Origin of the sequence: Arsenicicoccus cauae, assembly GCF_009707125.1 — a bacterium.
Lineage (GTDB): Bacteria > Actinomycetota > Actinomycetes > Actinomycetales > Dermatophilaceae > Arsenicicoccus > Arsenicicoccus cauae.
Genome location: NZ_WLVL01000040.1, coordinates 282947 through 339773 on the forward strand (window position 1 = coordinate 282947; position 56827 = coordinate 339773).

General features: G+C 72.3%; 52 protein-coding genes, 1 pseudogene and 1 riboswitch (2 of these 54 cut by a window edge). Of the genes and pseudogenes, 25 read left to right on the forward strand and 28 right to left on the reverse strand.

Annotation, left to right across the window (positions count from 1 at the left end):
* Window positions 1-153: the end of an alkyl hydroperoxide reductase subunit F gene (ahpF, locus tag GGG17_RS13380; RefSeq protein WP_311966685.1), read on the forward strand. The gene continues 1428 nt to the left of window position 1, outside the view; 153 of the gene's 1581 nt are visible here — the last part of the coding sequence; its start codon lies beyond the left edge, outside the window; it ends in the stop codon at window positions 151-153.
* 10 nt (window positions 154-163) lie between these two features.
* Window positions 164-1072 (forward strand): LysR substrate-binding domain-containing protein, encoded by a 909-nt coding sequence (locus tag GGG17_RS13385; RefSeq protein WP_288797458.1) that lies wholly within the window; start codon window positions 164-166, stop codon window positions 1070-1072.
* Window positions 1073-1083: 11 nt separating this feature from the next.
* Here the strand turns inward: GGG17_RS13385 and GGG17_RS13390 are convergent, their stop codons facing one another.
* From GGG17_RS13390 to GGG17_RS13420, 7 genes are all read right to left on the reverse strand, one after another.
* Window positions 1084-2046, reverse strand: coding sequence for a DUF808 domain-containing protein (locus GGG17_RS13390; protein WP_154594170.1), 963 nt, complete (start codon window positions 2044-2046; stop codon window positions 1084-1086).
* 112 nt (window positions 2047-2158) lie between these two features.
* Complete coding sequence (locus GGG17_RS13395; RefSeq protein WP_154594171.1) at window positions 2159-3688, reverse strand: UDP-N-acetylglucosamine 1-carboxyvinyltransferase; 1530 nt, start codon at window positions 3686-3688, stop codon at window positions 2159-2161.
* Between the two features lie 144 nt (window positions 3689-3832).
* Window positions 3833-5950 (reverse strand): 3-hydroxyacyl-CoA dehydrogenase NAD-binding domain-containing protein, encoded by a 2118-nt coding sequence (locus GGG17_RS13400; RefSeq protein WP_154594172.1) that lies wholly within the window; start codon window positions 5948-5950, stop codon window positions 3833-3835.
* The gene (locus GGG17_RS13405; RefSeq protein WP_311966686.1) at window positions 5947-7218 is read right to left on the reverse strand and encodes a thiolase family protein; all 1272 of its coding nucleotides are present in this window, start codon (window positions 7216-7218) and stop codon (window positions 5947-5949) included. The genes GGG17_RS13400 and GGG17_RS13405 overlap by 4 nt, the downstream gene beginning before the upstream one ends.
* A 158-nt stretch (window positions 7219-7376) precedes the next feature.
* Window positions 7377-8627 (reverse strand): HRDC domain-containing protein, encoded by a 1251-nt coding sequence (locus GGG17_RS13410; RefSeq protein WP_288797454.1) that lies wholly within the window; start codon window positions 8625-8627, stop codon window positions 7377-7379.
* 55 nt (window positions 8628-8682) lie between these two features.
* Window positions 8683-9273, reverse strand: coding sequence for a response regulator transcription factor (locus tag GGG17_RS17265; RefSeq protein WP_288797453.1), 591 nt, complete (start codon window positions 9271-9273; stop codon window positions 8683-8685).
* Window positions 9274-9379: 106 nt separating this feature from the next.
* Window positions 9380-9961, reverse strand: a complete 582-nt coding sequence (locus GGG17_RS13420; protein ID WP_311966687.1) for a DUF3000 domain-containing protein — start codon at window positions 9959-9961, stop codon at window positions 9380-9382.
* 79 nt (window positions 9962-10040) lie between these two features.
* Between GGG17_RS13420 and hemE the strand changes: the two genes are divergently transcribed.
* From hemE to GGG17_RS13435, 3 genes are all read left to right on the forward strand, one after another.
* Window positions 10041-11102 carry a uroporphyrinogen decarboxylase gene (hemE, locus tag GGG17_RS13425; protein ID WP_311966688.1) on the forward strand — a complete coding sequence of 354 codons (1062 nt, stop codon included), beginning with the start codon at window positions 10041-10043 and terminating at the stop codon, window positions 11100-11102.
* 93 nt (window positions 11103-11195) lie between these two features.
* The gene (gene secG, locus GGG17_RS13430; protein ID WP_154594174.1) at window positions 11196-11441 is read left to right on the forward strand and encodes a preprotein translocase subunit SecG; all 246 of its coding nucleotides are present in this window, start codon (window positions 11196-11198) and stop codon (window positions 11439-11441) included.
* Between the two features lie 118 nt (window positions 11442-11559).
* Complete coding sequence (locus GGG17_RS13435; RefSeq protein ID WP_154594175.1) at window positions 11560-11910, forward strand: RNA polymerase-binding protein RbpA; 351 nt, start codon at window positions 11560-11562, stop codon at window positions 11908-11910.
* Window positions 11911-11954: 44 nt separating this feature from the next.
* Here GGG17_RS13435 and pgl read toward each other — a convergent pair whose 3' ends face one another.
* The 5 genes from pgl to tkt all read right to left on the reverse strand — a co-directional run bounded on the left by pgl (window position 11955) and on the right by tkt (window position 18992).
* Window positions 11955-12731 carry a 6-phosphogluconolactonase gene (gene pgl, locus GGG17_RS13440; RefSeq protein ID WP_154594176.1) on the reverse strand — a complete coding sequence of 259 codons (777 nt, stop codon included), beginning with the start codon at window positions 12729-12731 and terminating at the stop codon, window positions 11955-11957.
* Window positions 12728-14029, reverse strand: a complete 1302-nt coding sequence (locus GGG17_RS13445; protein ID WP_311966689.1) for a glucose-6-phosphate dehydrogenase assembly protein OpcA — start codon at window positions 14027-14029, stop codon at window positions 12728-12730. Before GGG17_RS13445 ends, pgl begins: the two co-directional genes overlap by 4 nt.
* Window positions 14026-15567: a glucose-6-phosphate dehydrogenase gene (gene zwf, locus GGG17_RS13450; protein ID WP_154594177.1), complete on the reverse strand. Its 1542-nt coding sequence runs from the start codon at window positions 15565-15567 to the stop codon at window positions 14026-14028. Before zwf ends, GGG17_RS13445 begins: the two co-directional genes overlap by 4 nt.
* 88 nt (window positions 15568-15655) lie before the next feature.
* Entirely contained in the window at window positions 15656-16762 is a 1107-nt protein-coding gene (tal, locus tag GGG17_RS13455; RefSeq protein ID WP_154594178.1) for a transaldolase, read from the reverse strand.
* Window positions 16763-16766: 4 nt separating this feature from the next.
* Window positions 16767-18992, reverse strand: coding sequence for a transketolase (gene tkt / locus GGG17_RS13460; protein WP_311966690.1), 2226 nt, complete (start codon window positions 18990-18992; stop codon window positions 16767-16769).
* A 267-nt stretch (window positions 18993-19259) separates the two neighbouring features.
* On the opposite strand from tkt, the gene GGG17_RS13465 reads away from it, so the two are divergent.
* Window positions 19260-20213 carry a heme o synthase gene (locus tag GGG17_RS13465; RefSeq protein WP_288797447.1) on the forward strand — a complete coding sequence of 318 codons (954 nt, stop codon included), beginning with the start codon at window positions 19260-19262 and terminating at the stop codon, window positions 20211-20213.
* Window positions 20214-20461: 248 nt separating this feature from the next.
* Here GGG17_RS13465 and GGG17_RS13470 read toward each other — a convergent pair whose 3' ends face one another.
* The 3 genes from GGG17_RS13470 to GGG17_RS13480 form a co-directional block, all read right to left on the reverse strand.
* The gene (locus GGG17_RS13470) at window positions 20462-21403 is read right to left on the reverse strand and encodes a COX15/CtaA family protein (RefSeq protein ID WP_311966691.1); all 942 of its coding nucleotides are present in this window, start codon (window positions 21401-21403) and stop codon (window positions 20462-20464) included.
* 124 nt (window positions 21404-21527) lie between these two features.
* Window positions 21528-22274, reverse strand: coding sequence for an ABC transporter permease (locus tag GGG17_RS13475; protein WP_154594180.1), 747 nt, complete (start codon window positions 22272-22274; stop codon window positions 21528-21530).
* The gene (locus GGG17_RS13480) at window positions 22271-22978 is read right to left on the reverse strand and encodes an ABC transporter ATP-binding protein (RefSeq protein WP_195849242.1); all 708 of its coding nucleotides are present in this window, start codon (window positions 22976-22978) and stop codon (window positions 22271-22273) included. The genes GGG17_RS13475 and GGG17_RS13480 overlap by 4 nt, the downstream gene beginning before the upstream one ends.
* 136 nt (window positions 22979-23114) lie before the next feature.
* Between GGG17_RS13480 and GGG17_RS13485 the strand changes: the two genes are divergently transcribed.
* The 9 genes from GGG17_RS13485 to GGG17_RS17270 all read left to right on the forward strand — a co-directional run bounded on the left by GGG17_RS13485 (window position 23115) and on the right by GGG17_RS17270 (window position 31275).
* The gene (locus GGG17_RS13485; protein WP_288797443.1) at window positions 23115-23891 is read left to right on the forward strand and encodes a helix-turn-helix transcriptional regulator; all 777 of its coding nucleotides are present in this window, start codon (window positions 23115-23117) and stop codon (window positions 23889-23891) included.
* Window positions 23888-25309 (forward strand): Fe-S cluster assembly protein SufB, encoded by a 1422-nt coding sequence (gene sufB / locus GGG17_RS13490; protein WP_154594183.1) that lies wholly within the window; start codon window positions 23888-23890, stop codon window positions 25307-25309. The genes GGG17_RS13485 and sufB overlap by 4 nt, the downstream gene beginning before the upstream one ends.
* On the forward strand, window positions 25309-26535 hold the full coding sequence (gene sufD / locus GGG17_RS13495) for a Fe-S cluster assembly protein SufD (protein WP_154594184.1): 1227 nt from the start codon (window positions 25309-25311) through the stop codon (window positions 26533-26535). The genes sufB and sufD overlap by 1 nt, the downstream gene beginning before the upstream one ends.
* On the forward strand, window positions 26532-26891 hold the full coding sequence (locus tag GGG17_RS13500) for a non-heme iron oxygenase ferredoxin subunit (protein WP_288797441.1): 360 nt from the start codon (window positions 26532-26534) through the stop codon (window positions 26889-26891). The genes sufD and GGG17_RS13500 overlap by 4 nt, the downstream gene beginning before the upstream one ends.
* Before the next feature lie 4 nt (window positions 26892-26895).
* Window positions 26896-27687: a Fe-S cluster assembly ATPase SufC gene (gene sufC / locus GGG17_RS13505; protein ID WP_154594185.1), complete on the forward strand. Its 792-nt coding sequence runs from the start codon at window positions 26896-26898 to the stop codon at window positions 27685-27687.
* Entirely contained in the window at window positions 27687-29012 is a 1326-nt protein-coding gene (locus GGG17_RS13510) for a cysteine desulfurase (protein ID WP_154594186.1), read from the forward strand. Before sufC ends, GGG17_RS13510 begins: the two co-directional genes overlap by 1 nt.
* Window positions 29012-29494, forward strand: coding sequence for a Fe-S cluster assembly sulfur transfer protein SufU (gene sufU, locus GGG17_RS13515; RefSeq protein WP_154594187.1), 483 nt, complete (start codon window positions 29012-29014; stop codon window positions 29492-29494). Before GGG17_RS13510 ends, sufU begins: the two co-directional genes overlap by 1 nt.
* Before the next feature lie 2 nt (window positions 29495-29496).
* Window positions 29497-29829, forward strand: coding sequence for a metal-sulfur cluster assembly factor (locus GGG17_RS13520; protein ID WP_154594188.1), 333 nt, complete (start codon window positions 29497-29499; stop codon window positions 29827-29829).
* Between the two features lie 171 nt (window positions 29830-30000).
* Entirely contained in the window at window positions 30001-31275 is a 1275-nt protein-coding gene (locus GGG17_RS17270; RefSeq protein WP_311966692.1) for an acVLRF1 family peptidyl-tRNA hydrolase, read from the forward strand.
* A 192-nt stretch (window positions 31276-31467) separates the two neighbouring features.
* Here the strand turns inward: GGG17_RS17270 and ribH are convergent, their stop codons facing one another.
* The 4 genes and pseudogenes from ribH to GGG17_RS13550 form a co-directional block, all read right to left on the reverse strand.
* The gene (gene ribH, locus GGG17_RS13535) at window positions 31468-31959 is read right to left on the reverse strand and encodes a 6,7-dimethyl-8-ribityllumazine synthase (RefSeq protein ID WP_154594189.1); all 492 of its coding nucleotides are present in this window, start codon (window positions 31957-31959) and stop codon (window positions 31468-31470) included.
* Between the two features lie 40 nt (window positions 31960-31999).
* Window positions 32000-32605, reverse strand: a pseudogene (ribB, locus tag GGG17_RS13540) (3,4-dihydroxy-2-butanone-4-phosphate synthase); the annotation flags it as partial.
* On the reverse strand, window positions 32605-33738 hold the full coding sequence (gene ribD, locus GGG17_RS13545) for a bifunctional diaminohydroxyphosphoribosylaminopyrimidine deaminase/5-amino-6-(5-phosphoribosylamino)uracil reductase RibD (protein WP_230082958.1): 1134 nt from the start codon (window positions 33736-33738) through the stop codon (window positions 32605-32607). The pseudogene ribB and the gene ribD, both read right to left, overlap by 1 nt.
* Window positions 33739-33865: 127 nt before the next feature.
* A riboswitch (FMN riboswitch) is annotated at window positions 33866-33998 on the reverse strand.
* A 252-nt stretch (window positions 33999-34250) separates the two neighbouring features.
* Window positions 34251-34868 carry an HAD family hydrolase gene (locus GGG17_RS13550; protein ID WP_154594191.1) on the reverse strand — a complete coding sequence of 206 codons (618 nt, stop codon included), beginning with the start codon at window positions 34866-34868 and terminating at the stop codon, window positions 34251-34253.
* Window positions 34869-34903: 35 nt separating this feature from the next.
* Here GGG17_RS13550 and GGG17_RS13555 point away from each other — a divergent pair, with 35 nt between their 5' ends.
* Complete coding sequence (locus tag GGG17_RS13555) at window positions 34904-36601, forward strand: alpha-glucosidase (protein ID WP_154594192.1); 1698 nt, start codon at window positions 34904-34906, stop codon at window positions 36599-36601.
* Window positions 36602-36681: 80 nt separating this feature from the next.
* Here the strand turns inward: GGG17_RS13555 and ypfJ are convergent, their stop codons facing one another.
* Window positions 36682-37608, reverse strand: a complete 927-nt coding sequence (gene ypfJ / locus GGG17_RS13560) for a KPN_02809 family neutral zinc metallopeptidase (RefSeq protein WP_154594193.1) — start codon at window positions 37606-37608, stop codon at window positions 36682-36684.
* A 175-nt stretch (window positions 37609-37783) separates the two neighbouring features.
* Here ypfJ and GGG17_RS13565 point away from each other — a divergent pair, with 175 nt between their 5' ends.
* From GGG17_RS13565 to GGG17_RS13580, 4 genes are all read left to right on the forward strand, one after another.
* A complete protein-coding gene (locus GGG17_RS13565; RefSeq protein WP_311966693.1) occupies window positions 37784-39382 on the forward strand; it encodes an ABC-F family ATP-binding cassette domain-containing protein in 1599 nt (532 codons plus the stop codon).
* Window positions 39383-39457: 75 nt separating this feature from the next.
* A complete protein-coding gene (locus GGG17_RS13570) occupies window positions 39458-40516 on the forward strand; it encodes an NYN domain-containing protein (protein WP_154594194.1) in 1059 nt (352 codons plus the stop codon).
* A gap of 26 nt (window positions 40517-40542) precedes the next feature.
* Window positions 40543-41322 (forward strand): enoyl-CoA hydratase/isomerase family protein, encoded by a 780-nt coding sequence (locus GGG17_RS13575; protein ID WP_154594195.1) that lies wholly within the window; start codon window positions 40543-40545, stop codon window positions 41320-41322.
* Between the two features lie 18 nt (window positions 41323-41340).
* Window positions 41341-43209 carry an ABC transporter ATP-binding protein gene (locus GGG17_RS13580; RefSeq protein ID WP_230082959.1) on the forward strand — a complete coding sequence of 623 codons (1869 nt, stop codon included), beginning with the start codon at window positions 41341-41343 and terminating at the stop codon, window positions 43207-43209.
* Here the strand turns inward: GGG17_RS13580 and GGG17_RS13585 are convergent.
* Window positions 43185-43331, reverse strand: coding sequence for a hypothetical protein (locus tag GGG17_RS13585; RefSeq protein WP_154594196.1), 147 nt, complete (start codon window positions 43329-43331; stop codon window positions 43185-43187). The genes GGG17_RS13580 and GGG17_RS13585 overlap by 25 nt on opposite strands.
* A complete protein-coding gene (locus GGG17_RS13590) occupies window positions 43328-44200 on the reverse strand; it encodes an SURF1 family cytochrome oxidase biogenesis protein (protein ID WP_154594197.1) in 873 nt (290 codons plus the stop codon). The genes GGG17_RS13585 and GGG17_RS13590 overlap by 4 nt, the downstream gene beginning before the upstream one ends.
* Before the next feature lie 56 nt (window positions 44201-44256).
* Between GGG17_RS13590 and moaA the strand changes: the two genes are divergently transcribed.
* Window positions 44257-45294: a GTP 3',8-cyclase MoaA gene (moaA, locus tag GGG17_RS13595; protein WP_154594198.1), complete on the forward strand. Its 1038-nt coding sequence runs from the start codon at window positions 44257-44259 to the stop codon at window positions 45292-45294.
* An 18-nt stretch (window positions 45295-45312) separates the two neighbouring features.
* On the opposite strand, the gene GGG17_RS13600 is transcribed toward moaA, so the two are convergent.
* Together GGG17_RS13600 and GGG17_RS16680 are read right to left on the reverse strand one after the other, a co-directional pair.
* Window positions 45313-45504 (reverse strand): acetone carboxylase, encoded by a 192-nt coding sequence (locus GGG17_RS13600; protein ID WP_154594199.1) that lies wholly within the window; start codon window positions 45502-45504, stop codon window positions 45313-45315.
* A complete protein-coding gene (locus GGG17_RS16680; RefSeq protein ID WP_311966694.1) occupies window positions 45501-45887 on the reverse strand; it encodes a DUF3099 domain-containing protein in 387 nt (128 codons plus the stop codon). Before GGG17_RS16680 ends, GGG17_RS13600 begins: the two co-directional genes overlap by 4 nt.
* A 166-nt stretch (window positions 45888-46053) precedes the next feature.
* Here GGG17_RS16680 and fabG point away from each other — a divergent pair, with 166 nt between their 5' ends.
* The 3 genes from fabG to GGG17_RS13620 all read left to right on the forward strand — a co-directional run bounded on the left by fabG (window position 46054) and on the right by GGG17_RS13620 (window position 49976).
* Complete coding sequence (gene fabG / locus GGG17_RS13610; protein WP_154594200.1) at window positions 46054-46779, forward strand: 3-oxoacyl-ACP reductase FabG; 726 nt, start codon at window positions 46054-46056, stop codon at window positions 46777-46779.
* Window positions 46780-46845: 66 nt separating this feature from the next.
* A complete protein-coding gene (gene fabI, locus GGG17_RS13615; RefSeq protein WP_154594201.1) occupies window positions 46846-47607 on the forward strand; it encodes an enoyl-ACP reductase FabI in 762 nt (253 codons plus the stop codon).
* A 137-nt stretch (window positions 47608-47744) separates the two neighbouring features.
* Complete coding sequence (locus GGG17_RS13620; protein WP_195849236.1) at window positions 47745-49976, forward strand: tetratricopeptide repeat protein; 2232 nt, start codon at window positions 47745-47747, stop codon at window positions 49974-49976.
* Window positions 49977-50105: 129 nt separating this feature from the next.
* Here GGG17_RS13620 and cphA read toward each other — a convergent pair whose 3' ends face one another.
* The 4 genes from cphA to glgC form a co-directional block, all read right to left on the reverse strand.
* Window positions 50106-52916 (reverse strand): cyanophycin synthetase, encoded by a 2811-nt coding sequence (cphA, locus tag GGG17_RS13625; RefSeq protein ID WP_154594202.1) that lies wholly within the window; start codon window positions 52914-52916, stop codon window positions 50106-50108.
* Between the two features lie 135 nt (window positions 52917-53051).
* Window positions 53052-53948 (reverse strand): cyanophycinase, encoded by an 897-nt coding sequence (locus tag GGG17_RS13630; RefSeq protein WP_154594203.1) that lies wholly within the window; start codon window positions 53946-53948, stop codon window positions 53052-53054.
* Window positions 53949-54141: 193 nt separating this feature from the next.
* A complete protein-coding gene (serB, locus tag GGG17_RS13635) occupies window positions 54142-54861 on the reverse strand; it encodes a phosphoserine phosphatase SerB (RefSeq protein WP_288800110.1) in 720 nt (239 codons plus the stop codon).
* Between the two features lie 75 nt (window positions 54862-54936).
* Window positions 54937-56190 (reverse strand): glucose-1-phosphate adenylyltransferase, encoded by a 1254-nt coding sequence (gene glgC / locus GGG17_RS13640; protein WP_154594205.1) that lies wholly within the window; start codon window positions 56188-56190, stop codon window positions 54937-54939.
* A gap of 148 nt (window positions 56191-56338) precedes the next feature.
* Here glgC and glgA point away from each other — a divergent pair, with 148 nt between their 5' ends.
* Window positions 56339-56827, forward strand: partial view of a glycogen synthase gene (glgA, locus tag GGG17_RS13645; RefSeq protein WP_311966695.1) — the 5' end (the start) only. 705 nt of this gene lie beyond the right edge of the window; the window shows 489 of its 1194 coding nt (coding positions 1-489); the start codon lies at window positions 56339-56341; its stop codon lies off the right edge, out of view.

The window sequence follows — 56827 nt, forward strand, 5'->3', positions numbered from 1 at the left end:
CGCACCTCGGTCCCGGGCGTCCTCGGCGCCGGGGACTGCACCACCGTCCCCTACAAGCAGATCGTCGTGGCGCAGGGTGCCGGGGCGACGGCCGCGCTGTCCGCCTTCGACCACCTGATCCGCACCTCGGCACCGTCCCCGGCGATGGCCTGACGGGCCGCTCGTGAACCTCAGGGACCTGGAGTACCTCGTCGCCCTGGCGGACCACCGGCACTTCGGCCGGGCGGCGGCTGCGGCATACGTCAGCCAGCCGACCCTGTCCACCCAGCTCAAGAAGCTCGAGTCAGAGCTGGGCGTGGACCTCGTCGAGCGCGGCACCCGCCAGGTGCTGCTGACCGCGGCGGGGGAGCGGGTGGTCGAGCGTGCCCGGTCGATCCTGGGGCAGGCGCAGGACATCCGCGACATCGCCCGCTCCGCCCGGGACCCCCGGGCGGGGCGGCTGCGGCTGGGCTTCTTCCCGACGCTCGGGCCCTACCTGCTGCCGCACGTCGTGCCCGCCCTGCGCGAGCGGCTGCCCGACGTCGAGCTGCTGCTCACCGAGGCCAAGACGGGCGAGCTGCGCGAGCAGCTGCACGCCGGGGGTCTGGACGCCGCCCTGATCGCGCTGCCCGTCATCGACGAGGCGCTGCACGTGCGCCCGTTGTTCCGCGAGGACTTCCTGCTCGCGGTGCCGCGCGACCACGAGCTGGCCGCCGACGACGGGCGCCTGGCCGCCGGTCGGCTGGCGGGCGAGGACCTGCTGCTGCTGGCCGAGGGCCACTGCTTGCGCGACCAGGCGCTGGACATCTGCCAGACGGCCGGCGCCCGGGAGCAGTCCGGCTTCCAGGCCACCAGCCTGGAGACCCTGCGGCACATGGTCGCGGCGGGGGTCGGCACCACCTTGCTGCCGCGGCTCGCCGTGTCGCCCCCGAGCCGCAACCCCGACGGCGTCGTCCTGCGCGAGTTCGGCGGCGAGGCGCCGCACCGGGACATCGCCATGGTGTGGCGGCGCAGCAGCGTGCAGGCACCCCTGCTGGACGAGGTGGCCGAGGTCCTCGGCGCGCTGCCGGCGGGGCTCGTCACCCCGCTCTGACGTGCCGGTCGTCAGCGGGCGGGGTGCTCCTCCGCGGGCTCGTCCTTGCCCCGCCTGACCAGGTGCAGGACCGTCACGACCACCGCGCCGACCGCCAGGCCCACGACCGCGGAGCAGAGCGTGTTGGTGAGCCAGCCGAGGACACCTCCCAGCGGGCCGGTGGCGTGCCGGACGGCCTCCTCCAGGTGGTGCACCAGGGCGTACGGCGGGTGCCAGCCGAGGGTGTCGACACCCACCAGCAGGATGTGACCGCCGACCCACAGCATCGCCACGGTGCCGATGATCGCCAGCCAGCGCAGCAGGACCGGCATCGCCCTGACCAGCCCGTTGCCGAGGGCCTGCGCGGCGCCGTTGCTCTGCTTGGCCAGGTGCAGGCCGATGTCGTCCATCTTGACGATGAGCGCCACGAAGCCGTAGACGCCGATGGTGATCACGATCGCCACGATGACCAGCGTCATCGCCCGGGTCCACAGGCTCTCCCTGGCCACCTCGTTGAGCGCGATGACCATGATCTCGGAGGACAGGATGAAGTCGGTGCGGATGGCGCCGGAGGTCATCGCCTCCTCGGCCTCGTCCCCGCTCATCGACGCCGTGGCGTCGCCCGCGTCGTGGCCGTGACCCGAGACCTTCTCCCAGATCTTTTCCGCGCCCTCGAAGCACAGGTAGGTGCCGCCGAGCATCAGCAGCGGGGTGAGCGCCCACGACGCGAACTGGCTGAGCAGCAGCGCCGCCGGCAGGATGAACAGCAGCTTGTTGCGCAGGGAGCCGATCGTGATCCGCTTGATCATCGGCAGCTCGCGGTCGGGCGTGAACCCCGTGACGTAGCGCGGCGTCACCGCGGTGTCGTCGACCACCACACCGGCCGCCTTGGCGCTGGCGCGGCCTGCGGCGGCACCCACGTCGTCCACGGATGCCGCGGCCAGCTTGGCCATGGTGGCGATGTCGTCGAGCAGGGCAGCGAGTCCGCCGGCCATGGAGGTCCTCCAGAGAACGGGTGGGGAGAGGAAGCGTGGGCGCCCCCAGCGGGCCCGCCCCACGATACGTGCAACGGGCCGCCGTGAGGGCGTGGTGCCGCGGTCGCGCCGCTCAGATGTCGCGGAAGGTGCTGACCCCGGCGCCGAGGGCCGTCAGACGCTCCGCAAGGTCCTCGTAGCCGCGGTTGATGACGTAGACGTTGCGCAGGACGGACGTGCCGGGAGCCGCCAGCATGGCCAGGAGCACCACGACGGCGGGGCGCAGCGCGGGCGGGCAGACCACCTCGGCCGGTCGCCAGCGCGTCGGGCCGCTGATCATCACCCGGTGCGGGTCCAGCAGCTGGACGTTGCCGCCGACCCGGGTGAGCTCGGTGAGGTAGATCGCGCGGTTCTCGTAGACCCAGTCGTGGATCATCGTGGTGCCCTCGGCCGTCGCCGCGATCAGCGCGAAGAACGGGAGGTTGTCGATGTTGAGGCCGGGGAACGGGAGCGGGTGGATCTTGTCCCGCGGGGCCGTGAGCGGGCCGGGGACGTGGGTCAGGTCGACCAGACGCGTCTTGCCGTTGGCCGAGAGGTACTCCTCGGACAGGGTGTAGCGCATCCCCATCGTCTCCAGGGTCGCGAGCTCGATCTCCATGAACTCGATCGGCACCCGCTCGATGGTGATCTCGGACCTGGTGACGACGGCGGCCGCCAGCAGCGACATCGCCTCGATCGGGTCCTCGGAGGGGGAGTACTCGACGTCGCGGTCGATCTCGCGCACGCCGCGCACCGTCAGGGTGGTCGTCCCGATGCCGTCGACCTGGACGCCCAGCTCCTGGAGGAAGAAGCACAGGTCCTGCACCATGTAGTTGGGCGACGCGTTGCGGATGACGGTCTCGCCCTCGTAGCGGGCCGCCGCCATCAGGACGTTCTCGGTGACCGTGTCGCCGCGCTCGGTCAGCACGATCGCCCGGCTCGGCCAGGTGTCGGTGGAGACCTCCGCCTGGTAGGCCCCCTGGGTCGCCTCGACTGCGAGCCCGAAGTGGCGCAGGGCGATGAGGTGGGGCTCGACCGTGCGGGTCCCCAGGTCGCAGCCTCCGGCATACGGCAGGGAGAACTCCTCGAACTCGTGCAGCAGGGGGCCGAGGAACATGATGATCGTGCGGGTGCGCTTGGCCGCGGCCTCGTCCATCGAGGCGAGGTCGATCGTGGCGGGCGGGGTGATGCGCAGGTCGTTGCCGCCGTCGATCCACTCGGTGCGGACCCCGATGCTGCTGAGGACCTCCAGGATCCGGTTGACCTCCTCGATCTTGGCGAGGTTGCGCAGGGTGGTCGTGCCCTTGTTGAGCAGCGAGGCGCACAGGGTCGCGACCGCGGCGTTCTTGGACGTCCGCACCTCGATCGAGCCGGTGAGGCGACGCCCACCCTCGATGCGCAGGTGCTGCGGCCCGGAGTGGCCCATGGAGACGAACTCGGCCTCCAGCTCCTTGCCCAGGGCGGCCAGCACGTCGAGGGACAGATCGTGCTCGCCCGCCTCGATCTGCTCGATGTCGGTGCCGGTCATCCCGACCCGCTCGGCGAGGTCCTGGGTGGTGAACCCGCGTCGGACGCGCGCCTCGCGGACGAGCGTGCCGATGCGGCGGAGGTAGCCATCAGTCATGCCTTCCATCGTAGGTCAGCCGAGACCGCGGACCCGGATTGGTCCACCTCGTCGGAGTGGCACCGGGGCGGGGCAGGCACGCCGACGGAGCGGTCCGGCCATGCTGCCTCGCAGCGTGGCCGGACCGGCGGATCCATCACTCGGTCAGCGGGTTGCCTCGGCCGTCCCCGGCGGCAGGAAGCGACGCCCGGTGACGCGCTCCGAGGTGCCCGTCCGGTCGAGCAGGGGAGTGAGCCCGCCGTTCCAGAACTGGAACCCGGCGCCCGTGATCATGGCGAGGTCCAGGTCCATGGGGGCGCTGACGACCCCCTCGTCCAGCATGATCCGGGCCTCCTCGGCGAGCCCCGCGAGGACCTGCTCGCGCACCTGCTCCGGCGTCAGGACCACCGGGTCCGTGGGCGACTCCTGCAGGGCCAGGACCTCGGGGTCCAGCACCGTGCGGCCCTCGACCTGGGTGTAGTAGCCGCGCTTGCCGGCCTCGACCACGCGCCGCAGGGCGGGGGAGACGTAGAACCGGTCGGGGAAGGCCGCCGCGAGCGACTCGTTGTTGTGCAGGGCGATGGCCGGACCGACCAGGCCCATCAGGACGAACGGCGGCATGGGCGCGATCCCCGCGAAGCCCTGGTCCGCCACGTCGATCGGTGTGCCCGCGTCGACGATCCGGGCCATGTCGGACATGAACCGGCCGAGCAGCCGGTTGACGATGAAGGACGGGGAGTCCGCGCACAGCACCGTCGTCTTCTTGAGCTGTCGCCCCACGGCGAAGGCGGTGGCCAGGGTCGCCTCGTCGGTGCGCTCGCCGGTGATCACCTCGAGCAGCGGCATGACCGCGACCGGGTTGAAGAAGTGGAGGCCGACGACCCGCTCGGGATGCTCCAGCCGGGACGCCATCTGCGTGATCGACAGCGACGAGGTGTTGCTGGCGAGGACGCACTCGGGGGAGACGACGGCCTCGACCTCGGCCCACACCTGCTGCTTGACCGACATCTCCTCGAAGACCGCCTCGATGACGAGCTCCACGTCCGCCATGCCGGCCTTGGTGGTGTCGCCGCTGATCAGCGCCTTGTAGCGGTTGACCCGGTCCTGGTCGAGTCGACCCTTGGCGGCGAGCTTGTCGATCTCGGCGTGGACATGGGCGACGCCCTTGTCGACACGCTCCTGGTCGAGGTCGGTCATGATCACCGGCACCTCCAGGCGCCGGACGAAGAGCAGCGCGAGCTGGCTGGCCATCAGGCCGGCACCGACGATCCCGACCTTGGTGACGGGCCGGGCCAGGCTCTTGTCCGGGGCTCCGGCCGGCTTCCTGGCGCGGCGCTGGACCAGGTCGAAGGCGTACAGCCCAGCGCGCAGCTCGTCGCTCATCAGCAGGTCACCGAGCGCCTCGTCCTCGGCAGCGAAGCCCTCCTCGCGGCTCGCGGCGCGGGCCGCGGACAGCAGGTCCAGGGCCCGGTATGCCGAGCGCGAGCTGCCACCGGTGCGCGCGGTCACGGCGCGTCGGGCCGCCGCGATCGCCCCCTCCCAGGCCGCCTCGTCCCGATCCACGTCAGGTCGTTCGACCGCGACCTCGCCGCGGACGACCTGCCCCGCCCAGGCCAGCGAGCGCTCCAGGAAGTCGGCCGGCTCGAGCAGCTGGTCGGCCAGCCCCAGGCGGGCGGCCTCGGCACCGCTGAGCGTCGTGTTGTTGCTGAGCGGGTTGTCGATGACGACCTTGAGGGCGCCCTCGACGCCGATGAGGTTGGGCAGCGTCCAGCACCCGCCCCAACCCGGCACGAGACCGAGGAAGACCTCGGGCAGCGCGACCGCCGGCACCGAGGCGCTGATGGTGCGGTAGTCGCACGCCAGCGCCACCTCGACACCGCCGCCCATGGCGGCGCCGTTGACGAAGGCGAAGCTAGGCACCCCGAGCTCGGGCAGCAGGGCGAAGGTCTCGTGGCCGAGCCGCCCCATGGCGACGGCCTGCTCGCGGTCGGTCACCGAGGGCACACCGGTCAGGTCGGCGCCCACCGCGAAGACGAAGGGCTTGCCGGTGATCCCGACCGCGACGATCTCCCCGGCCGTGGCCCGCTCGCGGCACCGCTCCAGGGCTGCCCGCAGCTCCAGCAGGCCCCGGGGACCGAAGGTGCTGGGCTTGGTGTGGTCGCGGCCGTTGTCGAGGGTGACCAGGGCCAGGGTCCCGCCACCACCGGGCAGCTCGACGTCGCGCACGAGCGCGTGGGTGACGACCTCGTCGTCGAAGGCCGCCAGCAGGTCCGTGTGGGTCATCGCTGCTGCTCCTGCTGCTGCTGGTGGTGGTGGTCGGTGTTGGTGTCGGTGTTGGTGTTGGTGGACGAGCGGTAGTCGGCGTGGTGCGGGTTCTCCCAGACGACGGCGCCACCCATGCCGATGCCGATGCACATGGCGGTCATGCCGTAGCGCACCTCGGGGTGCTCGGCGAAGTGCGCGGCGAGCTGGGTCATCAGGCGCACGCCCGACGAGGCGAGCGGGTGGCCGGTCGCGATCGCTCCGCCCCAGGGGTTGACGCGCGGGTCGTCGTCGGCGATGCCGAAGTGCTCGAGGAAGGCCAGCACCTGCACGGCGAAGGCCTCGTTGAGCTCGAACAGGCCGATGTCCTCGATGCGCAGGCCGGCCTGCGCGAGGGCCTTCTCGGCGGCCGGGACGGGTCCGTAGCCCATCACCTCCGGCTCGACGCCGACGAAGGAGTAGGTGACGAGCCGCATCTTGACGGGCAGCCCCAGCTCGGTCGCGGCCTCCTCGGAGGCGAGCAGGCAGGCGGTGGCCCCGTCGTTGAGCCCGGCAGCGTTGCCGGCGGTGACCCGGCCGTGGGGACGGAACGGCGTCGAGAGAGAGGCGAGGTCCGCCATCGTGACGCCGGGGCGGGGCGGCTCGTCGGCGGTGGCGAGTCCCCAGCCCTTCTCCACGGAACGGACGGCGACCGGGACCAGGTCGGGCTGCACCTTGCCCGCGGCGTAGGCCTCGGACAGCTTGCGCTGGGAGCCCACGGCGAACGCGTCGCAGCGCTCCTTGGTGAGGCTCGGGTAGCGGTCGTGGAGGTTCTCGGCGGTCTTGCCCATGACCAGGGCGGACTCGTCGACGAGCCGCTCGGAGACGATCCGGGGGTTGGGGTCGACGCCCTCGCCCATGGGGTGGCGACCCATGTGCTCCACGCCCCCGGCGACCACGACGTCGGCGGCGCCCATCGCGATGGACCCGGCGGACGTGGTGACCGCCGTCATGGCCCCGGCGCACATGCGGTCGATCGAGTAGCCGGGGACGGTGCTGGGCAGGCCCGACAGCAGCGCCGCCATCCGGCCGAGGGTGAGGCCCTGGTCGCCGATCTGGGTGGTGGCCGCGACGGCGACCTCCCCGATGCGCTCGGGTGGCAGGGACGGGTTGCGGCGGACGAGCTCACGGATGCAGGCGATGACCAGGTCGTCGGCGCGGGTCTGGGCATAGATGCCCTTGTCCCCGGCGCGGCCGAACGGCGTGCGGACGCCGTCGACGAAGACGACCTCGTGCAGGGTGCGGGGCACGGTGGCCTCCCAGGTCGAGGGGATGGGTACCCGTCGGATGCTACTTGCGGGTAATCCCGATGTCAGCACCAGCGCGCCGCGACGTGACCGGCCCCACGTCCACGTCCCCGTCTCCGTCCCCGTCGTGTGGGCCGCGGGTGCCGCCGTCGGCGCGACTCCTAGACTCGCGGGGGATAGGGGTGGTCGGACGCCGCCTCGGCCAGCAGGGGCGACACGAGCCCCGCCTGCCACGGCCGGGCACCCAGGTCGAGGAGGATCTCGCGGAAGCCCTGGGCCGACTCGTCCACCGGAGGGGCCCAGACCACCCGCCGCAGGGTGTCAGGGGTCAGGAGGTTCTCCGCGGGGACGGCCACGCTCGCGCTCAGACCGGCCACGAGTTCCTTGACGGCGCCGAGCCGGGCGGCGGCGACCGGGTCCTTGTCGGCCCAGGCACGTTGCGGAGGTGGGCCGTCGCTCGGGAGGTGGTATGCCGGGAGCTCGTCCTCCGGCAGGAGCATCGCGCGGTCCACGGCGGCCAGCCAGACCTGCGGGTTGCGCTGCACGGCGCGCGGGGTCCGGCGGGTGCCGTCGGCGCCGGAGGGCAGGGCGAGCTCGACGATCGCGGCGTCGCCGAGCACGCGTCCGGGGCTGCAGTCACGATCCTGGGCCAGGCGGTCGCGGGTCTCCCACAGCTCGCGGACCACGGCGAGCCCGCGCCGGGTGCGCACCTTGTGCAGGCCGGAGGTCTTGCGCCACGGGTCGACCTTGGGCGCCGGGCCGCGGAAGTGGGTGAGCGCCTCGAACTCCTCGGCGGCCCAGCCCGACTTGCCCTGGGAGCGCAGGTCCTCGTCCACGGCGTCGCGCAGGTCCACGAGGACCTCCACGTCGAGCGCGGCGTAGACGAGCCACGGCTCGGGCAGGGGGCGGGTGGACCAGTCCTGGGCGCTGTGCTCCTTGGCGAGCGTGATCCCGAGGTAGTGCTCCATGGCGGCCGCCAGCCCCACGCGGGGCCGGCCCGCGAGCCGGGACCCCAGCTCGGTGTCGAACAGGCGGGTGGGGTGCAGCCCCAGGTCGGCGAGGCAGGGCAGGTCCTGGGTGGCCGCGTGCAGCACCCACTCGACGTCGCCGACCACGTCCTGGAGCTCGGACAGGTCGGGGCACATCACGGGGTCGACGAGCCAGGTGCCGGCCCCGGCCCGGCGCAGCTGCACGAGGTAGGCCTTCTGCCCGTAGCGGAAGCCCGACGCCCGCTCGGCGTCGATGGCGATGGGGCCGTGCCCGTCGGCCACGGAGGCGACCAGCTCGCGCAGCCGACGCTCGTCCTCGACCACGGGGCGCAGGGCCTCTGCGGGCGCCGACACCAGGCGCGGCTCGGGGGTGTCCGCGGGGGCGTCCGCCGTCTGGTCGTCTGGCGAGGTCAGGTCCGTCACGCCCTCCAACCTAACCCGCCGCGCGGGCCGTCCCACGGCGACGTCCCGGCGGTCGTCAGGTGATCAGGCCCCGGCGCAGCGCGGTGTAGGTCATCGCGGCCCGGTCACCGGTGCCGAGCTTGCGGGCGATGCGGGCGAGGTGGCTCTTGACCGTGAGGGCCGACAGACCGAGGGAGGCGCCGACCTCCTTGTTGGTCTTGCCCTGGGACACGAGCTGCAGGACCTCGACCTCGCGGGCCGAGAACTGCTCGTTGCCGGCTCCCCGGGTGCCCGGCCCGGCCGGGGGCTGCCCGCCCGTCCGGATGTAGGCGCGGACGCCGGTCTTGAGGGCGCCGCGGACGTAGATCGGGTCCTCGGAGTCCGAGAGCACGATCGTGCGGCGCCAGCCACGGGCCCGCATCTCGTGCAGCAGGGGGATGCCGGAGCCGTCGGGGAGGGTCAGGTCGGCGATGCAGAACTCGCCGGCGGGGACCTCGCGGGCCACGACCCGGGCGCGCTCGATCGTCTGGGCCTCGATGATGTGCCCCTCCGTGATGCGCCCCAGGGCGCGGCGCACCATGGCGCCCGTGTGCGGCCCCGCCGAGATGACCATGGCGCTGATGGGCTGCGGGCGCGCCATCCGGGCGTTCTTGGTGATCACGCTCACGGTGCCCCTCCCTGTCTGCGTGCACGACGCTGGTGATGTTGAAGATTCTAGAACGGGACTAGTGCCGAACGGGTGAGATTGGCCGAACTTTCGTGACTGCCCGTGGTCACCGACGGGAGGTCAGCAGAGCGACGCCCTCGGGCAGCGGGGGCAGGCCGCCGAGGGTGCACAGCAGCTGGGTCCAGGCCTCGAGGTGCGGGGCGAGGTCCTCGTCGAGCGGGCTCCAGGACGCCCGGACCTCCATCTCCACGGTCGTGGCCTCGCCCGCCAGCTCGCCGAACCGCTCGCTCACCACGTGGGTGACGGTGCCGGCAAGGGCGCTCGCCCGGGCCCCGGCATCCGCGAGGGCGTCCTCGAGCCAGGCCCACCCGACCGCACCCAGGGCAGGATCACCGGCCAGCTCCGTCTCCAGCCGGGCCTTGGCGAAGGTGACGACCCGCCACTGCCCCTCCCACTGGTCGGGGGCGGAGGGGTCGTGCAGGACCACGAACCGCCCCGAGGCCACGTCCTCGTCCGTGCGCCGATCGGGAACGACGTCGGCGGCCAGCGCGACCGAGTACGGCGCGAGCCGCCCCGGCGCAGGCACCTCCTCGACCAGCACCTCGGGGCGGCGGCGGGCGTCGCGCAGCCGGGCGAGCACCGCGTCGAACCGGCGCGCGCTCTCGTCCGTCAGGGGTCGGTCGGGCACCTCCCGAGGCTATGCGGGGGGCCGCCCGGGGACGCGGCGGCGCGCCGACCGACCGGTCCGCCGTGCGAGGATCGTCCGCGTGGACACCCCTGCAGCCAGCCCGGTCCCCCCGGTCGCCCGGGAGAGCCTCCTCGTGCGCGCCGCCCGCCGCCGCCCCGTGCCCCGCCCGCCGGTGTGGTTCATGCGCCAGGCCGGCCGCTCCCTGCCCGAGTACCGCGCGGTCCGCGAGGGCACGACGATGTTCGAGGCCTGCCGCAACCCCGACCTCACCACCGAGATCACCCTGCAGCCCGTGCGCCGCCACCACGTCGATGCGGCGATCTTCTTCAGCGACATCGTCGTGCCGCTGGCGGCGGTCGGGGTCGACGTGGACCTCGTCGCCGGCGTCGGTCCGGTCATGGCCGAGCCTTTCCGCGGCCGGGCCGACCTGGACCGCGTCCCGGAGCTCGACCCCGAGATGGTGCCCTACGTCACCCAGGCGGTCCGCCAGACCGTCGCGGCGCTCGGCGAGACCCCGCTCATCGGCTTCGCCGGTGCACCGTTCACGCTGGCGTCATACCTCGTCGAGGGCGGGCCGTCCAAGAACCACGAGCGCACCAAGGCGCTGATGCACGCCGACCCCCGGCTGTGGCACGACCTGTGCGCCCGCCTCGCGCAGATCTCCGGCACCTTCCTGCGGGTCCAGGCCGAGGCGGGAGCCTCCGCGATCCAGCTGTTCGACTCCTGGGTGGGGGCGCTGCCGCGCCGCACCTACGAGGCCCAGGTGCAGGAGCACTCGGCCGCGGCGCTGCACATGGTGGCCGAGGCCACGGACGTGCCACGCATCCACTTCGGCGTGGGGACCGGCGAGCTCCTCCCGGCCATGGGCGCAGCCGGGGCGGACGTCGTGGGCGTGGACTACCGCGTCAACCTCCTCGACGCCGTGGAGCGGCTCGGGCCGGGCTACGCCGTTCAGGGCAACCTCGACCCGGCCCTGCTCTTCGCCCCCTGGGAGGCCCTCGAGGCCGAGGTGCGCCGCATCGTCGACGAGGGACGCCAGGCTCCGGGTCACATCTTCAACCTCGGCCACGGTGTGCTGCCCAGCACGGATCCCACCGTCATCACCCGCGTCGTCGAGCTGGTCCACGAGCTGGGCCGGTAGCATGGGGGCTCGCGCCAGGCCCCACCGGCCGCCGCTCACGACCCGTCCCACCCGACGGCCCCCCACCGGGCCGCCCCGACAGATGGTTGCCGCATGACCGTAGTCAAGATCGTCCTCGAGGTGCTGCTCGTCCTGGGCGGCCTCTTCCTGACCCTGCTGATCCTGCTTCACAAGGGCAAGGGCGGCGGCATGTCCGACATGTTCGGGGGTGGGGTGTCCAACACCCTCGGCGGGTCCAGCGTGGCCGAGCGCAACCTCGACCGCTTCACGATCGCCGTCGCCGTCGTGTGGTTCTCGTGCGTCGTCGCGCTGGGGCTGATCCAGCGTTTCAGCGGCTGACGCAGCCGCTCACCGGAGCAGGCGGCCCGAGGGGGGAGCCGCCCTCCCACCCACTTGCGGGCACCTGGGCCCGCCCCGGTCCTGCAACCAGTCGGGACCGGTAGCTCGAGGAGAAACCATGTCGGGTGGTAACGCCATCAGGGGCAGCCGCATCGGAGCGGGCCCCATGGGAGAGGCGGAGCGCGGGGAGTCCGCACCGCGCCTGGCCATCAGCTACTACTGCGCCCGCGGACACGAGACCCGCCCGGCGTTCTCGCAGGAGGCCGGGGCCGACGTCCCCGCCGAGTGGGACTGCCAGCGGTGCGGGCTCCCCGCGGGGCTCGATCCCGACGACCCGCCCGCACCACCGCGCACGGAGCCTTACAAGACCCACCTCGCCTACGTCAAGGAGCGACGCAGCGACGCCGACGGCCAGGCCCTGCTGGACGAGGCGCTCGCGGGCCTGCGGCAGCGCGGGCTGATCCAGTAGGGACCGCCCGACCGGTTCCCCCGACCTGCCCCGTCGCGGTCACGTCAGGGCAGGTCGCCGGCCGCCGCCTCGTCGACCAGCCACAGCGTGCGGCGCCGCCCGCGGACACCGGCTGCCGGGGCCTCGTGCACGTCCGCGCCGCCGGTGGCCGCGGCCACGGCCTCGGCCTTGTCCTCACCCGCGACCAGCAGCCACACCTCGTCGGCGGTGCACAGCGCGGGCATGGTCAGCGACAGGCGCGCCGGCGGCGGCTTGGGGGAGTCCGTCTCGGGCACGACCGTGCGGTCGGTCACGTCCAGCGTCGCCTTGCCCGGAAACAGGCTGGCGACGTGCGCGTCCGGGCCGACGCCCAGCATGACGACGTCAAAGGCCGGCACGTCCACGCCGTGCGGTCCCCGCCGCGCGGACCCGGCGGCCACCCGCGCCAGCTCGGCGGCATAGCGCTCCGCCGCGGCGGCGATGTCGTCGCCCTCGGCGTCGTCGGTGGCGGGCAGCTCGTGGACGTTGGCAGGGTCGAGCCCGAGGGCGGCCATGCGCCCCAGGCCCGCCTCGCGCGCCTGCGTGGCGTTGCGGTCCGCGGACTCGCGCTCGACATACCGCTCGTCCCCCCACCACAGGTGCACGAGCTCCCAGGCGACCGCGGGCGCGGCGGGGGAGTCGACGAGCGCCTCCACGAGAGCGTTGCCCATCGACCCGCCCGTGAGGACGACGTGCGCCTCGCCGTGCTCCGCCTGGACGTCCGTGATGGTGGTGACGAGGCGGGCGGCGACGGCGGCCGCGAGGGTCGTCTTGTCGCGGTGGACGATCACCTGCGCGCTCATGAGGATGCCTTCTCGGCGGCGGACCTCGTCGTGCCGGTCCGCTTCTTGGTGGAGGACTTCTTGGTGGAGGACTTCTTGGTGGAGGACTTCTCGGCCCACTGCTGCGCGGTCGCAGCCCTGTCCGCACCCGGGTCGCCCTGACCAACGGTCGGCCCGTCGGAGACCCGGCTGCCGACACGCTTCTGCCTCTCGGCGCGACGCCCGACCTCGCCATCCGGTGCCTTGTCCGTGGCCACCACCTCGTCGCGATCGGTGTCGACGGTCACCATGTCGCGGGACGTCTGGCGGGACCGCTCGCCCGCACGACGCGCCATCAGCCGGGACTCGTCGGGCGAGGGTGCCTTGCCGGCCCGGACCAGGGCGCTGGCCAGCGAGGACCGGTCGGTGACGCGTCGCAGCCCCTCGACCAGGGCGAGCTCGTAGACCTCGTCGGGGTCGAGCCGTCGCAGCTCGTCGGTCAGGCACTCGGCGTCGGACCGACGCGTGAGCCCCACCCGGCGGACGGGCTGCTCGGGGTGGGAGAGCGTGGCGATCGTGGTCCCCTCGGGACGGACCAGGTCCAGCGGCCCGGAGGGCCGATCGAGGCGGACGCTGATCAGGCCCGACCCCTGGGGGCTACGGCCGCGGGTGACCGGCACGTCGAGCGCCCCGGCCAGCCAGCCCGCGAGCAGGTCGGTGGCCGAGGAGTCGATGCCACCGACCACGACCGCGCTGGTCACCGGCTCGTAGGGCTGCTGGTCGAGGGCCGCCGCCAGCAGGGCGCGCCACAAGGTGATCCGGGACCACGCGAGGTCCGTGTCGCCCGGCGCGTAGTTCTTGGCCCGCCTCTTCAGCTCGGCGTGGGGGTTCTTGGCGACGGCGGAGTCGTTGATGCGCCGCTGGCACATCGCGCCGACGGGGTCGCTCGCGAGGTCGACGGGCGCGTCGCCCGGCCACCAGCCGACCACGGGGGAGTCCGGCAGCAGCAGCGGCAGCACCAGCGCGGCGCCGTGGTCGTTGACCTCGCCGTACAGCCGCATCACGACCACCTCGGAGGCGCCCGCGTCGCCCCCGACCCGGATCTGTCCGTCGACGCGGCTCGACCCCCGGCGGTTGCCGTGGACGAGCGCGACCACGCGACAGGGGTGCATGTGCGAGGACTCCACGGCGGCCTCGATGGCCTCCTCGGCGCGATCCTCGTCGACCACGATGATCAGCGTGAGCACCCGGCCGAGGGCCATGGCGCCGCTGTCGTTGCGGATCTGGACAAGCTTCTTGGTCAGGGCCGAGGTCGAAGTCTTGGGCAGGTCGATGATCACGGCATCCTCCACTCGCGGCCGTCACGGGCCATCATCTCGTCGGCGCTGGCGGGGCCCCAGGTCCCGCTGGGGTACGGATCGGGGCGGCCGTTCGCGGCCCAGTACTCCTCGACCGGGTCGAGGATGCGCCACGACAGCTCGACCTCCTCGTTGCGGGGGAACATCGACGGCGCCCCCAGCAGCACGTCCAGGATCAGCCGCTCGTAGGCCTCGGGCGACTTCTCCGTGAAGGAGTTGCCGTAGGTGAAGTCCATCGTGACGTCGCGGACCTCCATCTGCGCGCCCGGCACCTTGGACCCGAAGCGGAGGGTGATGCCCTCGTCCGGCTGGACGCGGATGACGATGGCGTTCTGCCCCAGCTCCTCGGTCTCGGTGTCGTCGAACGGCAGGTGGGGGGCCTTCTTGAAGACCACGGCGATCTCGGTGACCCGCTTGCCGAGCCGCTTGCCGGTGCGCAGGTAGAAGGGAACGCCGGCCCAGCGGCGCGTGTCCACCTCGACCTTCATGGCCGCGTAGGTCTCGGTCGTCGAGCCGGGCTTCATGCCCTCCTCGTCCAGGAAGCCCACGACCTTCTCGCTGCCCTGCCAGCCCTCGGCGTACTGCCCGCGGGCCGTCGAGGCGGCGAGGTCGTCGGGCAGCCGCACCGACGCAAGGACCTTCTCCTTCTCGGCCCGCAGGTGCTGGGCCGTGAACGCGGTGGGCTCCTCCATCGCCGTCAGCGCGAGCAGCTGCAGCAGGTGGTTCTGGATGACGTCGCGGGCCGCGCCGATCCCGTCGTAGTAGCTCGCCCGACCGGCCACGCCGATGTCCTCGGCCATCGTGATCTGCACGTGGTCGATGTGGTGGGAGTTCCAGACCGGCTCGAACAGCTCGTTGGCGAAGCGCAGGGCCAGGAGGTTCTGGACGGTCTCCTTGCCGAGATAGTGGTCGATGCGAAAGACCGAGTCGGGGGCGAACACGCCCTCGACGATGTCGTTGAGCTCGCGCGCCGACTCCAGGTCGTGCCCGAAGGGCTTCTCGATGACGACGCGGCGCCACTGACCGGGCTCGGCCGTCGCGAGCCCGCTGCGCTCGAGCTGCTGGCAGACCTGGCCGAAGAAGCCCGGCGGGATCGACAGGTAGAACGCGGTGTTGCCGCCGGTGCCGCGGTCGCGCTCGAGCTGGTGCACCGTCTCGGCGAGCAGGTCGAAGGCCTCGTCGTCGTCGAAGGTGCCGGGCACGAACCGGATCCCCTCGGCGAGCGACTTCCACGTGGACTCGCGGAAGGGGGTGCGCGCGTGCTCCTTGACGGCGTCGTGCACGATCTGGCCGAAGTCCTGGTCGGCCCAGTCCCGCCGCGCGAAGCCGATGAGCGAGAAGCCCGGGGGCAGCAGCCCGCGGTTGGCGAGGTCGTAGATCGCCGGCATGACCTTCTTGCGGGACAGGTCGCCGGTCACGCCGAACAGCACCAGGGCGCAGGGGCCGGCGATGTTGGGCAGGCGCTTGTCCCGGACGTCCCTGAGCGGGTTGTGGTCGGCGGTCACTGGGGTGGGGCTCAACTGGTCTCTCCCGTCGGCTGGGTGCGTGCGGCCGTATGTCGTGGCCGACCCGCCGCCTCGTGGGTGGAGGCGGCGGGCCGCGTCACGGTCAGTGCTTGTCGAGCTCTGCCTGGACCGTCTCGAGGAGCTCGGTCCAGGACTTCTCGAACTTCTCGACGCCCTCGCGCTCGAGCTGCTCGACCACCTCGACGTACGAGATGCCTTGCCGCTCCAGGGCGTCCATCACCGCGTCGGACTCGTCGTAGGTGCCGGTGATGGTGTCGCCGGTGATCTCGCCGTGGTCCGCCGCCGCGTCGAGCGTCTTCTCCGGCATGGTGTTGACGGTCTGCGGGGCGACGAGCTCGTCGACATACATCGTGTCCTGGTAGGCCGGGTCCTTGACCCCGGTGGAGGCCCAGAGCGGGCGCTGGACGTGCGCCCCGTCGTCCGCGAGGTTGGCCCAGCGCGGCGTGCCGAACTGCTCCTGCCAGGCCTGGTAGGCCAGGCGGGCGTTGGCCAGGCCGGCCTTGCCCTTGAGGGCGGTGGCCTCGTCCGTGCCGACCTCGTCGAGGCGCTTGTCCACCTCGGTGTCCACGCGGGACACGAAGAAGGACGCCACCGAGTGGATCTGCGACAGGTCCTTGCCCGCCTCGCGCGCCTGCTCGACACCGGTCATGAAGGCGTTCATCACGGCGCGGTAGCGGTCGAGGCTGAAGATGAGCGTCACGTTGACCGAGATCCCCTCGGCCAGGACCCGGCTGATGGCCGGCAGGCCCTCGACCGTGGCGGGGATCTTGATCATGACGTTGGGGCGGTCGACCGCGGCAGACAGCTCCTTGGCCACCTGCACGGTGCGCTCGGTGTCGTGCGCCAGCCGGGGGTCGACCTCGATGGAGACCCGTCCATCGACGCCGTCGGTCCGGTCGTAGACCGGGCGCATGATGTCGCACGCGTCCCGCACGTCCGTGGTGGTGAGGGCAAAGACCGCGCGCTCGACATCGGCGCCCTCGGCCTTGAGCTCCGTGACCTGCGGGGTGTACTTCTCACCCTTGGCCAGGGCCGACGCAAAGATCGAGGGGTTCGTGGTGACTCCCACGACGCCCTTGGTGTCGACGACCTCCTGGAGGTTGCCGGTGGAGATGCGCTCGCGTGACAGGTCGTCCAGCCAGATGGAGACGCCTGCGGCCGCGAGGGCCTCGAGGTTCTTGCTCGTCATGCGATCACTTGCCTTCCTGGCGCTCGGCCGGGGCGGAGGACTCGAAGCCCGGGTCCTTGGAGGCGTAACCGGGTGCGGTGTCGCCGGGGGTGGGGTCGCCGGACTCGGCGACCGACGCCTTGGCGGCCTCGACGACGGCCTCCGGCGTGAAGCCGAACTCGCTGAACAGCGTCTTGGCGTCCGCCGACGCGCCGAAGTGGTCGATCCCGATGATCCGGCCGGCGTCGCCGACGTAGTCGCGCCAGCCCATCGTGGAGCCGGCCTCGATGCTGACGCGGGCCCGGACGGCCTTGGGCAGCACCTGCTCGCGGTAGGCCTCGTCCTGCTGGGCGAACCACTCCTGGCAAGGCATCGACACGACGCGCGTGGCGACGCCCTGGGCCTCGAGCAGCTCGGCGCCGGCCATGGCGACCGAGACCTCGGAGCCCGTCGCCATCACGATGACGTCGGGTGTCTGCTTGCTGGCCTCGACCAGGACGTAGGCCCCCCTGGCCACCTGCTCGACCGAGGTCGAGGCGGGGTCGAGGATCGGCAGCGCCTGGCGCGACAGGGCGATACCCGTCGGGTTGCCGTGGCGGGTCAGGATCGTCTGCCACGCGTGGGCGGTCTCGTTGGCGTCGGCGGGACGGACGACGTCCAGGCCCGGGATCGCGCGCAGCGAGGCGAGGTGCTCGATCGGCTGGTGGGTGGGTCCGTCCTCGCCGAGACCGATGGAGTCGTGCGTCCACACAAAGATCGAGTCGGCCTCCTGGATCGCCGCCAGACGCACCGCCGGGCGCATGTAGTCCGAGAACACGAGGAAGGTGCCGCCGTAGGGCCGGGTGAGCCCCTCGAGGGCGATGCCGTTGACGATCATGCCCATGGCGTTCTCGCGGACCCCGAAGTGCAGGGTGCGCCCGTAGGGGCCGCCCTGCCACTCGGAGGTCTGGCGGTCCTCCGGCACGAAGGAGGGCTGCCCGCCCATCGTCGTGTTGTTGGACTCGGCGAGGTCGGCGGAGCCGCCCCACAGCTCGGGGAGGACGTCGGCGAGGGCGGTGAGCACCTTGCCGGACGCGGCGCGCGTCGCCAGCCCCTTGTCGTCCGGCTCGAAGGTCGGGAAGGCCTCGGCGTAGCCGTCGGGGACCTCGTGGGCCCGGACGCGGTCGAGGAGCGCGGCGCCCTCGGGGTTGGCCGAGCGCCACGCCTCGTAGCGCTCGTCCCAGCCCTTGCGCAGCTCGGCGCCACGGTCGCGCACCGAGCGCACGTGGGCGAGGACCTCGTCGGAGACGTCAAAGGTCTTGTCGGGGTCGAACCCGAGCAAGGACTTCATCCCCTTGATCTCGTCGTCGCCGAGCGCGGAGCCGTGAGACTTGCCGGTGCCCTGCTTGGTGGGGGCGGGCCAGGCGATCACGGTGCGCAGCACGATGAAGGTCGGCTTGTCGAGGACGGTGCGGCCCTGCTCGATCGCGGCATAGAGCGCGTCGACGTCCTCGACGTAGTCCTCGTCGCGCACGCCGTGCTTGGTGCGCCACTCGACCACGCGCACGTCCCAGCCGTAGGCCTCGTAGCGCGCCGCTACGTCCTCGGAGAAGGACACGTCGGTGTCGTCCTCGATGGAGATCTGGTTCTGGTCGTAGATCAGCGTGAGGTTGCCGAGCCGCTGGGTGGCCGCGAGGGAGCTGGCCTCGCTGGCGACGCCCTCCATCATGCAGCCGTCGCCGGCGATGCAGTAGACGTCGTGGTCGAAGACGCTCTCGCCCGGGGCGGCCGCGGGGTCGAAGAGCCCGCGCTGGCGTCGTTGCGCCATCGCCATACCGACCGCGGTCGCGACCCCCGACCCCAGCGGGCCGGTGGTGAGGTCGACGCCCTCGGTGTGGTGGACCTCGGGGTGGCCGGGGGTCTTGGACCCCCATGTGCGCAGCGCCTCGATGTCCTCGAGCTCGAGGAGCCCGGAGTAGTAGAGCTGGATGTACTGCGTCAGGCTCGAGTGCCCCGCCGACAGGACGAAGCGGTCGCGACCCAACCAGTGCGGGTCCGAGGGGTCATGACGCATGACCTTCTGGTAGAGCAGGTACGCCGCGGGGGCGAGGCTGATCGCGGTCCCGGGGTGCCCGTTGCCGGTCTTCTGCACGGCGTCCGCCGCCAGGGTGCGGACGGTGTCGACGGCGCGGACGTCCACGTCGCTCCAGCCGACCTGCTCGGCGACGGGGTCGGACACCTGTCGGCCGTGGGCCTTGGGGGTGATGCTCACGTGGTCACACTTCCTTCGTGGTCGGAGTCACATCGAGCCTATCGACTTCTACCCACCCCTCGTCACCTTGATCCGGCGCGGGCACCATCCCGGGCGAGGCGTGGGGGAGGTCATACCGGGAGCACCGGCGTGCCGCGTCGCACGGCGTCGCCGGCCCACGCGGGACGGGATAGGATCGGGAGGCCTGTCCGCAAACCCCGCCGATGGCGAGCCCGCTCGACCACCCACCGGCCCGGTCCGGACCCCGCCCGACGACCGAAGGACACCGTGACAGCCTCGCAGCCGCGCACCGCGCCTGATCGGACCGGTGCCCCGTCGTCGCGCTTCAGCTACACCGTCAAGAACTACATGGCGCTGACGAAGCCGCGGATCATCGAGCTGCTCCTCGTCACGACCTTCCCCGTCATGTTCCTCGCGCAGCGCGGTCTGCCGGACTTCTGGCTGGTGGTCAGCACCCTGGTCGGCGGCTCGCTGTCCGCCGGCGCGGCCAACACGCTCAACTGCTACCTCGACCGGGACATCGACCGCCTCATGGCGCGCACGCAGAACCGCCCGCTCGTGACGGGCGAGATCTCGCCGTCGGCGGCGATGCGCTTCGGGATCGTCCTCACCGTCGTGTCGACGTTGTGGCTCGGGTTCTTCGTCAACTGGCTCTCGGCCGTCCTGTCGGTCAGCGCGATCCTGCTCTACGTCGTCTTCTACACCCTCGTGCTCAAGCGCCGGACCTCGCAGAACATCGTCTGGGGCGGCGTCGCCGGGTGCATGCCGGTCCTCATCGGGTGGGCGGCCGTCACGGAGTCGATCTCGTGGACGCCGGTCGTGCTCTTCCTGTGGATCTTCTTCTGGACGCCGCCGCACTACTGGCCGCTGTCGATGCGGTTCAAGGACCAGTACGCCGCGGCGGGCATCCCCATGCTCCCCGTGCTCAAGCAGGACACCTCGGTCGCTCGCCAGATCGTCGCGTACGCCTGGGCGACCGCGCTCATCTCACTGGTGCTGGTGCCGGTGGCCGGCATGGGCTGGATCTACCTGGTCACCGCCATCCTCTCGGGCGGGCTCTTCCTCCTCGAGGCCTACAGGCTGCTGGGTCGCGCCCAGGACCCCGCCAACGCCACGACGGCCTCGCTCAAGCCCATGCGTCTGTTTCACTACTCGATCACCTACGTGACGCTGCTGTTCATGGCCGTGGCGATCGACCCCCTCTTGCACCTCCCCCTCTGACCTACCGGGGGTAAGTGCATCAGCCGGGCCTCGTCCCCCAGGTCGATGATCCCGCCCCCGGTAGGGGCATCAGCCGGGCATCGTTCCCCAGGTCGATGATCCCGCCCCCGGTAGGAGCATCAGCCGGGCCTCGTCCGCCAGGTCGATGATCCCGCCCCCGGCGAGTCTGCAGGCCGTATGCCGACCGCCCGCCGTCAGGATGCCGCGCTGCTCGGGCTCGGCGAGCAGGTCCGGTGCGCGAGCGCCCGTCAGCGGCGGCGCGCGGTGAGCACGCCCTGCGTCAGCAGGACGGTGAAGAGCGCCGAGAGCAGCAGGTGGACGGCCACCACCGCGATGGGCCGACCGGTGAAGTACTGCACATAACCCACCAGGCCCTGCAGCAGCGAGAGCGCCAGCGTCCAGTCCCAGGCGCGGCGGAAGGGGGCGGGCACCTCGATCAGGCGGGATGCCACGACCAGCGCGACGGCCAGGCCGAGGAAGAGCATCACGGAGTCGGCGTGCAGCCAGCTCGTGGCGTGAGGGTCGAAGCCGAAGCGGACGTTCTCGTCCTTGTCACCGCTGTGGGGGCCGGAGCCGGTGACGGCGGTGCCCAGCACGCAGACGACGCCACCCACGGCCGCGGCGGCCCACGCCAGACGCTGGACCACCGTCGGCACGGCGCGCTGGGGGGCGTCGTCCCCCTCGCGGTAGCGGTAGAGCAGGTAGGTCGCGTTGGCCACCAGGAACAGCGAGATCAGGAAGTGCGGGGACACGGTGCGCGGGTCCAGCCGGGCGAGGACGATGATCCCGCCCACGACCGCCTGCACCAGCACGAACAGCAGCGGCACCGCACACGCGTAGACGAACCGGCGACGGGATCGCCAGAACCGCCTCGCGGCGAGCACGAGCACCCACGCGGCGATCACGACGAGCACCGGAGACATCAGGCGGTTGCCGAACTCGATGAACTTGTGGAAACCCTCGGTCTGCTCGCCGGTGGGGACGAGCGACCCCGCCGTGCACTCAGGCCAGGTGGGGCACCCAAGACCCGACCCCGTCAGGCGGACGAGGCCACCGGTGAGGATGATCGCGACGTTGCCGACGAGGTTGGCCACGAGGGCGATCCACATCCAGTCCCGGGCCCCGCGCGGGGGCGTCACGACGTCCGCGGGGGAGTGGGTCGGTGCGCCGGGGGTGGTCGAGGTGCTCACCAGGACAGCCTAGTGCGCGCGTGCACAAGCGCGGGCACCCACCCCGGCCAGCAGCGCGGCACCAGGGCGCCAGGGCGAAAGGTCAAGACGGCACCACCGTATGACGGGGCGGCTCGGGGTGAGGTCAGTCGGACCAGCGGAAGAAGCGGGCCGCCGCGGCGCAGAGGACCGCGGCCCAGACCAGCAGGACCAGCAGGGGCTGCAGCGGCAGACCGTGGTGCTCGAACGCGGAGCGGAAGCCGTCCCCCAGGGCGGCGGACGGCAGGTAGGACACCAGGCGGGACCACGGCTCCGGCAGCGTCGAGCCGGGGATGAGGATGCCGCCCAGCCCGAGCATGAGGACCCAGACGAGGTTGGCCAGCGCCAGGGTGGCCTCGGCGCGCAGGGTGCCGGCGAACAGCAGCGCGAACCCGACGAAGGTCGCCGTCCCGAGGAGCCAGAACACGACGAAGGGCAGCACCCCCACGACGTCGGGACGCCAGCCGAGGAGCAGCCCGACCACGGACAGCACGGCGAACTGGATCACCTGCACCACCATCACCGCGATGACGCGGGCGAGGACCAGGCCGCCCTTGCCGAGCGGCGAGGCGCCGAGCAGCCGCAGCACGCCGTAGCGGCGGTCGAAGCCGGTCTGGATCGCCTGGCCGGTGAACGCGCTCGACAGCACCGCCAGGGCCAGCACGCCGGGGACGACCACGTCGACGCGCCGACCGGGCCCGAGGTCGGGCCAGGGCGCGAGGACCCCGCCGACGAGCGCGAGGGCCGGCAGGACGATCGACACGAGCGTCTGCTCGCCGTTGCGCAGGAAGGTGAGCGTGTCGAAGGTCGCCTGGGCGCGGACGCGCGCGGCGGTGGGTGCGGGGCGGCTCATCGGGCCTTCCTCGTCAGCTCGAAGTAGACGTCCTCCAAGGACCGGCCCGCGCACAGGTCGGCGGGGGCGCCCTCGCCGACGACGTGCCCGTCGCTGATCACGACGAGGTGGTCGGCGAGCCGCTCTGCCTCCTCGAAGGAGTGGGTCGTGACGACGACCCCGACCCCGCGGTCGCGCGTCTCGCGGACGAGGTCCCACACGTCGAGCCGCGCGTGCGGGTCGAGGCCCGCCGTCGGCTCGTCGAGAAAGACCACCTCGGGACTGCCGACGAGCGCCGCGGCGAGGGCCACGCGCTGCCTCTGCCCGCCCGACAGGCGGCGGACCGTCGTGCCGGCGAACCGGTCGATCCCCAGGCGCGAGACGAGGTCGTCGACGGGCGCCGGGTCGGCATACAGGCGGGACAGGTGTCGCAGCAGAGCGACCGGCCTGGCACCGTTGGGCAGCCCGCCGTCCTGGAGCATGACGCCGACGCGGGCCCGGTGCTCGGCCGAGGCGTCCCACGGGTCGGTGCCGAGCACGCGAGCCACGCCGTCGTCCGGCCGCTGGAGGCCCTCGAGGATCTCCATGGTGGTGGTCTTGCCGGCGCCGTTCGGCCCCAGGACCGCCGTCACGCGACCGAGCTCGGCGCTCCAGGTCATGTCGTCGACGGCGCGCACCGAGCCGAAGCTCCTGCGCAGCCGCTCGGTGGTCACCGCTACCGTCACGGACGGCGAGTGTACGCGCGATCCCCGGACGGCCCCGAGGCCCCCCGGCCGGCGACCGCCGGATAGGCAAGCCTTGGTAGATGCTCCCAGGGAATTAGGTAACATCGGTGTTGTGTTTATCGGACATGAGGCTGACGTGACGGGTGACCAGACCCCGCAGCGCTCCCGGACCGTCGAGGCGGTGCGGGATTCCGGCACGCGCGGCCGCGTCCAGCAGTTCGTCTCCGAGCACGGTCCGATCACCGCCGCCGCCATCGCCGAGCGGCTGGGCGTCACGACCACCGCCGTGCGTCGCCATCTGGACGCCCTCACCGACGCGGGGCTGATCGAGGAGCACGCCAGCGCCCCGGCCATGCGGGGCCGGGGGCGTCCGGCGCGCGCCTTCGTCCTGACCACGGCCGGGCACCAGGCCCTCGACAGCTCGTACGACGACGTCGCCACCTCCGCCCTGCGCTACCTGTCCGAGCAGGTGGGGGAGCATGCCGTCGAGGCCTTCGCCCACCAGCACGTCGCGTCCTTCGAGGACCGCTACCGTGCCCGGGTCGAGGCGGCCGGCGACACGCCCGAGGCGCGCTCCCGGGTCCTTGCCGAGGCGCTCACCAGGGACGGGTATGCCGCGTCGAGCCGCCCCCTCACGCTGGCGGACGGCTCGACGACGCTGGGCGTCCAGCTGTGCCAGGGCCACTGTCCCGTCCAGCAGGTCGCGTCCGCGTTCCCGCAGTTCTGCGAGGCGGAGCAGCAGGCCTTCTCGCGGCTGCTCGGCGTCCACGTCCAGCGCCTGGCGACGCTGGCGCACGGCGAGCACGTGTGCACGACCTTCGTGCCCCTCAGCGCACTCACCAGCGACGCACTCACCAACGACGCACTCACCGACGACCACCCCACCCACCCCGACGAAAGGTCCGAGCGATGACCACCAACATCGAGGAGCTGAACCCCGGCCTGCAGGGTCTCGGCCGGTACGAGTACGGCTGGGCCGACAGCGACGTCGCGGGCGCGACCGCCAAGCGCGGCCTCAACCCCGGCGTGGTGCAGGACATCTCGTCGCGCAAGAACGAGCCGCAGTGGATGACCGACCTGCGGATGAAGTCGCTGCGACTGTTCGACAAGAAGCCCATGCCGAGCTGGGGCAGCGACCTCACGGGCATCGACTTCCAGAACATCAAGTACTTCGTGAAGTCCACGGAGAAGCAGGCGACCACCTGGGACGAGCTGCCCGAGGACATCAAGGCCACCTACGACAGGCTCGGCATCCCCGAGGCCGAGAAGCAGCGCCTCATCGCGGGCGTGGCGGCGCAGTACGAGTCCGAGGTCGTCTACCACCAGATCCGCGAGGACCTGGAGGAGAAGGGCGTCATCTTCGTCGACACCGACACGGGTCTGCGTGAGCACGAAGACATCTTCAAGGAGTACTTCGCCAGCGTGATCCCCGCCGGCGACAACAAGTTCGCGGCGCTCAACACCGCGGTCTGGTCGGGCGGGTCGTTCATCTACGTCCCGCCGGGCGTCCACGTGGACATCCCGCTGCAGGCCTACTTCCGCATCAACACCGAGAACATGGGCCAGTTCGAGCGGACGCTGATCATCGCGGACGAGGGCTCCTACGTGCACTACGTCGAGGGCTGCACGGCGCCGATCTACAAGTCGGACTCGCTGCACAGCGCCGTCGTGGAGATCGTCGTGAAGAAGAACGCCCGCGTGCGCTACACGACCATCCAGAACTGGTCCAACAACGTCTACAACCTCGTCACCAAGCGCGCCACCTGCGAGGCCGGCGCCACCATGGAGTGGGTCGACGGCAACATCGGCTCCAAGGTGACGATGAAGTACCCCGCCGTCTTCCTGCTCGGCGAGCACGCCCGGGGCGAGACGCTGTCGATCGCCTTCGCGGGCGAGGGCCAGCACCAGGACGCCGGGGCCAAGATGGTCCACGCCGCGCCGCACACCTCCAGCTCCATCGTCTCCAAGTCGGTGGCGCGTGGCGGCGGGCGGACGTCATACCGCGGTCTGGTCCAGGTCGCGGAGGGTGCGCACGGCTCCCGGAGCAACGTGCGCTGCGACGCCCTCCTCGTCGACGACATCTCCCGCTCGGACACCTACCCGTACGTCGACGTCCGCGAGGACGACGTGCAGATGGGCCACGAGGCGACGGTGTCCAAGGTGAGCGACGACCAGCTGTTCTACCTCATGTCCCGCGGGATGTCCGAGGAGGAGGCCATGGCCATGATCGTGCGCGGGTTCGTCGAGCCCATCGCGCGCGAGCTGCCCATGGAGTACGCCCTCGAGCTGAACCGCCTGATCGAGCTGCAGATGGAAGGAGCCGTCGGCTGATGCCGGTCGAGCTGAAGTCACCCCCCACCGCCCCGACCGTGGCCGGCGTGCCCGAGGCCTATGTCCCGGACCAGTCCCGCGGTGAGCGACGCACGTCCTTCGACCTGGCGGACTTCCCGGTCCCCCACGGCCGCGAGGAGGAGTGGCGCTTCACCCCCGTCGACCGCCTGCAGGAGCTGTTCGAGCAGGCGCCGTCCGACGTCGCCGGGATCAAGACCGACATCCAGGTGCCGGCGGGCATCAAGGTGTCCGAGGTCCCGGCCGGCGACCCCCGGCTCGGCACGGTCCTCACGCCTGCCGACCGCGCCTCGGCCGCCGCCTGGACCTCCTTCGCGGACGGCCACGTGGTGCAGATCCCCCAGGGTCGTGAGTTCGGCGAGGCCGCCCGCCTCACCGTCCGCGGGTCCGACCAGGCGCGCATCAACGGTCACCTGGTCATCGACGCCGGAGCGCACTCCAGCGCCACCGTGTTGCTGTCGCACCAGGGCTCGGCGCGGTGCACCGCCAACGTCGAGATCCGCGTCGGCGACGGCGCGCACCTCACGGTCGTCACGGTGCAGGAGTGGGACGACGACGCGATCCACCTGGCTCAGCACGACGTGCTCGTCGGTCGGGACGCGACCCTCAAGCACATCGCGGTCACTCTCGGCGGCGAGATCGTGCGGGTGTCCACCAACGTGCGGTATGCCGGCCCCGGCGGCAGCGCCGAGTGCCTCGGCGTCTACTTCACCGACGAGGCGCAGCACCAGGAGCACCGGCTGTTCGTCGACCACGAGGCGCCGCACTGCACCTCGAACGTCGAGTACCGCGGTGCCCTGCGCGGCGACACCGCCCACTCCGTGTGGGTCGGCGACGTCCTCATCCGCGCGGCGGCCGAGGGCACCGACACCTACGAGCTCAACCGCAACCTCGTGCTGTCCGAAGGCGCCCGCGCGGACTCGGTCCCCAACCTCGAGATCGAGACCGGCAACATCGTCGGCGCCGGTCACGCGGCCGCGACGGGCCGGTTCGACGACGAGCAGCTGTTCTACCTCCAGGCGCGCGGCATCCCCGAGCGCGAGGCGCGCCGCCTGGTGGTGCACGGCTTCTTCGCCGACATCATCAACCGGATCGGCGTGACCGACACCCAGGCCCGCCTGATGGAGGTCATCGACCGCGAGCTCGCGGACTCCGTGGACACGGCCTTCGAGAGCGCCCCGCGCGCGGCCGAGGGGGTCGGCGCGTGAGCTACGAGGTCGTCTGCCAGGTCGAGGACATCCAGGTGGGCCGCGTGGCGGCCGCCGTGGTGGACGGCGTGACCATCGCGCTCGCCCGCACGGGCGACCGTGAGTTCCACGCGGTCAACGACACCTGCACGCACGCCAACGTGTCGCTCTCGGAGGGCGAGCTCGACGGCTGCCAGCTCGAGTGCTGGCTGCACGGCAGCTCGTTCGACCTGCGCACCGGCGAGCCCAACACCCTGCCCGCGACCGTGCCGGTCGCGGTCTACCCCGTCACGCTCGACGGCGACGACGTCCTCGTGGACGTCCACGGATCCGTCGAGCAGCGCGTCAGCGCCCAGCCCGCCAGCAAGGAGAACTGAACCCATGGCCACTCTGCAGATCACCGACCTGCACGTCTCGGTCGACACCGAGCAGGGCTCCAAGGAGATCCTCAAGGGCGTCGACCTCACGGTCCGCTCGGGGGAGACGCACGCGATCATGGGACCCAACGGGTCCGGCAAGTCCACCCTCGCCTACGCGATCGCCGGCCACCCCAAGTACACCGTCACGAGCGGCTCGGTCACCCTGGACGGCGAGGACGTCCTCGCGATGAGCGTCGACGAGCGGGCCCGCGCCGGCCTCTTCCTCGCGATGCAGTACCCCGTCGAGGTGCCCGGCGTCACGGTCTCCAACTTCCTGCGCACCGCCAAGACCGCGGTCGCCGGCGAGGCCCCCAAGCTGCGCACCTGGATCAAGGACGTCAAGAACGCCATGGCCGACCTCAAGATGGACCCGGCGTTCGCCGAGCGCAACGTCAACGAGGGCTTCTCCGGCGGAGAGAAGAAGCGCCACGAGATCCTCCAGATGGAGCTGCTCAAGCCGTCCTTCGCGGTCCTCGACGAGACCGACTCCGGCCTCGACGTCGACGCGCTCAAGATCGTCTCGGAGGGCGTCAACCGGGTGCGCTCCGGCGGTGACATGGGCGTCCTGCTCATCACGCACTACACGCGCATCCTGCGCTACATCCAGCCCGACTTCGTCCACGTCTTCGTCGACGGCAAGGTCGTCGAGGAGGGTGGCCCCGAGCTCGCCGACCGGCTCGAGGACGAGGGCTACGACCGTTTCGTCAACGCCCCGGCGCCGGCGGTCGCGCCCGCCGGGGCCGCGCAGGTCTGATGAGCACGCCCTTCACCCCGCAGGAGTCGGCCCGCATCCGGGCCGACTTCCCGATCCTCGCGCGCACCGTGCGCGGCGGCAACCCGCTCGTCTACCTCGACAGCGGAGCCACCTCGCACAAGCCGTCGCCGGTGGTCGAGGCGGAGCGGCGCTACTACGAGACGGTCAACGCCGGCGCCCACCGCGGCGCGCACCTGCTCTCGGAGGAGGCGACCGACGCCTACGAGGGCGCCCGCGCCACCGTCGCGCGATTCGTCGGGGCGCCGACGCCGGACGAGATCGTCTTCACCAAGAACGCCACCGAGTCGCTCAACCTGGTGGCCTACGCCTTCAGCAACGCCGGCTTCGACGGCGCCATGGACGGCGTGGATCCCGCTGTGGCGCAGCGGTTCTCGATAGGTCCCGGTGACGAGATCTGCATCACCGAGATGGAGCACCACGCCAACCTGGTGCCCTGGCAGGAGCTCGCCCGCCGCACCGGAGCCACCCTGCGCTGGCTCGGCGTGACCGACGACGGGCGGCTGGACCTCGGCGACCTCGACGAGGTCGTCAACGAGCGCACCAAGGTCCTGGCGTTCACCCACGTGTCCAACGTGCTCGGCACCATCAACCCGGTGCAGATCCTCGTCGCCCGCGCCCGGGAGGTCGGCGCCCTCACCGTCCTGGACGCGTGCCAGAGCGTCCCGCATCTCGGGGTCGACGTCCAGGAGCTCGGGGTCGACTTCGCGGCCTTCAGCGGACACAAGATGCTCGGCCCCACCGGGGTCGGGGTTCTGTGGGGGCGCAGGGAGCTGCTCGCCGCGATGCCGCCGTTCATCACCGGAGGCTCGATGATCGCCGTGGTGCGCATGGAGCAGACCACGTACGCCGCTCCGCCGCTGCGGTTCGAGGCCGGCTCGATGAACGTCGCGCAGGCGGTCGGTCTGGCCGCGGCGTGCGACTACCTCCACCAGCTCGGCCTGGACCGCGTCCACGCCCACGAGTCGATGCTGGCCGAGCGGCTCCTCGCCGGTCTGGCGCGGCGTCCGTGGGTGCGGGTCGTCGGCCCGACCACCATGGAGGACCGCGGCTCGTCGGTGGCCTTCGTCGTCGAGGGGGCGCACGCCCACGACGTCGGGCAGGTCCTGGACGACCAGGGCGTCGAGGTGCGCGTCGGGCACCACTGCGCGTGGCCGCTGCACCGGCGGATGCGCGTGGCGGCGACCACGCGGGCGAGCTTCGCGCCGTACAACACCGCGGAGGAGGTCGACGCCCTGCTCGCGGCCCTCGACAAGGTCCCCGCGATCTTCGGGCTGGACGTCGCGCAGGAGCAGGAGGCGAGCTGATGGACCTCTATCAGGAGCTCATCCTCGACCACTCCAAGCGACCCCGGCACCCCGGGCTGCGCGAGCCCTACGAGGCCGAGGTGCACCACGTCAACCCGACGTGCGGCGACGAGGTGACGCTGCGCGTCCACGTCGACCACGCCGACGGCGCGCCGGCCCAGATCACCCTCCAGGACGTGTCCTACGATGCGCTCGGGTGCTCGATCTCGATGGCCAGCACCTCGGTGCTCGCCGAGGAGTGCATCGGTCGCCCGCTGTCGGAGGTGTTCGAGACCTACGGCGCCATGCGGCACATGCTGACCAGCAAGGGCGCCGACCCGGGCGACGAGGAGGTCCTCGGCGACGGGGTGGCCTTCGCCGGCGTCGCGCAGTACCCCGCCCGCGTCAAGTGCGCCCTCCTCGGATGGACCGCCATGGTCGACGCCCTCGCCCAGGCCGGCGTCGACATCTCCAGCACCAGCCAGACCAGCAAGGAGTCCTGAACATGAGCGACCAGACCAGCACCATGCCCCCCAACGTCGCGGACGTCGAGGAGGCCATGCGCGACGTCGTCGACCCCGAGCTCGGCATCAACGTCGTCGACCTCGGCCTCGTCTACGGCATCACCGTCGACCAGCAGGCGGGCGCGATCATCGACATGACGCTGACCTCCGCGGCATGCCCGCTGACCGACGTCATCGAGGACCAGACGGCCCAGGCCCTCGAGGGCCTGGTCGCCGACCACCGCATCAACTGGGTGTGGATGCCGCCGTGGGGCCCCGACAAGATCACCCCGGACGGTCGCGAGCAGCTGCGCGCGCTCGGCTTCAACGTCTGAGACCACCCGCGAGGCCCCCTCGCCCCACGCCGAGCGTGGGGCGAGGGGGCCTCGTGCGCTTCAATGGGCCCTATGACGACGCCCCCCGCCGACCGCGAGGTCCTCACCGACGCCTGGATCGACTTCCCCTGGTCGGTCGAGCCCTCCGTCACCAGGGCCTGAGCCGGGCTCGTGGCCCCCGGCTGCGCCCCCGGGCGTGTCCTCGACGTCGACCCCGACCGACTGACGGCCTGGGTCGGGGGCTTCCTCGACCGCCACGGCCCGGCGCGGTGGAGCCACGACGGCGCGACGGTCATCGTGCGGGCCGGCGACGGGGCGGTGGCCCGCCTGGACGCCCTCGACCCGGCGGGCAGCGAGCGCGTCTCGTCCCTGCGCACCCTGGTCGGGTGGCCGGGTCCGCCACCGCGGCTCGCCCTGGTCCTCGTGCGCCGGGGCCGGTATGCCGTGGGGCTCGCCGACGGCGAGGGCCTGCTGGCGCACACGGCGGGGAGCCGCTACGTGCAGTCCCGCACGGCGGCGGGCGGGTGGTCGCAGCAGCGCTACCAGCGGCGGCGCGGCAACCAGGCGGACGCGCTGGTGCGCCACGTGGCGGACGAGATCGTGCGCCTCGCGGAGCCCCTCGGACCCGGCTGGGCCCGCGCGGTCGTCCTCGGCGGAGACCGCGGGCTGGCCGAGCAGGTGCTGCACGACCCGCGCCTCGCCACCTGGCGGGGACTGCCGAGGCAGGGGGCGTTCGGCATACCGGACCCGACGCACGCGATCCTGCGCGCGGAGCTGAGGCGGGCGCGCGGGGTGCGCGTCACCGTCGTGGAGCCGAGCGGCAGGGCCCCGTCCGGCGGTGGCATGGTGGAGGGCATGACCGGAGAGACGATGTCCCATGCCCGTGAGCTGATCCCCGCCGCCGCGGCCGCGGTGACCGACCTCGTGGAGCGGATTCCCGCCGACGCGTGGGACCGCCAGAGCCCCTGCGAGGACTGGACCGTCCGCGACGTCCTGGGCCACCTGACCAGCGAGCACCTGTGGGCGCCACGGCTGCTCGGGGGCGAGACGGTGGAGCAGGTCGGCGACGCCTACGACGGCGACCTGCTCGGCGACGACCCTGCGGAGGCCTGGCGGACGGCGCAGACGCGCTCGGTGCTGGCCTTCGGCGCGGTCGAGGACGACGACCAGGAGGTGTCGGTGAGCTCGGGCTCGATCCCCGTGCAGGAGTATGCCTCCCAGATGCTCGTCGACCTCACGGTGCACGCCTGGGACCTCGCCCGCGGCGCCGGGGTCGACGTCACGCTGGTGCCCGCGGCCGTGGACGAGTGCCTCGCCTACGCCAACCGCACGACCTCGGGCGGGGGCGTCGAGGGGACCTTCGACGCGCCGGTGTCCACGAGCTCGCGCGACCGCACCGACCAGCTCGTGGCGCTGCTCGGGCGCGACCCCGGCTGGCGCGGCTGAGGACGGCGGCGTCCTGGCCGAGATCGTCTGGGTGACCGCGTTCGTCGACGTGCCGGCGAGCCGGATGACCATGGCGGCCGACTCCTGGTGCGCCGTGACGGGCACGAGTCGTGGCACGTGATGCGGGACCCCGCGGGCCTGACCTGCTGCCTCACCCGCCGGGACCCCGTCACGGGCCGGGGCCAGGGGCGGCTAGGTGAGCGGGCGGCGACCCCGCGGAGAGAGCTCGCGCAGCGTGGAGGCGGTCGCGACGGCCGCGGTCGCCGCCTCGTGGCCCTTGTCCTCGCGCGACCCGGGCAGCCCCGCGCGGTCGATCGCCTGGGCGTCGTCGTCGCAGGTCAGCAGCCCGAACCCGATGGGGATGCCGCTCGTCACGGCGACCCGCGTGAGGCCATCGGTCGCCGCGCTGCACACGTAGTCGAAGTGTGGCGTGCCCCCGCGGACCACGACGCCGAGGGCGACCAGGGCGTCATACGAGGGTGCCAGGCGCGCGCAGGCCACCGGCAGCTCGAAGGAGCCCGGGACCCGGACGAGATCCACGTCGGTGACGCCGGCCTCCTCCAGGGCTCGGCGGGCGCCGTCGAGCAGACCGTCCATGACCGTGTCGTGCCAGGACGACGCGACGATCGCGACGCGCAGCCCGGCGCCGTCGACGGTGAGCGAGGGGGAGCCGTGGCCGGCCATGTCATGCCTCCTGGGCGAGCTGGTGGGTGGGGGAGGTCGCTCGGCGCAGGTGCCGGACCAGCGCGGCGATGGTGACGACCGGCAGGTCGTGCGCGGCACCGAGGGCGACGACGTCGGGGGTCCGCATCATCTCGCCGGTGTCGTGGACGAGCTCGGCGATGGCACCGACGGGGGACAGACCGGCGAGCCGGCACAGGTCGACGGCGGCCTCGGTGTGCCCCGGTCGCGCGAGGACGCCACCGTCACGCGCGCGCAGCGGCACGACGTGGCCGGGCCGGATCAGGTCGGTGGGCAGCGAGCCGGGGTCGGCCAGCGTGCGCACGGTGGCGGCGCGGTCGGCGGCGCTGATGCCGGTGGTGACCCCCGCCGCGGCGTCGACCGTCACGGTGTAGGCCGTCCGCAGGCTGTCCTCGTTGCGCTCCACCATGAGCGGCAGCTCGAGCCGGTCGGCCCAGTCGTCGGGCATCGGCGCGCAGACGTAGCCGGACGTGTGCCGGATCGTCCACGCCAGCCACTCGATGGTCAGGGTCTGCGCGGCGAGGACGACGTCGCCCTCGTTCTCCCGGTCGACGTCGTCGAGGACCAGGACCGGACGTCCCCCGCGCAGCGCCCGCAGGGCGTCCTGGATGGGTGACTCGACGAACATCACTGTCCTCCTGGGTGATCGAGGTGATCGAGGTGATCGAGGTGATCACGGTGGTCGAGGTGATCGACGGGCTCGAGGGTGATGCGGACGTCTCCGTCGAGGACGGCCACGTCGGTGGTCGCGAGCCGGTGGGCGTCCGCGATGGTGGCGACCCCGAGGTCACCCACGGCGGCCGCGCCCGAGCCGAGCAGCGCGGGTGCGACATACGCCACCACGCGGTCGACCACACCGGCGCGCAGCCAGGCCGCCGCCGTGGTGGGTCCGCCCTCGAGCCACACGTGACGCACGTCGAGCTCGTGCAGGGTCGCGAGGACCAGGTGCGGGTCGCGCTCGCGGACGAGCAGGCTCGAGGCGCCGTCGTCGAGCACGCGGGCGGTGGGCGGTATGTCGCGCCGGCCCACCACCACGCGCAGGGGCTGACGCTCGTGGTGGGACCCGTCGGCGTCGCGCACCGTCAGGCGCGGGTCGTCGGCGAGGACGGTGCCGGTGCCGACCACGATCGCCCCGGCGGTGGCGCGCAGCCGGTGCACGTCGGCGCGGGCCGCGGGGCCGGTGATCCACTGGCTGCTGCCGTCGCGCGCCGCCGAACGGCCGTCGATGGTGGCGGCGAGCTTCCAGGTCACGAAGGGCCGCCCGTGGGTCATCGCGTGCGCGAACGCCTCGACCAGCGCGTCCGCCCCCTCGACCGGCACCAGGTCGCACCGGATGCCGGCCGACCGCAGCGTCTGCGCGCCCCCGACGGCCACGGGGTTGGGGTCCGGCAGGGCGTAGGCGACGCGCCGGATCCCCGCCCCGACCAGGGCCTCGGCGCACGGACCGGTCCTGCCGGTGTGGTTGCACGGCTCCAGCGACACGTAGGCCGTGCCCCCGCGCGTGTCGTGCCCCGCCGCACGCGCCTCGGCGAGAGCGACGAGCTCGGCGTGCGGGGTGCCGGCGCCGCGGTGCCAGCCCTCGCCGATCACCTCGCCGTCACCGCCCAGCAGGACGCAGCCCACCCGCGGGTTGGGGTCGGCTGCGGGGCCGTTGGCGGCCAGCGCCACGGCTCGGCGCATCAGCACGAGGTCCCGCTCGGCGTCGTCGTGGTGACGCGTCTGCGGATCGCCCCGGTCGTCGGCGGCGGTCTGGCCGCTCATCTCGTCCCTCTCGCTCGCTGCTGGTGCGCGCGCTCCGGGGGATGACGCTGACGGGCGACCACGGCGGCCCGCCGGCATACGGCCTGCCGCAGGATGCCCTGCGTCGAGGCACCCTCGCGGGGCACCTCTCGTGCTGCCTCCCATCCGGACTTTCACCGTCGGTCCTGGAGTTCCACCAGGTCAACCGCCCACCTCTGGGAGGTGGTCGGGTCGCGGACTGTCACCGCCGGCTCGGAATTGCACCGACCCCGGAGCACGTGCCCCAAGTCTGCCACAGGCACCCATGAGGACCTGGGTCACCGCAGGTGCGAGGGTGTCGGTGCCGGTGCCGCGGAGGTCCTCGGTGCGCCCGGCGGGCAGCACCTCATGGCGGGCTGGCACCGCGCTGACCTGTCGCCGGTCTCGTCCGGCGGCGTCGCCGCGGGAGTTCCTGGGGGCCGAGCTGAGCGCGCTGACCAGTCGGTCGAGTCGGTCCAGACGGTCGGGCTGACCGGGCAGACCGGGCAGACCGGTCACTCCAGCAGCCGCCCGATCGTGGTCGGCAGGTCGGCGAGCGAGGCGATCACTGCGCCGGCCCCGGCCTCTCGCAGCGCCCGCGTGTCGTGCGCTCCCGACACGACGGCGATGCCGGTCGCGCCGGCGAGGGACGCGGCGTGCATGTCAGCCACGTGGTCACCGACGTAGAACGCCGCGTCCTCCTCGCGCAGCGGGATCGCCTTCTGCTCACCGAAGTGGTCTCCGTAGTACGCGTCCACGAGGTCACCCAGGCCGGCGTCGACCAGGGCCACGTCGACGACGGGGTGGTGCTTCGCGGACACGACGACGACCCGGAAGGCGTTGTCGCGCAGCCACTCCAGCGCCTCGCGTGCGCCGGGCATGGGCCCCGCCTCGCCCGGCCGCTCCTCGTCGTACGCGCGCCGGTAGAACGGCACGAACTCGGCGGGGTCGGTCCCGGGTGCCACGCGCTGCAGGATCTCCTCCAGCGGGTAGCCGAACCACGGCGTGAACGCAGCGGCCTGGACGTCGGGGATCCGCATGGCGCGGAAGGCCGATCGGAAGGACTCCACGATGCGTTCGGTGGAGTCCACAAGGGTCTGGTCGAGGTCGAAGCCGACGGTGCGGGTCGTCATACGCTGATCCTCTCTCACCGGCCGACGGAGGACGCATGCTGCAGACCGACCTGCCCCGTGACTGGTGGAAGTCCGTCGTCGTCTACCAGATCTATCCGCGGTCCTTCCAGGACAGCGACGGCGACGGCGTCGGTGACCTGCGCGGGATCATCGGTCGCCTGGACCATCTGCAGCACCTCGGCGTCGACGTGCTCTGGCTCAGCCCCGTCTACCGATCGCCGATGGACGACAACGGCTATGACATCAGCGACTACCAGGACGTCGACCCGGTGTTCGGGACGCTCGCGGACCTGGACGAGCTCATCGCGGCGGCGCACGAGCGCGGCATACGGCTGGTGATGGACCTGGTGGTCAACCACACGAGCGACGAGCACGCGTGGTTCGTCGAGAGTCGCGCATCCCTCGACAGCGACAAGCGCGACTGGTACCTCTGGCGCGACGAGCCCAACAACTGGGAGTCCTTCTTCTCCGGGTCGGCCTGGGAGCTGGACGAGGCGACGGGGCAGTACTACCTGCACCTGTTCAGCCGCAAGCAGCCCGACCTCAACTGGGAGAACCCGCAGGTCCGCCAGGCGGTGCACGCGATGATGCGCTGGTGGCTGGACCGCGGGGTCGACGGCTTCCGGATGGACGTCATCAACCTCATCAGCAAGACCCCCGGCCTCCCCGACGGCGAGCAGGCACCCGGCGCGGCCTTCGGCAACGGCTTCCCCCTCGTCGCGTGCGGCCCTCGCCTGGAGGAGTTCCTGCAGGAGATGCACCGTGAGGTGTTCGCCGACCATCCGCACGCCTATCTGACCGTGGGGGAGATGCCGGGCGTGACGGTTGAGCAGGCCCGGCGCTACACCGACCCCGCCAACGGGGAGGTCGACATGGTCTTCCAGTTCGAGCACGTGGACCTCGACGGCGGGCCGGGCGGCAAGTTCGACGTGCAGCCCCTCGACATGCCGCGCCTGCGGGAGTCGCTCATGCGCTGGCAGGTCGGCCTCGCGGAGACCGGCTGGAACTCGCTCTACTGGGACAACCACGATCAGCCGCGCGCCGTGTCCCGCTTCGGGGACGACGACCCCGTCTGGCGGGAGCGGTCCGCCAAGACGCTGGCCACCGTCCTGCACCTGCTGCGGGGCACCCCCTACGTCTACCAGGGCGAGGAGCTCGGCATGACCAACAGCCACTTCGCCACGATCGCGGACTTCCGCGACATCGAGTCGCTCAACTACTTCGAGGCGCGCCAGCACGGCCACGCGGACCCCGAGGCGCTGCTCGAGGGGCTCCGCGACAAGGGGCGCGACAACGCCCGCACCCCCATGCAGTGGGACGACTCGCCGCACGCCGGCTTCACGACCGGCACGCCGTGGATCGAGGCCAACCCTGACCACACCGAGATCAACGCGGCGGCCCAGGTCGAGGACCCCACCTCGGTCTTCACGCACTACCAGCGCCTGATCGCCCTGCGCCACGCCGACCCGGTGGTCGCGCACGGGTCGATCCAGCCGCTGGCCATGGACCACCCCGACCTGTGGGCCTACTCGCGGTCGTATGACGGCGCGCAGCTGCTCGTCCTGTCCTCCTTCACGCGCGCGCCGCTCCCGGTGCCGGACGAGCTGCTCGAGGGCTGGGGCGACGCCGAGGCCGTCCTGACGACCAGCGACGAGGCCCTCGTCCGAAGTCCCGACGGAGCCGCCACCCTGGCCGGGTGGGAGTCCGTGGTCCTGCGCCGCGTGGTGCGCTGAGGACGCCCCGAAGGCCCCGACCCCGGAAGGGGGCGGGGCCTTCGGCATACGGCGTGGCGACCCTGGGAGGGTCGGCCGGGTCACTCCACCCGGTCGACCGCGAAGGTGTTGCAGGCCTGCAGGCTGCCCTTGGTGTAGCCGGTGATGAACCAGCGCTGACGGGCCTCGGAGGACCCGTGGGTCCAGGACTCGGGGTTGACCTGGCCGGAGCCCATCTTGGACTGGATGTTGTCGTCACCGACGGACTTGGCCGCGGACAGAGCCGAGTTGATGTCCTGCTGGGTCAGCGGCTCGAGGAAGGGCTGGCCGGACTTGTCGGGGACGGTCGAGGCGTCCTTGGCCCACATGCCGGCGAGGCAGTCGGCCATGAGCTCGACCCGGACGCCGCCGGACTGCGGGCCCTGCGGGTCCTGCTGGGCCCGCTGGAGCAGGCCGAGCTGGTTCTGGATGTGGTGGCCGTACTCGTGGGCCACGACGTACTCCTGCGCCAGGGCGCCGCTGTCGGCGCCGAAGTCGCGGGTGAGGGTGTTGAAGAACGAGGCGTCGATGTAGACCTTGCGGTCCGACGGGCAGTAGAAGGGCCCGACCTGGTTGGAGGCCGTGCCGCAGGCGGACTGGGTGCGACCGGTGTAGAGACTCATGTTGGCGGTCGTGTAGTTGCGGCCGGCCTGCTCGGGGAGGGTCTTCTTCCAGTACGCCTCGACGGAGTTCTTGGTGCCGATCACGCGGCACTGCACGTCGTTGTTGGCGTCGGCGCCGGTCTTGCACTTGGCGAAGGCGTCCTCGCTGCCCGACCGCTGGGTCTGCTGCGGGCCGGGCTGCATACCCATCGAGCCGGGGTCGATGTTGCCGCCACCGCACATGTTGAGCAGCAGCACGACGACCAGGCCGAGCAGGCCGAGGCCTCCGCCACCGCCGATGATCATGCCACCCGGGCTCATGCCCCCGCCGCCGCTGCCCGAGTCGACGCCGGAGGTGTCGAGCTGGGATCCCTCGTTGAAGCTCATCCTTGCTCCTGACTCGTGATCGTCCGCCGCCCTGACGTGGGGGATCGCGTGGGGGGCGGGCCGAAACCTGCCCGTAGACTAACCCGGTTGCCCCGCCGAGACGGGGCGATCCGGGGCGGCCCACCGCCGACCGGATACCCGCCGCCGCACCATCTATCCCGAGGGGCCCTGCCACGTGATCGCCGCGACCGACATCGAGCTGCGGGCCGGGGCTCGCATCCTCATCGAGAGCGCCTCGTTCCGCGTGGGTGCCGGCGACCGGATCGGTCTGGTCGGGCGCAACGGCGCCGGCAAGACCACGCTCACCAAGGTGCTGGCGGGGGAGGGGCAGCCCGCCGGTGGCTCGGTGACCCGGTCCGGCACGGTCGGCTACCTGCCGCAGGACCCCCGCACCGGCGACCTCACCGTGCTGGCCCGCGACCGCATCCTGTCCGCGCGCGGTCTCGACGTGATCGTGCGCAAGCTGCGCGAGACCGAGGGGGCGATGGCCAGCGCAGACGTCGAGACCCACGAGGCGGCGATGGAGCGCTACCCCAAGCTGCAGGCCCGCTTCGAGGCTGCCGGGGGGTATGCCGCGGAGTCCGAGGCCGCCACCATCGCCTCGGCCCTGGGTCTGGACCAGCGCATCCTCGGCCAGCCCCTGTCGACCCTGTCCGGTGGTCAGCGACGCCGCGTGGAGCTGTCGCGGATCCTGTTCTCCGGCAACGAGACCCTGCTCCTCGACGAGCCGACCAACCACCTCGACGCCGACTCCATCGTCTGGCTGCGCGACTACCTCAAGGCCTACAAGGGCGGGCTGATCGTCATCAGCCACGACGTCGACCTGCTCGACCAGGTGGTCAACAAGGTCTTTCACCTCGACGCCAACCGCGCGGCCATCGACCAGTACTCCCTGGGCTGGAAGGCTTATCTCGCCCAGCGCGAGACCGACGAGAAGCGTCGCAAGCGCGAGCGCGCCAACGCGGAGAAGAAGGCCTCCACCCTGCTCGCCCAGGCGGCCAAGATGGGCGCCAAGGCCACCAAGGCCACCGCCGCGCACAACATGGCCCGCCGCGCCGAGCGCATGCTGAGCGGCCTGGAGGGGGAGCGGCAGCAGGACAAGGTGGCGCACCTGCGCTTCCCGGACCCGGCGCCGTGCGGCAAGACCCCTCTCATGGCCCGCGGCCTGTCGCGCAGCTATGGCTCGCTCGAGGTCTTCACCGACGTGGACCTGGCCGTCGACCGCGGCTCCAAGGTCGTCGTCCTCGGTCTCAACGGCGCCGGCAAGACAACCCTGCTGCGCATGCTCGCGGGCGTCGACGAGCCCGACACCGGCGAGGTCCTTCCCGGTCACGGGCTCAAGATCGGCTACTACGCCCAGGAGCACGAGAACCTCGACACCGCCCGCACCGTGCTGGACAACATGAAGTCCGCCGCCCCCGACCTCGGCGAGACGGACGTCCGCAAGGTCCTCGGGTCCTTCCTGTTCAGCGGCGAGGACGTGGACAAGCCCGCGGGCGTCCTCTCCGGTGGGGAGAAGACGCGCTTGTCGCTAGCGCTGCTCGTCGTGTCCAGCGCCAACGTGCTGCTGCTCGACGAGCCCACCAACAACCTCGACCCCGCCTCGCGCGAGGAGATCCTCGGTGCGCTGCGGACCTTCACGGGCGCGGTCGTCCTGGTCTCCCACGACGAGGGTGCCGTCGAGGCCCTCGAGCCGGAGCGGGTCCTCGTCCTGCCCGACGGGGTCGAGGACCTGTGGGGCCCGGAGTACCTCGAGCTCATCTCCCTGGCCTGACCTTAAGGCGGGCGGCGGCTCGCGCGGCCGGGCCGGGTCCGTGCGCTAGACAGCCCTGGCTGGGACCATCGACGTATGCGTTCCTACTGCGCCCTGTACGTCGACGTCGGCTATCTCCTGTGCTCCAGCGCCACGCGCGTCACCGGCACCTCGCTGCGGGGAGGCGTCCGGGTCGACCACCAGGCGCTCATCCAGCGGCTCCTCGCGCAGGTCGAGGCGGACAGCGGGCTGCCGCTGCTCCGCGTGAACTGGTACGACTCCGGCGGCAACGTCAACGGGGCGCCCAACACCTCGCAGCTGGCCATCGGGATGCTGCCGCGGGTCAAGCTGCGGCTCGGCCGCCTGTCCCCGGCCGGCGAGCAGAAGGGCGTCGACCTGCGGCTCGGACTGGACCTGGTGAGGCACGCCCGCAACCGCATCGTCGACGTCCTGTACCTCCTGTGCGGGGACGACGACCTGACCGAGGCCGTCGAGGAGGCCCAAGGACACGGCGCGCAGGTCATCCTCGTCGGCGTCCCGGACGCCGAGGGGCGCCCCCACGCGGTGGCCCGGCACCTGCAGCGGGAGGCCGACGGGCTGATCCTGGTCGACGCCGCAGCGATCGACGAGACCGTCCACCGGGCGCCCATGTCCGAGCCCCGCACCGCCTCCGCGACCGTCCCAGCTGCCGGACCGGCCACCGGACCTGCCTCCGGACCTGCCACCGGCCCGGTCCCCTCGCCCGCGGACCTCGCCTCGCGCCCCCGACCCGCCATACCGGCCGGCCACCCAGCGCCCGCCGCTCCCACCGCGCGTGTCCCACCCGCCGCCTTCGATCGGCCCTCGCTGGTCTACTCCTCGACCACGGGGCGCCCCTCGGAGCTGCATGGCCCCGCGCCCCTGGTCGCGACGCCGGAGCAGATCGACGAGGTGTGCCGCAGCGTCATCAGCACCTGGAGCGCGTCCGCCGACGAGGCCCAGCAGCAGGCGTTGTTCGCGGGGCGACCCACGATCCCCTCCGAGGTCGACCGTGCGCTGCTCATGGACCTGTCCGCCCGGCTGGGCGTCTACGAGATCAGCGAGTCCGACCGGCTCACGCTGCGTCACCGCTTCTGGGACGTGGCCGAGGAGCTGGTCGGCAGGCCGACGTCGTGACACCGACCCAGCGCTAGGGTCTGGGCATGACCGATCACCCCCACCTGCGCGTCACCGTCGACGACGAGCGGCAGGTCCTCACCGTCACCCTCGCCAACCCCGAGGAGCGCAACGCCCAGACGCCGTCGCTGTGGTACGCCCTGGCGGCGGTGGGGGAGGCCGTGGGCGACGACATACGGGTCGTCGTGCTGCGGGCCGAGGGGGCGAGCTTCTCCGCGGGGCTGCACCGCGGGATGCTCTCGCCGGGCGGTATGCCGGGCGAGCCGCACCTCGTGGCCCAGGCCACGAGCGCTGCCGCCGACACGGCGGAGCTGATCGCCGGGTTCCAGCGGGCGTTCCGGGTGTGGCAGGAGATGCCTCAGGTCGTCGTCGCCGCCGTGCAGGGACACGCCATCGGGGCGGGCTTCCAGCTCGCGCTGGCCGCCGACCTGCGGGTGTGCGCCGACGACGTGCAGCTCGCCATGCGCGAGACCAGCCTCGGCCTGGTGCCGGACCTCGCGGGCACGCGACCGCTGGTGGCCTGCGTCGGCTACGCTCGGGCGCTGGAGATCTGCGCCACCGGGCGGTTCGTGGGGGCGGCGGAGGCGACCGCGATCGGCCTGGCCACCGTGGCCGTGCCGCGCGCCGAGCTCGACGCCACGACCGACGACCTCGTCCAGGCCCTGCTCGACGCACCGGCCGGGGCGCTGCGCGAGCTCAAACCGCTGCTGCGCTCGGCGACCGACACCTCGGCGGACGAGCAGCTGCGGCGCGAGCGCGAGGCGCAGGTCCGGCGGCTGGCGGCGCTGGCCCGAGGCGATGGCTGACGCGACGAGGAGCATGACATGAGCGGACCCGGCATGGGCAACTGGCAGATGATGCGGTCCCTCACCAAGGACTCCTCGGTCAAGGACCGTCGCCTGGCGCCCGGCACGGCCCGCCGCGTCCTCGGCTACGCCGACCGCTACCGCGGCCAGATCGCCGTCTTCCTCGTCCTCATCCTGGTCGATGCCGCGCTGGTGGTCGCGACCCCGCTGCTGCTGGGCAAGGTCGTCGACGACGGCGTCATCCCGGGCAACCGGTCGGTCGTCGTCACGATCGCGGTGGTCCTGGCCGGTCTCGCCCTGGTCGACGCCGCGCTCGCGCTGGTGCAGCGGTGGTACTCCGCCCGCATCGGCGAGGGCCTGATCTACGACCTGCGCACCCAGGTCTTCTCGCACGTCCTGGACCAGCCGATCGCGTTCTTCACCCGGGCCCAGACCGGCGCCCTGGTGACCCGGCTCAACTCCGACGTCATCGGCGCCCAGTCGGCGTTCACCTCGATCCTGTCGACCACCGTGAGCAACCTCGTGTCGGTCGTCTTCATCGTCGCCGCCATGGCCTCGAAGTCCTGGGTCCTCACCCTCGCCTCCCTCGCTCTGCTGCCGGTCTTCATGCTGCCCGCCCGGGTGATGGGGCGTCGGCTGGCGGGGCTGCAGCACGAGTCGATGGGGCTCAACGCCGAGCTCGGGACCCGCATGACCGAGCGGTTCAACGTCGCGGGGGCCTTGCTGGTCAAGCTGTTCGGTCGCCCACGGGACGAGTCGCAGCAGTACGCCGACCGCGCCGCCAAGGTCCGCGACATCGGCATCCGGATCGCCCTCAACCGGACGTTCTTCTTCACCGGGCTGACCTTCGTGGCGGCGCTCGCGACGGCCGTGGTCTATGGCGTCGGCGGGCTGATGGCCATCGACGGGTCGCTGTCCGTCGGCGCCCTGCTCGCACTGGCGGCGCTGCTGAGCCGGCTCTACGGGCCGCTCACCGCCCTGTCCAACGTGCGGGTCGACGTGATGACGGCGCTGGTCAGCTTCGAGCGCGTCTTCGAGGTGCTGGACCTGCGGCCGCTGGTGCGCGAGGTCGAGCACCCGCGTGCGATCCCGGCCGAGGCCGTCTCGGTGGAGCTCGAGGACGTCGTCTTCGCCTACCCCTCCCCCGACGAGATCTCGCTGGAGTCCCTCGAGCAGGGCAGCGCGACGGGGGACCGCGCGGGCGGTGGTCCGGTGCTGCGAGGCGTCTCGTTCCGGGTCGAGCCGGGCCAGCTCGTCGCCCTCGTCGGGCCGAGCGGCGCAGGCAAGACCACCATCACCTCCCTGGTGGCCCGCCTCTACGACCCCACCTCGGGGAGGGTGCGCGTCGGCGGCGTCGACCTGCGGGAGGCGTCCTTCGACTCCCTGCACGAGGTCGTCGGCATGGTCACCCAGGAGGCGCACCTCTTCCACGACACCATCCGCGCCAACCTCGACTACGCCCGCCCCGGCGTCACCGACGAGGCCGTATGGCAGGCCCTGCGGGCCGCCCAGGTCGCCTCGCTCGTGGAGTCCCTGCCGGAGGGTCTGGACACCGTGGTCGGCGACCGGGGCCACCGTCTCTCCGGCGGCGAGAAGCAGCGCCTCGCCATCGCCCGGCTGCTGCTCAAGGGCCCCGGCCTGGTGATCCTCGATGAGGCGACGGCACACCTGGACAGCGAGTCCGAGGCCGCCGTCCAGCGGGCCCTCGACTCGGCCCTGCACGGCCGGACAGCGATGGTGATCGCCCACCGCCTGTCTACGGTGCGCGGCGCTGACCTGATCCTCGTGGTCGACGGCGGGCGGGTCGTCCAGCAGGGCACCCACGCCGAGCTGCTCGAGCGGGGCGGCCTCTACGCCGAGCTCTACCGCACGCAGTTCACCGACTGACGCCCGCCCTCGCGGAAGGTCGCGCCGAGCCGCCCCCGCACCGCGCCGACGTAGTCCCGTCCGACGTGGTCACGTTCGGCACCGCCCTCGGCGCCGCGCCGCTCGATGGCCTCGTCGCTCACTCGTCCTCCTCGTCCCAGATCCGGACCTTCTTGGGCCTCGGTGGTCTGGTCGCCGTGGCGCGACCGCGCCGAGCGGACGCGCCGGGCGTCCCTCCCGCCGCGACCCCCGGGCCCGCTGCCGCCGAGCCGGTCTCCTCCAGGTGCTCGCGGCGGGCGGCATACAGCACCATCGCGATCGCCACGAGGCCGAAGAGCCACCACTGCCCGAAGTAGGACACGTTGTTCCAGCCCTCGTCGCGGTCCGGGCCGCCCGGCGCGGCGAGCCCGGTGGACGGGTCGCCGGCCTTGACCGAGCCCTCGGAGCCGAGCACCAGGTAGGCGTGGTTGACCGTCCCGCCGATCTCCCGCTGCGCGACGGTGTAGTTGATGGAGGCGAGCTGCCCCTTGGCCGGTGGCCGGTCGAGGTCCTGCTCGCCCCAGCGCAGCCACCCGGTCACCGTCACCTCGCCCTTGGGCGCCGGGGGGACCGTGGGCAGGTCGGCCGCCGCGCCGCTGCCGGCCGAGATCCAGCCACGGTCCACGAGCAGCGTCGAGCCGTCCGGCAGGCGCAGCGGCCAGACGACCTCGTAGCCGCGGTCCCCGTCGCGGGGGCGGTTCCGCACGAGGAGGGGGGACGCGCCGTCATACGTGCCGGTCGTCGTCACCGACCGCCACAGGGTGGCCTCGGTGACACCGCTCGTGGGGGTCGGCAGGATGGTCCGCAGCGGCACCGGCTCCGCGGCGTAGTTGCGGTCGATCGCCCGCACCGTCGCCTGCTTGTGCTCGTAGCGACCGAGCTGCCACTGCCCGAGCCAGACGCAGGCGAGCATGAACGCGAAGGCTGCGGCCAGGGCCTTGAGCCAGCGCGGCTTGCGCAGGGTCTGGATCACTGAATACTTCCCGTGGAAATTCCGTGGCGGCACGTCGGACGCATAGTGTTGAGCCTATGACGACTCTCCCGGATCCCCGCGTGCGCCCGGCGCTCGTCGACGGATTCGGCCGGGTGGCACGGGATCTGCGCGTCTCTGTCACCGACCGGTGCAACCTGCGCTGCACCTACTGCATGCCCGCCGAGGGGCTGCCGTGGATGCCGAGGCCCGAGATGCTCACCGACGACGAGCTGGTCCAGCTGGTGCGGGTGTTCGTGGAGCTGGGGGTCACCAAGGTCCGGCTGACCGGGGGCGAGCCGCTGCTGCGCCGCTCGATCGTGGACGTGGTGCGCCGCATCGCCACCCTCGAGCCGCACCCGCAGATCGCCATGACCACCAACGGGGTCGGCCTCGCGCGCGTCGCCAAGGACCTCGCCGAGGCCGGCCTGGACCGGGTCAACGTCAGCCTCGACACGATCGACGAGCAGGTCTTTCGCGACCTCACCCGGCGCGACCGGCTGGCCGACGTCGAGGCCGGTATGACGGCCGCGGCCGCGGCGGGCCTCACGCCCGTCAAGGTCAACGCCGTCGCCATGCGGGGCATCAACGACGAGGGCGTCGCGGACGTGCTGGGCTGGTGCCTGGACCGGGGCTACGCGCTGCGGTTCATCGAGCAGATGCCGCTGGACGCCCAGCACGGCTGGGAGCGGGCGCAGATGGTGACGGCCGACGAGTTGCTGGCCCGGCTGTCCGAGCGGTTCGAGCTGCGGGCCCGACCCGAGTCGGCGCGGGGGAGCGCGCCCGCCGAGCTCTACGACGTCGTCGGCCACCAGGACCTCGAGGGCCGGCAGGCCACCGTCGGGATCATCGCCAGCGTCACGCGGCCGTTCTGCGGCGACTGCGACCGCACCCGGCTCACCGCCGACGGCCAGGTCCGCAACTGCCTCTTCTCCCGCACCGAGACCGACCTGCGGACACCGCTGCGCGACGGTGCCACCGACGACGAGCTCAAGGCCCTGATCACGGGGGAGATGTGGGTCAAGCGGCGCGGCCACGGCATCGGCGACCCCGACTTCGAGCAGCCCGACCGCCCGATGTCCGCGATCGGCGGCTGACCCACCTGCGCCGACTGGTCACTTCCCGTGCGGCTCGACCTCGCGCAGGAACCCCCGCATCGACAGGAACTGCGACAACGACGCCTTGTGCTCCTCGCAGGCCAGCCACACCTTGCGGCGGTCAGGGGTGTGCAGGGACGGGTTGTTCCAGCGCAGCTGCCAGGTCCCGTCGGCGCGGCAGCCCTTCGCCGAGCACCGGTCTCCCGTCACCCGGCACCGTCCTGCGACCGGTCCTCAGACCGGTCCTCAGACCGCACCTGCGGCCGGTCCTCGACCGAGCCCTCGATGGCGTCCTGCGACCAGGTGCCGGGCGGCAGGGCGCGCTGCTGGTGGTCCACGACCTGGATCTGGCCCTCACCGCTGCGGTCGACGGCGTTGGCCAGGACCACCGCGACATACGGCAGGAAGACCGCGCCCACGACGAACGCCCACCGCAAGGGGTGGTCGACCACGACGAACAGCACGAAGCACACGGTGCGGATCGACATCGAGATGAGGTAGCGGCGGGTGCGCTCGGCCCGGTCCTGCGCGGGGGACTTCCGCGCCGAGGTGACGGTGTGCACCGTCGAGTGGGAGGGGGAGGAGCTGGCCACCGATCAAGCCTACGCTCGTTCGCCGGACAGGCCGTCCGTGCGCCTCGACGAGCATCCCGACCGACCGCACCGACCGCCCCGACCCAGCCCCCCTTCGATGAGCGCTACCGCGCGGTAGTCCGCTAGCGTCGGCGGGAACCCGCAGGCCCCACTGGTGAGGAGCACCATGACCACCGACCGTCCCGAGCCACGCACCGTCCTGGTCACCGGAGGCAACCGCGGCATCGGCCTCGCGATCGCGCGGGCCTTCGTGGCGCAGGGCGACAAGGTGGTCGTCACGAGCCGGTCCGGCGAGGCCCCCGACGGGCTGCAGGCCGTGCAGGGCGACGTCACCAGCACCGAGTCGGTCGACGCGGCGTTCACGGCGGCCGAGGAGCTGCTGGGCGGACCGATCGAGGTCGTGGTCGCCAACGCCGGCGTCACCAAGGACACGCTGCTCATGCGCATGAGCGACGAGGACTTCGACCAGGTCGTCGACACCAACCTCGCCGGCGCCTTCCGGTGCGCCCGTCGCGCCTCCAAGGGCATGATCAGGCTCCGCCGCGGTCGCCTGATCTTCGTCTCCAGCGTGGTCGGGCTCTACGGCAGCCCGGGGCAGGCCAACTACGCCGCCTCCAAGTCCGGGCTCGTCGGCCTCGCGCGGTCCATCACGCGCGAGCTCGGCGGCCGAGGCATCACCGCCAACGTCGTCGCCCCCGGCTTCGTCGAGACCGACATGACGGCCGTGCTCCCCGAGGACACGGTCGCGGGCTACAAGAAGGCCATCCCCGCCGGCCGCCTCGGCTCCGCCGACGAGATCGCCTCCGCCGTCACCTTCCTCGCCTCGCCGGGCGCGTCCTACATCTCCGGCGCCGTGATCCCGGTCGACGGTGGCCTCGGCATGGGCCACTGAGCACCCCCGCGAGACCCGACCCCGCGAGACCCGACCCCGCATCCGTCATACGAAAGGACCTGTCCCATGGGCATGCTCGACGGCAAGAAGTTTCTCGTCACCGGCGTCCTGATGGACTCCTCCATCGCCTTCCACGTGGCGCGCATCGCGCAGCAGGAGGGCGCGGAGGTCATCCTCACCAGCTTCGGCCGCACGATGAAGATCACCCAGACGATCGCCAAGCGCCTCCCGCAGACCCCGCCGGTCATCGAGCTAGACGTGGCCGACCAGGAGCATCTCGACACGCTCGCGGAGCGGTTGGGCGAGCACACCGACCGGCTCGATGGCGTGCTGCACTCCATCGGCTTCGCGCCCCAGGGTGCCTTCAGCTTCCTCGACGCGACGTGGGAGGACGTGTCGACGGCGCTGCAGATCTCGGCCTACTCCCTCAAGTCGTTGGCCGTCGCGTGCGAGCCGCTCATGACCGACGGCGGCTCGATCGTCGGGCTCACCTTCGACGCGAAGTTCGCCTGGCCGGTCTACGACTGGATGGGCGTCGCCAAGGCTGCCTTCGAGTCGACCAACCGCTACCTCGCGCGTGACCTGGGCCCCAAGGGGATCCGCTGCAACCTGGTGGCCGCCGGCCCGATCCGCACGACCGCGGCCAAGTCGATCCCGGGCTTCGAGCAGTTCGAGCGCGTGTGGGACGACCGCGCGCCCCTCGGCTGGGACGTGAAGGACCCCGAGCCTGCGGCCAAGGCCTGCGCCGTGCTGCTGTCCGACTGGTTCCCCGCGACGACGGGCGAGATCGTCCACGTCGACGGCGGCGTCCACGCGATGGGTCAGTGACTCAGGCCGTATGACGCAGCGCCTGCCGCCTCGCGGGGAGCCCCCTCGATACGGGCGGGTGACCGTGCGTTCTACCGGTCTGCGGGCGGTCCCGGACCGTGCGGCGAGGGCCCTGGTCAGCCCCTAGGATCGGGCGCATGACTGACGCGGACGTGGCGCCCATCACGGTGACCGAGGTGCGAGTGCTGGAGGGACCCAACCTCTACTTCACGCGTCCGGCCATGAAGGTCGTGCTCGAGGTGCCCGGGATCCTCGAGCTGCGTCGCCCCCAGGCGCGCCGCCTCGCGGCACGTCTCGGCCTGCGGCAGGCCGACCCCGGCGGCGCCCACACCCTGGAGCGTCAGGCCATGGCGCTGCGCCTCGCGCGTCGCCTGGTCCGGCGGCTCGCGGCGGGCGCCGGCATACGAGGCCTGTCGACCAAGACACGGGCAGGCAACCGTCCCGAGGAGATCGTCGTCGCGTTCCCGTGGAGCCGGCGTGGCCGCGGGGTCGCGATGGCCGAGGCGCTGGGGCCGGTGCTGTCGGCCCTGCTCACCGGCGACGACGACGAGGCCCGGCAGGCCATGGACGACGCGACCCGGCAGATCGCCACCGCCCCCGCCGGCGCCCGCCCGACCACGATCACCCCCAAGATCCCCGTCGCCTCCATCACCGGCACCAACGGCAAGACCACCACCACCCGCCTCGTCGCCCACATCGCCATGACGGCGGGGCTGCAGACCGCGTGGTCGAGCACTTCGGGCGTCTACGCCCAGGGCGAGGAGGTCGAGGAGGGGGACTACTCGGGTCCCGCGGGCGCGGCCGCCGTGCTGCACCACCCCGGCGTGCAGGTCGGCATCCTCGAGACCGCGCGCGGAGGCATGCTGCTCAAGGGCATGGGCGTGACCCACAACGACGTCTCCGTGGTCACCAACGTCACAGCCGACCACCTCGGCATGCAGGGCGTCGACACGGTCGACCAGCTCTCCGAGGTCAAGGCCATCGTGACCAAGGTCACCCGGCCCGACGGGTGGGCCGTGCTCAACGGTGACGACCCCCGCGTCTGGGCGATGCGGTCGAGCACCGAGGCGCGCCCGTGGGCGTTCAGCACCGACCCGTCCTCGCCCGCGCTGCGCGAGGCCGTCGACGACGGTGGTCGGGGCATCACCGTGCTCGACGACGCCATCGCTGTCCTGGAGCGCGACGGCGAGGTGGACCGGCTGCTCCCCCTGGCCGAGGTGCCGATGACCATGGCCGGGCTGTCGCGGCACAACACCGCCAACGCGCTCGCGGCCGCCGCCACGTCCCTCGGACTCGGCCTGCCGCGCGACGCCGTCGTCGAGGGGCTGCGGACCTTCGCCCCCGACGGGGAGCACAACCCCGGCCGGCTCAACACCTACACCGTGCGGGTGGACTCCGGTGGCACCGCGACCGTCATCCTCGACATGGCGCACAACGAGGACGGCCTCCAGGCGCTGATCGAGGTCGCCCGGGGGCTCACCAGGCCCGGCGCACGCTTCCACCTCGGCGTGGGCACCGGCGGCGACCGCACCGACGAGATCCTGGAGTCCATGGGCGCGATGGCCGGGTCCAGCGCCGACGTCGTGCACGTCGTGCACAAGGACCGCTACCTGCGAGGCCGCACCCGCGAGGACCTCGAGGCGCACCTGCGGATCGGGCTGTCCCGCGTCGGCGTCGCCGAGGTCGACTCCTATCCCACCGAGCTCGACGGCCTGCAGGGCATCCTGCGGCAGACCGGCAACGGCGACGTCGTCGCCGTCATGGTGCACGCCGACTGGCCGCAGCTCAACGCCTGGCTGCTCGAGCAGGGCGCCCGCCCCGACTCCGCCACCTCCATCCGGGCCAAGGTCAAGCGCGCCCGCGGCGAGCACGAGCACGAGGAGACCCTCCGCGCCCTGCGCGCCGACGCGACGGTCTCCCTGGCCGACCGCGTGGCCACCATCGAGCAACTCCTCGCCGAGTCCCCGTCGGACGGCCGGCTGCTCTTCGAGCTCGCGGCCTATCGCAACCGCGGCGACGAGGAGGAGGCCGCCATCGAGCTGTTCCAGCGAGCGCGCGAGGCCGGGCTGGACGAGCCCTGGCGCACCCGCTCCCTGATCAGCGAGGCCTCGGCCGTGCGCCGCCAGGGGCGACCCGCCGAGGCGCTCGCGCTGCTCGAGTCCGTGGACGCGCGGCGCCAGGACAGCGGCGCGTATGTCGCCTTCCGCGCGCTCGCGCAGATCGACGCGGGGCACGCGCAGGAGGCCGTGGCCTCGTTGATCGACACGCTGCTCCGCCGTGCGGCGACGACCGACGACGACTACTACCGCGACGGCCTGCACCGCCGCGTCGAGCTCATGCGCGGGACGTCCCCCGCCGACACGGACTGAGCTCCTAGCTCACCAACGCACGCCCCCAGCCCCTCCAGACGACCCAACCTGAGCTCCCAGCTGACACAACGCAGCGAGCGCGCCGCCCCGCGATCGGGGTGGCGCGCTCGCCGCGCACCGCGTGGCGACTCAGGCGGTCTCGGCCTGCGCGGCCTGGTCCATCACGAAGTCCGGGTCGTACGCCCGGCCGTCCTGCTCGTTGTCGCCGCGCGGGGTCGCGACCTTGGTCCGCTGCTCGAGGCGTTCCATGACCTGCGCGTGCTTGTCCACGCACAGCACCACCAGGTCGCCGGGCTCGGCGATCTCCAGCGCGCGGTCGGTCGCCTGGAGCTCGTCGAGCACGATCTCGACGTCGGTGCACCGGGCTCGCCCGGCCTCCTGCGCCTGCCGTATGCCGCGCGCCACGTGCTCGGCCTGCTCGCCCGGGGCGCGCCCGCGCAGGTGGGCGTCGTCGCGCACGACGATGGTGTCGAAGTACTCCGCGGCCACGGCGCCGAGCTCGGCCATGTCGTCGTCCCGGCGGTCGCCCGCGGTCGCGACCAGTCCGATGCGCCGCACCGTGCCGCCGGCCCCGCGTTCCTCCTGACGGTCGGCATACCGCTGGGCGAAGTCACCCAGCATGCGCATCCCGGCCGCGTTGTGGCAGTAGTCGACGATGATCTGCCGGCCGGCGACGGTGAGCAGGTTCATGCGGCCGGGGGAGAGGTAGTAGCTGGTGGTGAAGGTGCGCAGTCCCTGGCGGATGTCCTGCAGCGGCGCCCCCAGCGCGAACGCGGCGCCGGCGGCGGCGAGGGCGTTGGCGACGTTCATGCGCGCGGTGCCCTCGAAGGTCGACGGCAGCAGGTGGGTGAACGCCAGCTGCATCGAGCGGCGGCCCTGGCGGATCACGATCATCTCGCCTCGCTCGGTCTCCTCGAGCACGACGGCGCGGCCGCCGCGGCGGCAGTGCTCGTCGATCATGGCGCGCTCCTCGGAGCCGGGCGCCTTGAGGGAGAACCACACGACCGAGCCGGAGCAGCGGCGGCGCATCGCCCGCACGTGCTCGTCGTCGGCGTTGAGCACGGCATACCCGGAGCGGGGGACCGCCTCGACCACGACGCGCTTGACCGCGGCGAGCTGCTCGAGCGTGTCGATCCCCTTGAGCCCCAGGTGATCTGCGGCGACGTTGGTGACGACGGCGACGTCGTTGCGGTCGTAGCCGAGGCCCTCGCGGATGATGCCGCCGCGGGCGACCTCCATCACGGCGAGGTCGACGCGGGGGTTCTGCAGGACCATGCGCGCCGAGCGCGGGCCGGACGCGTCGGCCTTGATGACGAGGCGCTCGTCGATGACGACGCCGTCAGTGGAGGTCATGCCGACCTTGCGCCCGAGACCCTTGAAGATGTGGGAGATCATCCGGCTGGTGGTGGTCTTGCCGTTGGTGCCGGTCACGGCGATGATCGGCACGCGCGACGGCGCCCCGGGGGGAAACAGCAGGTCGACGACGGGCTTGGCGATGAACTGCGGCTCGCCCTCGGTGGGGTGCGTGTGCATCCGGAAGCCGGGGGCCGCGTTGACCTCGCAGATCGCGCCGCCGGTCTCGCGGACCGGCTCGGTGATGTCGGGGCAGATGAAGTCGATGCCCGCGACGTCAAGCCCGATGAGCCGCGCCGCCTCCTCGGCCACGTCGACGTTGTCGGGGTGGGCGTCCCAGGTGCGGTCGATGGAGATGCCGCCGGTGGACATGTTGGCGGTGAGGGCCAGCTTGACCATCTCGCCGCGCGGGACGACCGCGTCCATGGCGTGGCCCTGCGACCGGACGAGCTCCACCGCGGCCTCGTCGACCTTGATCTTGGTGAGGACCTTCTCGTGGCCGACGCCGCGGCGGGGGTCGGCGTTGGTGATGTCGACGAGCTCGGCCACCGTGTGGGTGCCGTCCCCCACGACGTGCGCGGGGACGCGCTCGGCGATGGCCTGCATGCGGCCGCCGATGATCAGGCAGCGGTAGTCCTTGCCGGTGACGAAGGACTCGACCATCACCGACCCGCGCCGGGACTGCTCCTGCGCGATCGGGAAGGACTCGCGGACGGCCTGCTCGTCGCGCAGGTCGAGGCAGACGCCGCGGCCGTGGTTGCCGTCGAGCGGCTTGACGACGACGGGGTAGCCGATCCGGCGGGCCGCGGCGGCGGCACCCTCGACGTCGCGCACGAGCTCGCTGCGCGGGACGGGCAGGCCGGCCGAGGCGAGCAGCTGCGTGGTGAGGTCCTTGTCGGAGGCGATGTCGACGGCCAGCGCCCCGGTCAGCGAGGTCATGGTGGCGCGGAAGCGCTTGGCGTGGACGCCCTGCCCGAGCTGGACCAGCGAGCCGCGGTTGAGGCGCTGCCAGGGGATGTCGCGGCTGACGGCCTCCTCGAGGATCGCCATCGTGGACGGTCCGAAGGCCTGACGCTGCGCGAACCGCAGGAAGGTGGCCAGCTCCGCCTCGAAGTCGAAGGCCTCGTCGTGCTCCACCAGGTCGTTGACGAGGCGGACGGCGAGCTCGCACGCGGCCAGCGCGACGGCCTCGTCCAGGTAGCCGACGATGACGTTGTACTGCCCGACCTTGCCGCGCACCGAGCGGGTCTTGCCGCGGCGCAGGTCGTGCCCCGCCTCCTGCTGCAGCTGCAGCGCGACGTGCTCGGCGACGTGACCTAGCCACGTGCCGTCCTGCATCCGCTGGATGAAGCCGCCCGCCGTCCCGACCGAGCAGGTGTGACGCTCCAGGCCCGGCAGCAGCTCGACCAGGCGCTCGGTGAAGCCCGGGAGCAGGTCGGTCGGGTACTCCTCCAGGATCCCGAGGTCCACGACGAGGTGGACGGCCTGGTCGTAGGACCAGACGTTCGGCCCGCGGTAGACCCGCTGGGACAGGACCCGCAGGTCGGGTCGGGCCGGCCCGCAGGGGCGGGGGCGTGGGGTGTCCATGGAGACCTCCTGGCTGGGGGACGCGGGCCCCAGGCTAGCGGCCCCGGACGGTGCTGTCCCTCTGGTCCGTCGGGGGGCGGGGCGGGGACCGATGCCGTATGCCGGGACCGCCGCCACCGGGGGTCACCGGCTCGCTCAGACGACGGGCGCGGACCCGTCCGGGTGCTCGCGCTCGGAGCGGCGCATGTCGACGTCGGGGTGCATCTCGGAGAAGCTCATGAGCGTGGCGGTCTGCAGGTCGAAGGTCGACCCGGCGGGCAGCGTGTGGACGACCGCCCCGCTCACGAGCAGCGGCGCGTCCTCGGCCGCCTCGTAGGCGTCGGTCACCGCGCGGCGGGCGTCCGCGATGAACACGCCGCCGTCGCCGATGACCGTGAGCACACGCCCGTCGGTGATCTCGGCGGCCGTGTCCTCGTCGACGCCCATACCGAGCAGGGCGGGGGAGCCGGCCACGAGGGACAGCAGCCGTCCGTAGCGCGTGCGCTGCGCGAAGTGCTGGTCGACGATCACGTCCGGGAGCAGGTCCAGACCCGCCGTCAGCTGGCTGGACCGCTGGCGCGGGGTGATGCCCTCGTCGCCCATCGAGATCATGAACCGGCTCATGATCGAGGCCCCCGCCGAGGTGCCGGCGATGACGGCGCCGCGCTCGTAGGCCCGGTGGATGGCGCGCCCGACCTCGGTGCCGCCGATGAGCTGGGCGAGCTTGAGCTGGTTGCCCCCGGTCATGAAGACACCGGTGGCCTCGTCGATGGCAGCGGCGCCGCACCCCGCGTCGGTGCGGTCGGCCTCGGCGCGGCTCTGGATGTCGACCGTGACCGTCCGGTCCGCCCCGAGCCGGGCGAAGACATCGGCATAGACCTCCGCCGCCTCGTCCGCGAACGCCGACGCGGACGGGATGACCACCATGCGGGCCCGCTCGCCGCCGGCCAGCCGCACGAAGCGTCGCAGCACCGTCGCCCGACCCATCTTGTCCTCGGCGCCGCCGATGATGAGCAGCGAACGATGGATGGTCGGCTCCGGCTGGGCGGACATGTGCGGATCAACTCCCGGTGTCATGGCAGCGCACGGACCGCGGTGCGCTGCCCGTTACCCTAGGCCGCTGCCCGCGGGCCCCCGGGTCGCCGCGCCGCAGAGCGAGACGAACCCGTCCACGCCCGCACCCGCCCGTCCTGCCCCCGCCCGCCACCGCCCGTCCCGCCCCCGCACGCGACCGCCCCGCCGCGCCTCACCGGGCTGCGCGGGGGAGCCCCAGCAGCTCGACCAGGTCGTCGAGCCGGGGGCCGGGCAGGCACACGTCGGCGCGGTCGGCCAGCGCGGGCTTGGCGGCGAAGGCCACCCCGAGCCCGGCCGCCTGCAGCATGTCGAGGTCGTTGGCGCCGTCGCCCACGGCGATCGTGCGCTCCGGCGGTATGCCGTGCCGCTCGGCCAGCTCGCGCAGGACGCGGGCCTTGACGGCGCGGTCCACGACCTCGCCGGACACGCGCCCGGTGAGCCGACCGTCGGTGACCTCCAGGGCGTTGGCGACCGCGTGGTGGATCCGCAGGGTCTGCGCGAGCGGGCCCACCACCTCCACGAACCCGCCCGACACCACGCCCACGACGCCGCCCGCCGCGGTGACCGCGTCGACGAGCTCCTGCGCCCCGGGGGTCACCCTCACCGCGGCCCGCACCGCGTCGATCACCGTCACAGGCAGCCCCTCGAGCACGGCGACCCGCGCGTGCAGGCTCTGCGCGAAGTCGAGCTCGCCCCGCATGGCCGCCTCGGTCACCGCCCGCACCTCGTCCTCCTTGCCGGCGTGCGCGGCGAGCAGCTCGATGACCTCGTCCTCGATGAGCGTGGAGTCGACGTCGGTGAGCAGCAGGGGTGGACCCTCGGCCAGCGCGGCACGGGTGCGCTCGAGCACCTCGGGGCGGCGGACCAGGGGAGCGGCGGGGGTGTCGGGCACGGGCCCCAGCCTAGAGACGGCGACGTCGTATGCCGGTGGGCTGTCCGGCATACGACGTCGTGGTCATCGAGCCGGTCAGTGCACGATCTGGACTCCCTTGCCCACCACCGTGATCCCGGAGTCGGTCACGTAGTAGCCGCGGGCCCGGTCGTGCTCCTTGTCGACGCCGACCATCGCGCCCTCGGGGACGTCGACCCCCTTGTCGAGGACGGCCTTGTGCACGGTCGCGTTGCGGTGGACGACCACGTCGTCAAAGAGCACGGAGCCCTCGACGGTGGAGTAGGAGTTGAGCTTGACGCGCGGGGACAGCACCGACGTGCTGACCTCGGCGCCGGACACGACGACGCCCGGGCAGACGGTGGAGTTGGTGACCTTGGCGGCGCGCGAGGCCATGCCCGTGACGAACTTGGCCGGCGGCAGCGACTCCATCTGCGTGAAGATCGGCCACTCCATGTTGTAGAGGTTGAACACCGGGTTGAGGGACACGAGCTCCATGTGCGCGTCGTAATAGGAGTCCATGGTGCCGACGTCGCGCCAGTAGCCGTGGTCGCGCTCGGTCTCGCCGGGCACCACGTTGTCCCTGAAGTCGTAGACGTAGGCGTCGCCAGCGTCGACGAAGGCCGGCACGATGTCGCCGCCCATGTCGTGCTTGGTGTCGTCGCGGGCATTGTCGCTCTCGAGCGCCGCGACCAGGGCGTCCTTGGTGAAGACGTAGTTGCCCATGGACGCGAGGATCTCCTCGGGGGAGTCCGGCAGGCCCTCGGGGTCGGTGGGCTTCTCGAGGAACTCGCGGATCTTGGCCGGGTTGCTCGGCTCGACGTCGATCACGCCGAACTGGTCGGCCATGGACCGCGGCTGACGGATCGCGGCGACGGTGCATGCGGCCCCGGTGTCGACGTGCTGGGCGACCATCTGCGAGAAGTCCATGCGGTAGACGTGGTCCGCACCCACGACGACGACGATGTCCGGGTCCTCGTCGCGGATGAGGTTCATGGACTGGTAGATCGCGTCGGCGGACCCGCGGTACCACTCCTTGCCGATGCGCTGCTGCGCCGGCACGTTGGTGACGTAGTTGCCGAGCATCTGCGACATGCGCCAGGTGCGCGACACGTGCCGGTCGAGGCTGTGCGACTTGTACTGCGTTAGCACGACGACCTTGAGGAAGCCGCTGTTGACGACGTTGGACAGGGCGAAGTCGATCAGACGGTAGTTGCCGCCGAACGGGACGGCCGGCTTGGCGCGGTCAGCGGTGAGGGGCATGAGTCGTTTGCCCTCCCCGCCGGCGAGGACGATGGCGAGGACCTTCTTGTGGCCGCGGCGGTTGTACATGCCCTCACCTTAAGGTCGCGGCGATCCGCCTGCCACGGGAGGGGATCCGCCGTGAGCGGCGAATCGTGGCGGGCCCGGATTCGCCGCCGCCGACCGTCTCGTCGGGGCTGGGCGGGCGGGCGGGCCCGACCCCGGATAGGTTGCTCCCGTGCGAGTCGACATCGTGAGCAAGGAGTACCCGCCCCAGGTCTACGGCGGCGCGGGTGTGCACGTCACCGAGCTCGTCCGGGCCCTGCGGGCCCGCGGCGACATCGACGTCCGGGTCCGCTGCTTCGGCGGCCCCCGGGACGAGGAGGGCACGACCGGGTATGCCGACCTGCCCGAGCTCGAGGGGTCCAACGCGGCGCTGGTGACGATGGGCACCGACCTGCGCATCGCGGCCGACGTGGGAGGCGCCGACCTGGTGCACTCGCACACGTGGTACGCCAACTTCGGCGGTCACGTGGCGTCGCTGCTCAACGGCATCCCGCACGTGATCTCGGCCCACTCGCTCGAGCCGCTGCGGCCCTGGAAGGCCGAGCAGCTCGGCGGCGGCTACGCGCTCTCGTCGTTCGTGGAGCGGTCGGCCTACGAGGCCGCGGCCGGGATCATCGCTGTCTCGGCGGGGATGCGCGAGGACATCCTGCGCTGCTACCCC

Excerpts from the sequence above, each read along its gene's own strand:
- GGG17_RS13520 (WP_154594188.1), top strand. The coding sequence starts at position 29,497 with ATGAGCGACCAGACCAGCACCATGCCCCCCAACGTCGCGGACGTCGAG.
- GGG17_RS13570 (WP_154594194.1), top strand. The coding sequence starts at position 39,458 with ATGCGTTCCTACTGCGCCCTGTACGTCGACGTCGGCTATCTCCTGTGC.
- GGG17_RS13580 (WP_230082959.1), top strand. The coding sequence starts at position 41,341 with ATGAGCGGACCCGGCATGGGCAACTGGCAGATGATGCGGTCCCTCACC.
- GGG17_RS13475 (WP_154594180.1), bottom strand. The coding sequence starts at position 22,274 with ATGAGCCGCCCCGCACCCACCGCCGCGCGCGTCCGCGCCCAGGCGACC.
- GGG17_RS13435 (WP_154594175.1), top strand. The coding sequence starts at position 11,560 with ATGTCGGGTGGTAACGCCATCAGGGGCAGCCGCATCGGAGCGGGCCCC.
- GGG17_RS13395 (WP_154594171.1), bottom strand. The coding sequence starts at position 3,688 with ATGACTGATGGCTACCTCCGCCGCATCGGCACGCTCGTCCGCGAGGCG.
- fabI (WP_154594201.1), top strand. The coding sequence starts at position 46,846 with ATGGGCATGCTCGACGGCAAGAAGTTTCTCGTCACCGGCGTCCTGATG.
- secG (WP_154594174.1), top strand. The coding sequence starts at position 11,196 with ATGACCGTAGTCAAGATCGTCCTCGAGGTGCTGCTCGTCCTGGGCGGC.
- ribH (WP_154594189.1), bottom strand. The coding sequence starts at position 31,959 with ATGGCCGGCCACGGCTCCCCCTCGCTCACCGTCGACGGCGCCGGGCTG.
- sufC (WP_154594185.1), top strand. The coding sequence starts at position 26,896 with ATGGCCACTCTGCAGATCACCGACCTGCACGTCTCGGTCGACACCGAG.
- glgC (WP_154594205.1), bottom strand. The coding sequence starts at position 56,190 with ATGTACAACCGCCGCGGCCACAAGAAGGTCCTCGCCATCGTCCTCGCC.
- fabG (WP_154594200.1), top strand. The coding sequence starts at position 46,054 with ATGACCACCGACCGTCCCGAGCCACGCACCGTCCTGGTCACCGGAGGC.
- sufU (WP_154594187.1), top strand. The coding sequence starts at position 29,012 with ATGGACCTCTATCAGGAGCTCATCCTCGACCACTCCAAGCGACCCCGG.
- GGG17_RS13510 (WP_154594186.1), top strand. The coding sequence starts at position 27,687 with ATGAGCACGCCCTTCACCCCGCAGGAGTCGGCCCGCATCCGGGCCGAC.
- GGG17_RS13550 (WP_154594191.1), bottom strand. The coding sequence starts at position 34,868 with ATGACGACCCGCACCGTCGGCTTCGACCTCGACCAGACCCTTGTGGAC.
- ypfJ (WP_154594193.1), bottom strand. The coding sequence starts at position 37,608 with ATGAGCTTCAACGAGGGATCCCAGCTCGACACCTCCGGCGTCGACTCG.
- pgl (WP_154594176.1), bottom strand. The coding sequence starts at position 12,731 with ATGAGCGCGCAGGTGATCGTCCACCGCGACAAGACGACCCTCGCGGCC.
- GGG17_RS13390 (WP_154594170.1), bottom strand. The coding sequence starts at position 2,046 with ATGGCCGGCGGACTCGCTGCCCTGCTCGACGACATCGCCACCATGGCC.
- GGG17_RS13575 (WP_154594195.1), top strand. The coding sequence starts at position 40,543 with ATGACCGATCACCCCCACCTGCGCGTCACCGTCGACGACGAGCGGCAG.
- GGG17_RS13630 (WP_154594203.1), bottom strand. The coding sequence starts at position 53,948 with ATGTCCGCCCAGCCGGAGCCGACCATCCATCGTTCGCTGCTCATCATC.
- cphA (WP_154594202.1), bottom strand. The coding sequence starts at position 52,916 with ATGGACACCCCACGCCCCCGCCCCTGCGGGCCGGCCCGACCCGACCTG.
- sufD (WP_154594184.1), top strand. The coding sequence starts at position 25,309 with ATGCCGGTCGAGCTGAAGTCACCCCCCACCGCCCCGACCGTGGCCGGC.
- sufB (WP_154594183.1), top strand. The coding sequence starts at position 23,888 with ATGACCACCAACATCGAGGAGCTGAACCCCGGCCTGCAGGGTCTCGGC.
- GGG17_RS13400 (WP_154594172.1), bottom strand. The coding sequence starts at position 5,950 with ATGACCCACACGGACCTGCTGGCGGCCTTCGACGACGAGGTCGTCACC.
- ribD (WP_230082958.1), bottom strand. The coding sequence starts at position 33,738 with ATGAGCGGCCAGACCGCCGCCGACGACCGGGGCGATCCGCAGACGCGT.
- GGG17_RS13555 (WP_154594192.1), top strand. The coding sequence starts at position 34,904 with ATGCTGCAGACCGACCTGCCCCGTGACTGGTGGAAGTCCGTCGTCGTC.
- GGG17_RS13620 (WP_195849236.1), top strand. The coding sequence starts at position 47,745 with ATGACTGACGCGGACGTGGCGCCCATCACGGTGACCGAGGTGCGAGTG.
- moaA (WP_154594198.1), top strand. The coding sequence starts at position 44,257 with ATGACGACTCTCCCGGATCCCCGCGTGCGCCCGGCGCTCGTCGACGGA.
- tal (WP_154594178.1), bottom strand. The coding sequence starts at position 16,762 with ATGACGAGCAAGAACCTCGAGGCCCTCGCGGCCGCAGGCGTCTCCATC.